This window comes from Frondihabitans sucicola (assembly GCF_030296615.1).
Taxonomy (GTDB): domain Bacteria; phylum Actinomycetota; class Actinomycetes; order Actinomycetales; family Microbacteriaceae; genus Frondihabitans; species Frondihabitans sucicola.
In genome coordinates, this window is record NZ_AP027732.1 from 2887845 (window position 1) to 2945337 (window position 57493).

At 69.0% G+C, this 57493-nt stretch carries 50 protein-coding genes, 2 tRNA genes and 9 pseudogenes (2 of these 61 only partly in view); 20 read left to right on the forward strand and 41 right to left on the reverse strand.

Features of this window, described 5'->3' with window-relative positions; genetic code table 11:
* Both QUE79_RS14870 and QUE79_RS14875 read right to left on the reverse strand, forming a co-directional pair.
* A pseudogene (locus tag QUE79_RS14870) lies at positions 1–118 on the reverse strand (LLM class flavin-dependent oxidoreductase) (it extends 1006 nt beyond the left edge of the window).
* Positions 119–293: 175 nt separating this feature from the next.
* A complete protein-coding gene (locus QUE79_RS14875; protein ID WP_286343773.1) occupies positions 294–1463 on the reverse strand; it encodes an ABC transporter substrate-binding protein in 1170 nt (389 codons plus the stop codon).
* Positions 1464–1770: 307 nt separating this feature from the next.
* Here QUE79_RS14875 and QUE79_RS14880 point away from each other — a divergent pair, with 307 nt between their 5' ends.
* The gene (locus QUE79_RS14880) at positions 1771–2814 is read left to right on the forward strand and encodes a LacI family DNA-binding transcriptional regulator (RefSeq protein ID WP_286343774.1); all 1044 of its coding nucleotides are present in this window, start codon (positions 1771–1773) and stop codon (positions 2812–2814) included.
* 2 nt (positions 2815–2816) lie between these two features.
* On the opposite strand, the gene QUE79_RS14885 is transcribed toward QUE79_RS14880, so the two are convergent.
* Positions 2817–3116 carry an excalibur calcium-binding domain-containing protein gene (locus QUE79_RS14885; RefSeq protein ID WP_286343775.1) on the reverse strand — a complete coding sequence of 100 codons (300 nt, stop codon included), beginning with the start codon at positions 3114–3116 and terminating at the stop codon, positions 2817–2819.
* Between the two features lie 83 nt (positions 3117–3199).
* On the reverse strand, positions 3200–3523 hold the full coding sequence (locus QUE79_RS14890) for a hypothetical protein (protein ID WP_286343776.1): 324 nt from the start codon (positions 3521–3523) through the stop codon (positions 3200–3202).
* Positions 3524–3688: 165 nt separating this feature from the next.
* On the opposite strand from QUE79_RS14890, the gene QUE79_RS14895 reads away from it, so the two are divergent.
* From QUE79_RS14895 to QUE79_RS14905, 3 genes are read left to right on the forward strand one after another with little or no spacing between them, the layout of a single operon-like run.
* Entirely contained in the window at positions 3689–5182 is a 1494-nt protein-coding gene (locus QUE79_RS14895) for an MFS transporter (RefSeq protein ID WP_286343777.1), read from the forward strand.
* Positions 5143–5469 (forward strand): hypothetical protein, encoded by a 327-nt coding sequence (locus QUE79_RS14900; RefSeq protein WP_286343778.1) that lies wholly within the window; start codon positions 5143–5145, stop codon positions 5467–5469. Before QUE79_RS14895 ends, QUE79_RS14900 begins: the two co-directional genes overlap by 40 nt.
* Positions 5466–5942 (forward strand): MarR family winged helix-turn-helix transcriptional regulator, encoded by a 477-nt coding sequence (locus QUE79_RS14905; protein WP_286343779.1) that lies wholly within the window; start codon positions 5466–5468, stop codon positions 5940–5942. Before QUE79_RS14900 ends, QUE79_RS14905 begins: the two co-directional genes overlap by 4 nt.
* A gap of 224 nt (positions 5943–6166) precedes the next feature.
* On the opposite strand, the gene QUE79_RS14910 is transcribed toward QUE79_RS14905, so the two are convergent.
* Entirely contained in the window at positions 6167–7510 is a 1344-nt protein-coding gene (locus QUE79_RS14910) for an MFS transporter (RefSeq protein WP_286343780.1), read from the reverse strand.
* A gap of 273 nt (positions 7511–7783) precedes the next feature.
* Positions 7784–8281 carry a hypothetical protein gene (locus QUE79_RS14915; protein WP_286343781.1) on the reverse strand — a complete coding sequence of 166 codons (498 nt, stop codon included), beginning with the start codon at positions 8279–8281 and terminating at the stop codon, positions 7784–7786.
* Between QUE79_RS14915 and QUE79_RS14920 the strand changes: the two genes are divergently transcribed.
* Genes QUE79_RS14920 through QUE79_RS14930 form a run of 3 tightly spaced genes read left to right on the forward strand, consistent with a single transcriptional unit; the run spans position 8272 to position 10681 of the window.
* The gene (locus QUE79_RS14920; protein WP_286343782.1) at positions 8272–9447 is read left to right on the forward strand and encodes an alcohol dehydrogenase catalytic domain-containing protein; all 1176 of its coding nucleotides are present in this window, start codon (positions 8272–8274) and stop codon (positions 9445–9447) included. The genes QUE79_RS14915 and QUE79_RS14920 overlap by 10 nt on opposite strands.
* The gene (locus QUE79_RS14925) at positions 9444–9944 is read left to right on the forward strand and encodes a glycosyltransferase family protein (RefSeq protein ID WP_286343783.1); all 501 of its coding nucleotides are present in this window, start codon (positions 9444–9446) and stop codon (positions 9942–9944) included. Before QUE79_RS14920 ends, QUE79_RS14925 begins: the two co-directional genes overlap by 4 nt.
* A gap of 17 nt (positions 9945–9961) precedes the next feature.
* On the forward strand, positions 9962–10681 hold the full coding sequence (locus QUE79_RS14930; protein WP_286343784.1) for a glycosyltransferase family 4 protein: 720 nt from the start codon (positions 9962–9964) through the stop codon (positions 10679–10681).
* Here QUE79_RS14930 and QUE79_RS14935 read toward each other — a convergent pair.
* The 5 genes and pseudogenes from QUE79_RS14935 to QUE79_RS14955 all read right to left on the reverse strand — a co-directional run bounded on the left by QUE79_RS14935 (position 10670) and on the right by QUE79_RS14955 (position 14739).
* A complete protein-coding gene (locus QUE79_RS14935; protein WP_434011007.1) occupies positions 10670–11218 on the reverse strand; it encodes a glycosyltransferase family 2 protein in 549 nt (182 codons plus the stop codon). The genes QUE79_RS14930 and QUE79_RS14935 overlap by 12 nt on opposite strands.
* 303 nt (positions 11219–11521) lie before the next feature.
* The gene (locus QUE79_RS14940) at positions 11522–11932 is read right to left on the reverse strand and encodes a glycosyltransferase (RefSeq protein WP_286346869.1); all 411 of its coding nucleotides are present in this window, start codon (positions 11930–11932) and stop codon (positions 11522–11524) included.
* Positions 11929–12525, reverse strand: a complete 597-nt coding sequence (locus tag QUE79_RS14945) for a hypothetical protein (RefSeq protein ID WP_286346870.1) — start codon at positions 12523–12525, stop codon at positions 11929–11931. Before QUE79_RS14945 ends, QUE79_RS14940 begins: the two co-directional genes overlap by 4 nt.
* 301 nt (positions 12526–12826) lie before the next feature.
* Positions 12827–13651 (reverse strand): annotated as a pseudogene (locus tag QUE79_RS14950) (glycosyltransferase); the annotation flags it as partial.
* Positions 13648–14739 (reverse strand): glycosyltransferase family protein, encoded by a 1092-nt coding sequence (locus QUE79_RS14955; protein ID WP_286343785.1) that lies wholly within the window; start codon positions 14737–14739, stop codon positions 13648–13650. The pseudogene QUE79_RS14950 and the gene QUE79_RS14955, both read right to left, overlap by 4 nt.
* A 137-nt stretch (positions 14740–14876) precedes the next feature.
* Here QUE79_RS14955 and QUE79_RS14960 point away from each other — a divergent pair, with 137 nt between their 5' ends.
* From QUE79_RS14960 to QUE79_RS14970, 3 genes are read left to right on the forward strand one after another with little or no spacing between them, the layout of a single operon-like run.
* Positions 14877–15914 carry a hypothetical protein gene (locus QUE79_RS14960; RefSeq protein WP_286343786.1) on the forward strand — a complete coding sequence of 346 codons (1038 nt, stop codon included), beginning with the start codon at positions 14877–14879 and terminating at the stop codon, positions 15912–15914.
* Positions 15911–16771: a glycosyltransferase family 2 protein gene (locus tag QUE79_RS14965; RefSeq protein ID WP_286343787.1), complete on the forward strand. Its 861-nt coding sequence runs from the start codon at positions 15911–15913 to the stop codon at positions 16769–16771. The genes QUE79_RS14960 and QUE79_RS14965 overlap by 4 nt, the downstream gene beginning before the upstream one ends.
* Before the next feature lie 28 nt (positions 16772–16799).
* On the forward strand, positions 16800–17153 hold the full coding sequence (locus tag QUE79_RS14970; RefSeq protein ID WP_286343788.1) for a hypothetical protein: 354 nt from the start codon (positions 16800–16802) through the stop codon (positions 17151–17153).
* Between the two features lie 180 nt (positions 17154–17333).
* On the opposite strand, the gene QUE79_RS14975 is transcribed toward QUE79_RS14970, so the two are convergent.
* Together QUE79_RS14975 and def are read right to left on the reverse strand one after the other, a co-directional pair.
* Positions 17334–17406 (reverse strand) — tRNA-Asn (locus QUE79_RS14975).
* Positions 17407–17469: 63 nt separating this feature from the next.
* A complete protein-coding gene (gene def, locus QUE79_RS14980; protein ID WP_286343789.1) occupies positions 17470–18036 on the reverse strand; it encodes a peptide deformylase in 567 nt (188 codons plus the stop codon).
* 40 nt (positions 18037–18076) lie between these two features.
* Between def and QUE79_RS14985 the strand changes: the two genes are divergently transcribed.
* From QUE79_RS14985 to QUE79_RS15010, 6 genes are all read left to right on the forward strand, one after another.
* The gene (locus QUE79_RS14985) at positions 18077–18991 is read left to right on the forward strand and encodes a DMT family transporter (RefSeq protein ID WP_286343790.1); all 915 of its coding nucleotides are present in this window, start codon (positions 18077–18079) and stop codon (positions 18989–18991) included.
* 63 nt (positions 18992–19054) lie between these two features.
* Positions 19055–20407: a glycosyltransferase gene (locus tag QUE79_RS14990; RefSeq protein ID WP_350271711.1), complete on the forward strand. Its 1353-nt coding sequence runs from the start codon at positions 19055–19057 to the stop codon at positions 20405–20407.
* Positions 20369–20442: transfer RNA gene (locus tag QUE79_RS14995), tRNA-Ile, on the forward strand. The genes QUE79_RS14990 and QUE79_RS14995 overlap by 39 nt, the downstream gene beginning before the upstream one ends.
* A gap of 632 nt (positions 20443–21074) precedes the next feature.
* Positions 21075–22460 (forward strand): sensor histidine kinase, encoded by a 1386-nt coding sequence (locus QUE79_RS15000; protein ID WP_286343791.1) that lies wholly within the window; start codon positions 21075–21077, stop codon positions 22458–22460.
* Positions 22342–22989 carry a response regulator gene (locus QUE79_RS15005; RefSeq protein WP_286346738.1) on the forward strand — a complete coding sequence of 216 codons (648 nt, stop codon included), beginning with the start codon at positions 22342–22344 and terminating at the stop codon, positions 22987–22989. The genes QUE79_RS15000 and QUE79_RS15005 overlap by 119 nt, the downstream gene beginning before the upstream one ends.
* 158 nt (positions 22990–23147) lie before the next feature.
* Positions 23148–23513, forward strand: coding sequence for an SHOCT domain-containing protein (locus QUE79_RS15010; RefSeq protein WP_286343792.1), 366 nt, complete (start codon positions 23148–23150; stop codon positions 23511–23513).
* 104 nt (positions 23514–23617) lie between these two features.
* Here the strand turns inward: QUE79_RS15010 and QUE79_RS15015 are convergent, their stop codons facing one another.
* From QUE79_RS15015 to dusB, 10 genes and pseudogenes are all read right to left on the reverse strand, one after another.
* Positions 23618–24262, reverse strand: coding sequence for an NAD(P)-dependent oxidoreductase (locus QUE79_RS15015; RefSeq protein ID WP_286343793.1), 645 nt, complete (start codon positions 24260–24262; stop codon positions 23618–23620).
* Entirely contained in the window at positions 24223–24624 is a 402-nt protein-coding gene (locus tag QUE79_RS15020) for a Rossmann-fold NAD(P)-binding domain-containing protein (protein ID WP_286343794.1), read from the reverse strand. The genes QUE79_RS15015 and QUE79_RS15020 overlap by 40 nt, the downstream gene beginning before the upstream one ends.
* 10 nt (positions 24625–24634) lie before the next feature.
* On the reverse strand, positions 24635–25504 hold the full coding sequence (locus QUE79_RS15025) for an ATP-binding cassette domain-containing protein (protein ID WP_286343795.1): 870 nt from the start codon (positions 25502–25504) through the stop codon (positions 24635–24637).
* A 2-nt stretch (positions 25505–25506) separates the two neighbouring features.
* Entirely contained in the window at positions 25507–27201 is a 1695-nt protein-coding gene (locus QUE79_RS15030) for a dipeptide ABC transporter ATP-binding protein (RefSeq protein WP_286343796.1), read from the reverse strand.
* A pseudogene (locus tag QUE79_RS15035) lies at positions 27198–28209 on the reverse strand (ABC transporter permease). The gene QUE79_RS15030 and the pseudogene QUE79_RS15035 overlap by 4 nt, the downstream one beginning before the upstream one ends.
* Positions 28206–29296: pseudogene (locus tag QUE79_RS15040) on the reverse strand (ABC transporter permease). The pseudogenes QUE79_RS15035 and QUE79_RS15040 overlap by 4 nt, the downstream one beginning before the upstream one ends.
* Before the next feature lie 164 nt (positions 29297–29460).
* Positions 29461–31118 (reverse strand): annotated as a pseudogene (locus QUE79_RS15045) (ABC transporter substrate-binding protein).
* Between the two features lie 181 nt (positions 31119–31299).
* Positions 31300–33204, reverse strand: coding sequence for a DNA primase (gene dnaG, locus QUE79_RS15050; RefSeq protein ID WP_286343797.1), 1905 nt, complete (start codon positions 33202–33204; stop codon positions 31300–31302).
* 73 nt (positions 33205–33277) lie between these two features.
* Positions 33278–34591: a deoxyguanosinetriphosphate triphosphohydrolase gene (locus tag QUE79_RS15055; RefSeq protein WP_286343798.1), complete on the reverse strand. Its 1314-nt coding sequence runs from the start codon at positions 34589–34591 to the stop codon at positions 33278–33280.
* 49 nt (positions 34592–34640) lie between these two features.
* A pseudogene (gene dusB, locus QUE79_RS15060) lies at positions 34641–35715 on the reverse strand (tRNA dihydrouridine synthase DusB).
* Between the two features lie 191 nt (positions 35716–35906).
* On the opposite strand from dusB, the gene QUE79_RS15065 reads away from it, so the two are divergent.
* On the forward strand, positions 35907–36392 hold the full coding sequence (locus QUE79_RS15065; protein WP_286343799.1) for an aminoacyl-tRNA deacylase: 486 nt from the start codon (positions 35907–35909) through the stop codon (positions 36390–36392).
* Between the two features lie 49 nt (positions 36393–36441).
* Here QUE79_RS15065 and QUE79_RS15070 read toward each other — a convergent pair whose 3' ends face one another.
* From QUE79_RS15070 to QUE79_RS15085, 4 genes are all read right to left on the reverse strand, one after another.
* Entirely contained in the window at positions 36442–36648 is a 207-nt protein-coding gene (locus QUE79_RS15070; RefSeq protein ID WP_286343800.1) for a hypothetical protein, read from the reverse strand.
* Positions 36645–37343 carry a DsbA family oxidoreductase gene (locus tag QUE79_RS15075; protein WP_286343801.1) on the reverse strand — a complete coding sequence of 233 codons (699 nt, stop codon included), beginning with the start codon at positions 37341–37343 and terminating at the stop codon, positions 36645–36647. The genes QUE79_RS15070 and QUE79_RS15075 overlap by 4 nt, the downstream gene beginning before the upstream one ends.
* A gap of 313 nt (positions 37344–37656) precedes the next feature.
* Complete coding sequence (locus tag QUE79_RS15080; protein ID WP_286343802.1) at positions 37657–39042, reverse strand: glycine--tRNA ligase; 1386 nt, start codon at positions 39040–39042, stop codon at positions 37657–37659.
* A 58-nt stretch (positions 39043–39100) separates the two neighbouring features.
* On the reverse strand, positions 39101–40012 hold the full coding sequence (locus QUE79_RS15085; RefSeq protein ID WP_350271553.1) for an aminotransferase class V-fold PLP-dependent enzyme: 912 nt from the start codon (positions 40010–40012) through the stop codon (positions 39101–39103).
* Positions 40013–40248: 236 nt separating this feature from the next.
* Between QUE79_RS15085 and QUE79_RS15090 the strand changes: the two genes are divergently transcribed.
* Entirely contained in the window at positions 40249–41220 is a 972-nt protein-coding gene (locus QUE79_RS15090; RefSeq protein WP_286343803.1) for a LysR family transcriptional regulator, read from the forward strand.
* A 33-nt stretch (positions 41221–41253) separates the two neighbouring features.
* Complete coding sequence (locus QUE79_RS15095; protein ID WP_286343804.1) at positions 41254–41934, forward strand: hypothetical protein; 681 nt, start codon at positions 41254–41256, stop codon at positions 41932–41934.
* Between the two features lie 62 nt (positions 41935–41996).
* Here QUE79_RS15095 and QUE79_RS15100 read toward each other — a convergent pair whose 3' ends face one another.
* Positions 41997–42791, reverse strand: a complete 795-nt coding sequence (locus QUE79_RS15100; RefSeq protein WP_286346739.1) for an isoprenyl transferase — start codon at positions 42789–42791, stop codon at positions 41997–41999.
* A 53-nt stretch (positions 42792–42844) separates the two neighbouring features.
* Positions 42845–43616, reverse strand: a pseudogene (gene recO / locus QUE79_RS25640) (DNA repair protein RecO).
* Positions 43617–43650: 34 nt separating this feature from the next.
* Between recO and QUE79_RS15120 the strand changes: the two are divergent.
* Positions 43651–44325 (forward strand): trimeric intracellular cation channel family protein, encoded by a 675-nt coding sequence (locus QUE79_RS15120; protein WP_286343805.1) that lies wholly within the window; start codon positions 43651–43653, stop codon positions 44323–44325.
* A 111-nt stretch (positions 44326–44436) separates the two neighbouring features.
* Here the strand turns inward: QUE79_RS15120 and leuA are convergent.
* The 12 genes and pseudogenes from leuA to dnaJ form a co-directional block, all read right to left on the reverse strand.
* A pseudogene (gene leuA / locus QUE79_RS15125) lies at positions 44437–46195 on the reverse strand (2-isopropylmalate synthase).
* 182 nt (positions 46196–46377) lie between these two features.
* Positions 46378–48903 (reverse strand): bifunctional lysylphosphatidylglycerol flippase/synthetase MprF, encoded by a 2526-nt coding sequence (locus QUE79_RS15130; RefSeq protein WP_286343806.1) that lies wholly within the window; start codon positions 48901–48903, stop codon positions 46378–46380.
* On the reverse strand, positions 48900–50231 hold the full coding sequence (locus QUE79_RS15135; protein WP_286343807.1) for an alpha/beta hydrolase: 1332 nt from the start codon (positions 50229–50231) through the stop codon (positions 48900–48902). The genes QUE79_RS15130 and QUE79_RS15135 overlap by 4 nt, the downstream gene beginning before the upstream one ends.
* A 48-nt stretch (positions 50232–50279) precedes the next feature.
* Positions 50280–50986 (reverse strand): annotated as a pseudogene (locus QUE79_RS15140) (response regulator transcription factor).
* A complete protein-coding gene (locus tag QUE79_RS15145; protein WP_286343808.1) occupies positions 50983–52269 on the reverse strand; it encodes a sensor histidine kinase in 1287 nt (428 codons plus the stop codon). Before QUE79_RS15145 ends, QUE79_RS15140 begins: the two are co-directional and overlap by 4 nt.
* Positions 52270–52385: 116 nt before the next feature.
* On the reverse strand, positions 52386–53285 hold the full coding sequence (gene era, locus QUE79_RS15150) for a GTPase Era (protein WP_286343809.1): 900 nt from the start codon (positions 53283–53285) through the stop codon (positions 52386–52388).
* A complete protein-coding gene (locus QUE79_RS15155; RefSeq protein ID WP_286343810.1) occupies positions 53282–54604 on the reverse strand; it encodes a hemolysin family protein in 1323 nt (440 codons plus the stop codon). Before QUE79_RS15155 ends, era begins: the two co-directional genes overlap by 4 nt.
* A gap of 9 nt (positions 54605–54613) precedes the next feature.
* Entirely contained in the window at positions 54614–55075 is a 462-nt protein-coding gene (ybeY, locus tag QUE79_RS15160; protein ID WP_286343811.1) for an rRNA maturation RNase YbeY, read from the reverse strand.
* The gene (locus tag QUE79_RS15165; protein ID WP_434011008.1) at positions 55072–56160 is read right to left on the reverse strand and encodes a PhoH family protein; all 1089 of its coding nucleotides are present in this window, start codon (positions 56158–56160) and stop codon (positions 55072–55074) included. The genes ybeY and QUE79_RS15165 overlap by 4 nt, the downstream gene beginning before the upstream one ends.
* The gene (locus QUE79_RS15170; RefSeq protein WP_286343812.1) at positions 56153–56530 is read right to left on the reverse strand and encodes a histidine triad nucleotide-binding protein; all 378 of its coding nucleotides are present in this window, start codon (positions 56528–56530) and stop codon (positions 56153–56155) included. The genes QUE79_RS15165 and QUE79_RS15170 overlap by 8 nt, the downstream gene beginning before the upstream one ends.
* 40 nt (positions 56531–56570) lie before the next feature.
* Positions 56571–57302, reverse strand: a complete 732-nt coding sequence (locus QUE79_RS15175) for a 16S rRNA (uracil(1498)-N(3))-methyltransferase (protein ID WP_286343813.1) — start codon at positions 57300–57302, stop codon at positions 56571–56573.
* A 2-nt stretch (positions 57303–57304) separates the two neighbouring features.
* A protein-coding gene (gene dnaJ, locus QUE79_RS15180) for a molecular chaperone DnaJ (RefSeq protein WP_286343814.1) crosses the window boundary here: on the reverse strand, positions 57305–57493 show its 3' portion. It continues 918 nt past the right edge of the window; 189 of the gene's 1107 nt are visible here — the last part of the coding sequence; the start codon falls outside the window, past its right edge; its stop codon occupies positions 57305–57307.

Genomic DNA, 57493 nt, shown 5'->3' on the forward strand with positions numbered 1-57493 from the left:
CTTCCTCGGCCTTCTTCGCGATCGTGATCATCGCGTTGAGCCGCTCGTTCTCGGTCGGCGTGCGGCCCGTCGTCGGGTCGGTCGTGATGTCGCCGACGGAGAAGATGCCGAACTGCAGTGGACTTGCGACCGGCGCCGTGCTGTTGTCTGCCATGACCTCACCCTAACTCATCTATATGCGTTTGCATACATTCTGGTTCAACGTCGAGCGGGCGGAGTTATTCCCGGAACCGAAAACGGCTCCCGACACCGAGAGTTCGGGCGTCGGGAGCCGTTTCCGGTCGCGCGAGCGGTTACTTGATCTGACCGGCGAGCGTGTTCTGCAGGATCGTCAGGGACTCCTTGGGCGTCTTCCCCGACAGGACGTTCTGCCCGAAGGTCGACATGGGCGTCGTGCTGTCGACGTAGGTGACGTTCGCGAACAGCGCGCTGCCGCCGGGTGCTGCCCAGGTCTTCGAGATCGGCTGCCAGCTCGAGACGATCTTCACCTGGTTGGGGTCGGACTGGAACTCGGGAGTCGACGCGATCGATTTCAGCACGGGAAGGCCGATGCCGGTCTTCTTCGTCCACAGCTCCGACATGTGCTTGTAGTAATAGGTCAGGAACGCCTCGCTGTCCTTCTGCGAGGGTGTGTTCTTGTACATCATGATGTTGTTCGGGAAATAGAGGGCCCCCTTCTTGCCGGAGTCGCTCGTCAGGGGATCGCCGACGACGAGGTCGGCCGCCGTGCTCCCTCCGACGTTGGCCGCGAGGCCGGGGACGTCGATCCCCATGGCGAACTTCTCGGCCTTCCACTGCGAGTTCGAGTTCGTCGCCGTGTAGCTGATCGCTCCCGGATCGACGTAGCCCTTCCGGATGTTCTCCTCGATGAACTCGAGGGCCTGGATGTTGGCGTCGGTCACCAGGTTCGGCTTGCCTTCGGCGTCGAAGATGCCCCCGCCGTTGTTGATCATGACGCCGACGATCATCTGGAAGGCGTTGCCGCCGCTCGGATTGCCGTTCGCGGCAAAGCCGAAGACGCCGATCTTCTTCAGGGCGGCTGCGGCGTCGAGGTACGACTGCCAGTCGGTGGGCGGTGTGGCGCCGGCCTTCTCGAGGAGGCTCTTGTTGTACCAGAGCACGCGCATGTCGAGGTTGTACGGGATCGCCACGTAGCCGTTGGGTGTCTTCATCGTGTCGAGCAGACCGGGTAGGAAGTCGTCGTGGAGGCCGTTGGCCTTCCACGTGTCGACGAGATCGTCGGCCTCGGCGATGAAGCCCTGCTTGGCGAACTGGAACGCCTGGGTACCACCTCCGGAGCTGACCGCGGGGCCCGTCTTCGACGCCATGGCCGTTGCGAACGTCTGCGTGAAGTTGGCCCACTGAACCGCCTGATAGCTCGGCGCCGCGAGACCCGAGCTCGGTTTGAACGACAGGACGAGTTTCTTGTCCAGCGGATTGAACGCCGGTCCGCCCCAGGGCATGTTCCAGAATTTGAGGGCCCGGGTGGAACCGGAGCCGGAGCCCCTCCCGTAGTGCAGGCGGCCAGAGACGTGACGGCTGCTGCGCCGCCGATGAGACCCAGGAACCCGCGACGGGAAACGGTTGCTCTCGTTGTCGACATTGACGGTCCTTTCGCCCCGGACGCGTCCAGAGCTTGTTCTTCGTTGAACGGGAATATTTGCGCAAATCATCTGCCTCGGTTTGCGTTGGCAGAAGTATGCCGCTCGATTTGTTGCGAGGCAAGACAAATTATTTTGCGCAAACGGGTAGTCGGCTTAGAGTGGCGAGATGACCGCTGTCCGTCCGACGCTCGAGGTCGTCGCCCGCCTGGCCGGAACCAGTGTCCCGACGGTCTCGAAGGTGCTTCGCGGCGGCACGGACGTCTCCGATGCGACTCGCCGACACGTGCTCGCGGCGGTCGCCACGACGGGCTATCGATCGAGGTCGGCTTCGAGCCGACGCTCGGAGACGACGGCCATGCCGACGCTGGTCGATCTCGTCATGACGGCCGTCGACAACGCCTGGGCGACCCGCGCCCTGAGCGGCATCGAGCAGGCGGCCACCGACGCCGGCATCGGTGTCGTCATGACCATCGCGCGCGACAGCGACGAGTGGCTCACGCGGTTGCTCCGGCGTCACTCCGAAGGGGCCGTCATCGTAGGCCTCGGCCCGTCGTCCGCGCAGATCAGCGGCCTGGCGGCAGCCGGCATCCCGGTCGTCCTCGTCGACCCGGTGGTTCGGCCGCCCGACGACGTTCCGAGCGTGGGCTCGACGAACTGGGAGGGCGGGCGCTCCGCCGGCGAGCATCTCGCCGCGCTCGGCCACCGGCGCATCGGGATCGTCGACGCCGGCCCGGGAACCCTCTACAACGCCGCCCGTGTCGACGGGTTCCGGTCGGCCCTGACGACCGCGGGCCTCGACCTGCCGGCCTCGCGCATCGTTCACGGCGACTGGTCACGCCCGACGGCCTACGAAGCGGTCCTCCCCGTCCTGGCGGCAGAAGAGCGTCCCACGGCCTTGTTCGCGTGCTCCGAGAGCATGGCGTTCGGCATCTATGACGCCGCTGCGACGCTCGGACTCAGGATCCCGCAGGATCTCAGCGTGGTCGGCTTCGACGACCTTCCGGAGGCTCAGTGGGCGACTCCTCCGATGACCACCGTCCAGCAGCCGACGGCGGAAATGGGTTCGGTGGCCCTGCGGATCCTGCTCGACACGATCCGGGACCAACGCTCGCCACGAGGTCGGGCCGGGCGCACGACGAGGATCGAACTGGCGACGCATTTCCTGGTGCGGGCGTCGACGGCACCGCCGTCGGGTGCAGAAGCGCCCTGAGGTCAGTCGAGTTCGCAGGCGATGCCGTCGCCGTCGCGATCCGACTTCTTGTTGGCGTTGTAGAGGGCGGTGTCGAATTTCACTTTGCCTTTGAGGGCGCGGTGGGTCACCTTGCCCTTCGACGTGACGGTGTTGTTCTTGACGCCCGCTTTGGCGATGCCGCCGGAGTACGTCTTATGGACGGCGGTGCAGTTCGCATAGGCCTTCGGCGAAGCGGATGCCGCGTCGGCGGCCACAACGGACGGCACGGCGATTGCGACCGTCAGCACGGTCGCGGCGATGGCCAAGCGCGGGGAGATCATGGTGCGAAGGTAGCGAGCCGTCGGGGTGACGCGGCAGCCCCAGTGCGAGCGCCCCTCGTTCGGGTGCCGCGTCGAGGCGGCAGTCAGTAGGGAAGGTCGGCTTCGGTTGCCGGCGGAGCCAAGCGCAGGAACCGCTGCGCGATCTGGGCCTTCGAGTAGGGCCCGTCGAGCTCGGCCGTGTACTGCGGGGTGTCGAACTCGATCCACCAGACCGGCGCGAGCCCGCCGACGGCGGAGATGCCGGGCCAGGCGGATCCTCCGTGGCGGACGACGAGGCCGGTGGCGCCGTTGGGAAAGGGGGTCGCGGCGTCCTCGTCTTTGTCGACCACATAGACCTGCACGCCGATGCCGAACCCCGTGTCGAGGTTCGTCGGCGAGGCGGCTCCTCGGATGCGGCGACCGAACATGCGGTCATCTTCGCATGGACGGGCGCCGGCTGTCAGGGAAAGTCGAGAGCCGTCGGACGGGAAGCGTATAGTTAGTTCACGTTAAGTAACTAGTTTTCCCCCGACATTCACACCACGGAGCACCGGCTTGCCCACCTTCCTCACCAAAGACCACCCGAAGTACAAATGGGTCGCACTCAGCAACACCACTCTCGGCATGCTCATGGCGACGATCAACTCGTCGATCGTGATCATCTCCTCCCCGCGATCTTCAAGGGCATCGACCTGAACCCGCTCGAAGCGGGCAACGTCAGCTATCTGCTCTGGATGCTCATGGGCTACATGCTCATCACGGCCGTCCTCGTCGTCACCTTCGGGCGACTCGGTGACATGTACGGTCGGGTGCGCATCTACAACCTCGGCTTCGTCGTGTTCACGCTGGGCTCCATCGCCCTGGCCTTCGACCCGTTCATGGGCGGATCGGGCGCCATGTGGCTGATCATCATGCGGTTGGTCCAGGGCATCGGCGGTGCCATGCTGTTCGCCAACTCGACCGCGATCCTGACCGACGCCTTCCCCGCGAACAAGCGCGGAATGGCCCTCGGCATCAACCAGGTCGCGGCCATCGCCGGATCGTTCATCGGTCTGATCGTCGGCGGCCTCCTGTCGACCATCGACTGGCGCGCCGTCTTCTTCGTGAGCGTCCCGGTCGGGATCATCGGCACCATCTGGTCGTACAAGTCGCTGCACGAGGTGGGCACCAAGAACCGCGGCAAGCTCGACTGGCCCGGCAACATCGCCTTCGCCATCGGCCTCACCGCCGTGCTCGCCGCCATCACGTACGGCATCCAGCCCTACGGAGGGTCGTCGACCGGCTGGTCGAACCCGTGGGTTCTCGCGGGAATCATCGGCGGCGTGATCCTGCTCGTCGTCTTCGTCTTCATCGAGCTGCGGACGAAACAGCCGATGTTCGAGATGCGGCTGTTCAAGATCCGCTCCTTCGCCATGGCGAACCTCGCGGGGCTCCTGGCGTCGATCGGTCGAGGCGGCCTCCAGTTCATGCTGATCATCTGGCTGCAGGGCATCTGGCTGCCGCTGCACGGGTACTCGTACGAGCAGACCCCGCTGTGGGCAGGCATCTACCTGCTGCCTCTCACGGTCGGATTCCTCGTCGCAGGGCCGCTCTCCGGCATCCTGTCCGACCGCTTCGGCGCGCGCTTCTTCGCCACGGCCGGTCTCACGCTGGTCGCCGCGATGTTCGTCGGTCTGCTCCTGCTGCCGGTCAACTTCAACTACGGCGCCTTCGCCGTCATCACGTTCCTCTCCGGCATCGGCTCGGGCATGTTCGGGGCGCCGAACCGCACCGCGATCATGAACAGCGTTCCGGCGAACCAGCGCGGTTCGGCCTCCGGCATGGCCGGCACTGTGCAGAACGCCGGAACGTCGCTCTCCATCGGCATCTTCTTCTCGCTGATGATCGCGGGCCTCGCGACGACGCTGCCGGCCACGCTCAAGTCGGGCCTGACGTCGCACGGCGTCTCGACGGCGATCGCCGACAAGATCTCGCAGACTCCCCGGTCGGCACCCTGTTCTCGGCATTCCTCGGCTACAACCCGATCCAGAACCTGCTCGGCTCGAAGGTGCTGTCCGGCCTCTCGTCGGCCGACCGGAATGCCCTGATCGGCAAGGAGTTCTTCCCGCAGCTCATCTCAGGGCCGTTCCATCACGGACTCGTCGTCGTGTTCCTGGCCGCCACGATCATGACGGTCGTCGCGGCGGTCGCGTCGCTGATCCGCGGCAAGAAGTACGTGCACCTCGAGCTGCCCACCGGCTCCGTCGACATCGTCGAGGGCGGAGCTGACACGCCCGCCGAGACCGTGTCCGAGGACGGCGCCGCGGGTGCCGGTGCATCCGGTGCCGGTGCATCCGGTGCCGACGCCTCCGTCTCGGCGGGGAGACACCGGTGAGCTCGCCCGGGTCGTCGGTCGTGAGCGAGGGGGCGCAGGATCCTGCCCCCGTCGACCGCGACGACGTCCCGGCCCGCTTCGCGTTCGCCGTCGGCCGCCTGAACCGCCTTCTCCGGCCGTCCGGGGCTGCGCTCAGTCCGGCGCTGCTCCTCGCCCTGTCGACCGTCGTGCGGCGCGGTCCGGTCCGGCCGTCCGAGCTCGGCCGGATCGAAGGCGTCGCGGCACCGACGGCGACCCGGCTCATCGTCGACCTGGAGTCGCGCGGACTCGTCGACCGGACCCCGGACCCCGACGACGGGCGCTCGTTCTTCGTCGAGGCGACCGCTGCCGGAGTCGACGCGGTGATCGCTGCGCGCCGGGAACGCGCCGAACACGCCTCCGCGCTCCTCGCCACGCTCGACGAGTCGGGTCGCGCCGCGGTGCTCGACGCGCTCGAGTCGCTCGAGAAGCTGGCGGACTCGCGCGAGCTGTAGGTCTGCGCGTCGCCTCTCGTGCCGGCCCCTGCCCTGCCGGCCCCCTCCCCTGCCGCCCCCTGCCCTGCCCGTCCCTCCCGAAATCGAAGGGGATCCTCGCGCAGGCCGCCCGGGAAGTGCGATGCACGGGGCGTCGGGCGAAAATCCCCTTCGATTTCGGGAGGTGGGCCGCAGGCGGGCGGCGCGCAGGCCGCAGGCAGGCAGGCAGGCAGGCGTGAGCGGCGTCAGCCGGGGTCGCGGACGACCCGCACCGAGCCCGTGCGCGGCAGGGAGACCGTGCGGATCGACGAGGTCGCGACCTGGATCGACGACGTGATGGTGCGGATCGACGAGGTCGAGAGGGTGACCTGCCCGTGGCCGTGCAGCGGGAACCCGCGCCGGGCCACGACGATCACCCCGAAGCTGCCGGCGATGACCACCGCGGCGGCGAAGGGAAGCGCACCGAGGCCGGTGACTCCCAGGACCTGTGCCCCGATGGCCGCTCCGGCGGCGATCCCGACGTTGGACGCGCCGTTGACGAGGGCTCCGGCGATGTCGGGGCTGACTCCTCCGGTGCGGATGGCGGCGGCCATGAAGAGGGTGCCGGTGGTCCCGTTCGCGGCCATCCAGAGGCCGGCGACGACGAAGGTCGCCGCCAGCGAGCCGTGAACGAACGGCAGCGCGGCGAGGGCCAGAGCCATGACGGCCACCGCGACCAGGAGGGTCTGACGCGGCGCGCGGTCGACGAAAGACCCGGCCGCGAGCAACCCCACGATTCCGGTTCCGCCGAGAACGAGCAGGGCGCCGCCGATCGACTGCTGCTGCAGCCCCGCCCCGACCAGGTAGGGGCCGACGTAGGTGTAGACGACGTAGTGGCCCGCGAAGAGCAGCAGGTCGGCGACACCGACGCCGATCAACCCGGATCGGGCCCAGGATCGCCCCGACCCGAGATGCGGATGCGACTCGCCCTTCACGTGCGGCAGGAACGCTACCGCCACGAGGGCGAGGATCGCTGAGGCCACGGCCACCGCACCGACCGCGAGTCGCCAGCCGAGGTGGTCTCCGACCGTGGTCGCGACGGGCACGCCGATCACGAAGCCGAGAGACGACCCCGAGTAGACGAACGCGATGGCCCGACCCGCGAGGCGCGGCGGGACGATCCGGGTTGCGTAGGCCGAAGCGACCGAGAAGAAGAGCGCGTGCGCGATCCCGCCGATGACGCGGCCGGCGCAGACGAACGCGAAGTTCGGTGCCAGGGCGACCATGAGGTTGGAGACGGCGTACCCGGCCAGGGTGACGACGAGCACGGCGCGCCGCGGGAAGTGGGAGGTCGCCCAGGTCAGCGGCAGGGCCAGGATCGCGACGGCGAGGGCGTACACGGTGACGACGAGCCCCATGGTCGAGACGTCGACGCCGAGGCTCGCGCTCATCGGCGAGAGGAGGCCGACCGGCATCAGTTCGGTGGTGATCGCGAAGAACGTCGCGAGCCCCAGCACCGCGATCCCGACGACGGAGGCGGCTGTCAGGGTCTGAGGCGGGGGCGTGGCAGGGGTGAGCGTCGGGACGCTACGGGTGCTGGTGGCGGTCACGGGACTCCTCGTGACCGCGACGACACCTCCGGCGCGGACGCCGTGGCACCCGAACGATCGAGCCTCGGCTCGTGTTCGGGGTGAGACTCGTCGCGGTCTGCTGCTTGATCGAGAGCTGCCGGTAGGTGAACCGGTGCCGCTCGAAGGGATGCTGTGCGGATGGGTGTTGTTCGAATGGTGCTTGCCACTCCACGACGAGTGAGTCCTTCAAGTCTGAGGGAGCGGGCGCACGCCCGCAAGTCCCCTAGCTGGGGAGTCTCTTGTGATCCCCGATCACTCGGCGTCGCGGCGCGACTGGTTGTCGCGCGGACCACCGCGCAGGAGCCTGCGAACGCGGGGAACCGCAAGCCCGAGGATGTCGCCGATGTCGCGCCGCGTGACGCCGGCCTCGTCGAGCGACAGAGCGGCGTTGCCGAGCGCCTCCCACTCGGAGTCGAGGGCGTCGTCCGACGTCTTGCGGAACGATTCGGCGCGTTCGAGCTCGAGCGCGACGTCGCCGGGATAGATGACGGTGATGGCGATGTCGAGGCTGTCGGGGTCGGCGTCTTCGAAGTCGGCGATGAAGGCGCGGGCGACGGATTCCGCCTCGCCGAGCCAGCGGGCTTCGGCCACTCCGCCGATGGGGGCGACTTCGAGGAGCCAGGCGGCTCCGTCGCGGCTGACGGTGACGTCGTACGAGAGGAAGGCATACGTCGAGTGTGACAGGTGCGGCTGTACCCCGAACCCCGCCTTGCCCAGACGCGGGCGCGTAGACGGGGAGGATGAAAGCACTCACCTACCAGTCCGTCGAGAACGTCAGCGTCGAAGAGGTCGCCGATCCGACGATCGTCGAGCCGACCGACGCGATCATCCGGGTCACCTCGGCCGCCATCTGCGGCAGCGACCTGCACCTGTACGACGTCTTCGGGCCGTACCTCGACAAGGGCGACGTCCTGGGCCACGAGACCATGGGCGTCGTCACCGCCGTCGGTTCCGCCGTGACGAGGGTCGCGGTCGGCGATCGGGTCGTCGTGCCCTTCGTCATCGCGTGCGGCGAGTGCTTCATGTGCGATCGGGGGCTGTTCTCACAGTGCGAGACGACGCAGGTGACCGAGTACGGCTCGGGAGCCACCCTCTACGGCTACACGAAGCTCTACGGCCAGGTTCCCGGCGGCCAAGCCGAGCAGCTCGCCATCAAGCGCGCTGACTTCAACCTCATCACGGTCGGAAAAGACCTCCCGGACGATCGCTATCTCTTCCTCAGCGACATCCTCCCGACCGCCTGGCAGGGCGTCGAGTACGCCGAGGTGCCCGACGGGGGAACCGTCGTCGTGCTGGGACTCGGGCCGGTCGGGCAGTTCGCGAGCAGGATCGGCGTGCACCGCGGGTACCGCGTCATCGCGGTCGATCCGGTGGTCGAGCGACGCGCCCTCGCCGAGAAGCACGGCGTCGAGACGCTGGATCTGACCGATGACGTGGCCGAGACGATCTCGAAGCTCACGGGCGGTCGGGGCCCGGACTCCGTCGTCGACGCCGTCGGCATGGAGGCGCACGATCACGGAGCCGTGGGCCTGTTCCAGAAGGCCGCGGCCGCGCTGCCGGACAGGATCGCCCAACCCCTGATGCAAAAGGCCGGCGTCGACAGCCTGGGTGCCATGCACCTCGCGTTCGACATCGTCCGCCGGGGCGGCACCGTGTCGCTCAGCGGCGTCTACGGCGGAACGGCCGACCCGACGCCGTTCCTGAGCCTGTTCGACAAACAGATCACTCTCCGCATGGGGCAGTGCAACGTGCACCGGTGGACCAGCACCCTGCTGCCGCTCGTGGAGGATCCTGCCGACCCCCTGGGGACCGAGGATCTGGTGACGCACCACGTGCCGCTGGACCGTGCGCCCGAGATGTACGAGATCTTCAAGAAGAAGGAGGACGGCTGCATCAAGGTCGTCCTGAAACCGTGAGCGCGACGCCCTCGGGGCGGCGGCAACGCTGGCTCGTCGGTGTGACGGAGTACGCCGGTCTGACGGCCTATACGGGCGGGATCGGAAGGCACTACGCCTCCCTGCTTCCCGCTGTCGTACGTCAGAGCATCGACGTCGGCCTGGTCGTCTTCGCCGAAGACGATCTGGCGCCCGGACGGGTCGTCGAGGGGGTCCGACTCCTAGCCCGACATCGACGCGCGAAAGGTCCCGAGTGGCTTCAACCCGTTCTTCGAGCCCTTCGGTTCCGCCGTGACGTGGCGCGTTTCCGGCCCGACCGCGTCTTCCTGCCCGAGTGGGCGGGACTCGGTGCCCTCCTTCCGGCCGACGTCGATCTGGTGACGAACTTGGCCACGTCGATGCGCCTGTCCAACGAGGTCTCGGGCGTCGCGCGGCGCTCACTCCCCGCGACCGTCGTCGGATCGCTGCGGTCCAATCCTGGTGTGAGGATCGCCAGATCCGACGCTCACGCGGTGTGATCCCCATTTCTGAAGCCATGCTCGAGCGAAACCGCAGGCTCCTGGGCGACCTGCCGCCGGCTGCCGTCGTTCGAAACTGCATCGACGTGGCGGCCGTCCGCCGGGGAATCACGGCGAGCGACCTCCCCGCCCACTGGCCCGAGGGGTTCGCTCCGATCGTGCTGTTCCTCGGCCGTCTGGAACGGAAGAAGGGCGTCGAAGTCGCGTTCCGTGCTTTCGCAACCCTCGCCGACTCGCAGCCCACCGCCCGTCTGGTTCTCGCCGGCGCAACCGGGGACAGCCGCTTCGAGCCGACGCGCCAACAGCTGTTGACTCTCCTTCCCGAGTCCGCTCGGTCGCGCGTGGTCTTCCTGGGCCATGTCGAGGGGCCGTCCCTGTATCGCGGAATCGCTGCCGCGTCCGTGGTCGTCTGTCCCTCCCTGTGGGAGGGCTTCGGGCAGGTCGCCCTCGAGGCCAAGGCCCTCGGGTCGCCGGTGGTCGTCACGAGTGGCAGCGGCTTCGACGACTTCTGTGTCGACGGGGACGACTGTCTGATGGTGCCGCCCGGTGATCCGGTGAGGCTCGCGACGGCGATCGAACGTCTCCTCGGCGACCGCGGTCTCGTCACGGCCTTGACGACGCGGGCGACCGTCGGAGTCCTGGACTTCACCGCCGACGCGGTTGCTCCCGACCTCGTCGCCGCGGTCGAAGACCTCACCGTCGCGGGCACACGGATGCGGTCGATGTCAGGGCGCTGATCCGGCCCGTCGCCACCCGTTTTCCACTCTCTCGACGAGCCCGTCGCGCTCGAACGCCTCGAGCCAGCCGGTCATCGGCCACTGGCCCCAGAGCGACGCGAAGCGGGCGCCGTTGCGAAGGATGTCGTCGAGATGCTGGACCGGTGGCGTCGTCGTCGGGTGGTACTGGTGATAGGCATCGGCGCCGCCCACCCAGACCAACGGAACGTGTCGTTGCCGAAGGCGCCGTCCGAAGTCGGTGTCCTCGCCGCCGTATCCCTCGAAGCTGCCGTCGAATCCCCCTGCAGTGCGCCAGCCGCGTGCCGTCACGGCGAACGAGAGGGACCAGAACAGGTCGTACTCCGACTCCGAGGCCCGTCGCTCGGTTCCTGGGTCCGGTGCGGGACGCGCGAGATGCGGAGCCGTCGCGGCAGCGAGCCGAGCCGGGGCGAGATCGCCGAATCCTTCGGGAAGATAGGTGACAGGGCCGCTCAGGACGGCGTCGGGGTGGCGCATCGCCGCCTCCCGGTAGCCCCGGATCAGGTTCGGCCCGGGCACGCAGTCCGCGTCGAGGAAGACGACGAGTTCGGCACCGTCGCGAAGGGCTCGCTCGGCGGCGGCATTGCGCCCCGCGGCCAGCCGTAACCCGTGTTCTCCCGGGGGACCCGCAGGATCAGGTCCGCGCCGAGATCCGGGGCGGCGTCACCTCCCAGCCACGTGACGATGGTCCTGACGCCGCTCGCGTGCGTTGCGCGCACTTGTTCGCGGAGGTGATCGACCCGCGCTGTGGAGCAGAGTGACACGACCACCGTTTTCTCGAGCGGGATCGCCGGAGTTGGGAGCGCCCTCGGGAGGAAGCGGTCATCGAGGCCACCGTCGTGCCACGGTGAGGATCGCGTCCGCGGCTCGGCCGGCCGCGCCGTCGGTCCGCCAGCGATACCAGTCGGGAGTCGAGCTCTCCGCGCGGTCCAGCAGGGGCCCCCAGCTCTCGGCGGCGGGCCACGTCGGCTGGACGAGGGCGAGCCCAGCGGCGGTAAGCGCTTCTCCCGTGACGACCTGCTCGCGGAACGGTCTCGGCTGAGGGATGACGACGGCTCGAGCCCCGGCGACGGCGAGGTCCGCGACGGAGTTCTGCCCCGCCCAGGCGATGACCACTTTCGCACTGCCGATAGCAGGCCACGGATCGCCGAGCCACTCCCCGTCGTCCACCAGGATCCGCCATCGACGATCGGGAGTGGCGTCCTGAGCCGCGCGGACATCGCTCCGCGTCACCTCGGACCCGCCGCGGCCACCGAGCAGGAGAACGTCCGCGCCGCCGGCCCCCGTTGAACTGCGCGTCCCTCGTGGCGGCTGATGCCCCCGGTGTGCACGACCGGCAGTCCGCGCAAGTAGGGCGCCTCGACGAGATCGGCGGGCCAGGGAGCCAGGATCAGCGTTGCGGCACGGTACGCGAGGCGATGCGGAGCGTCGTCGCGATCGCCGGGCTGGGCCATGACGACCACCGGGATCCCGAGGAGCCGGACCGTGAGGACGACCTCGACCGAGACGTCCACCACGAAGGCGTCGACCGGATGCTCGGCGACGACGGCGACGAGACGTGCAATCCGCGAACGATGTCCCGCGTGCTGCAGCGGTGCCCAGTGCAGAGCACCGCCCGCGGCGGGATCGGAGTCGACGGGATCGCGTCCGTCGAGGACGTCGGAGTCGAGGTCGAGGTGGACCCAGCGAACCCGTCGGGGTAGCCCTGAGGGCTCTTCGAGGCTGCTGAAGCAGATCACGTCCGCATCGAGACGAGGAAGGATCGACAGCATCCTGCCCAGGTGCCCGCCACCCTGGTGGTGAACGTACCAGCCGATGGTCGTCATGGGAGCGACGGGCTGAGTGCTGGAGACCGCTCCCGGATGAGTGACTCGACGAGGCCTTCCAGTTGTTCACCGCGCGCCTCGAGAGAGAACGACGCGAGAGCCGCGCCGCGAATCGACGAGCGGAACGCCGGGTCCGACTGCTGCCTCTCCGCGAGCCGAGTAGCCGTGTCGGCCAGCGGGCCGACCTGTCCCGCGGCAACGGTCTCGAGACCGAGCGTCGTCGCTGCGAGCTCGACGACTCCCCTCGGGCGAACGCGGCGACCGGGGTACCGCAGGTCAGGGCCTCGGGCGTGATCAGGCCGAATGGCTCGTCCCAGAGCGGCGTGACGAGGGCGCAGGCGCTCCGTCCGACCAGAGCCGCCAGTTCCGGGACAGGAAGTTGACCGGCGTAGAGCACGCCGTCGCCGAGACGCGGCCGGATCTCGCGGTCGAAGTACTGAACGTCGCCGAGCCGCCCGGCGATCGTGATCGGGCGCCCGGCGGCGCGCGCCGCATCGATGGCGAGGTGGGCTCCCTTCTCAGGAACGAGACGGCCGAACCAGACGAACCCGTCGCCTCCCGGGCCCTCGGGCCAACGCTCGCTGTCGATGGCGTTCGGCAGCACCGACGACTCGATCCCGGCCTTCCGCCACACGGCCTGCGTGTGTCGGCTCACCGAGAGGAAGCTGCTCGAGCCGGGGCGCGGGGAATCGTTCGCCTCGACGAGGTCTTGGACGACGGGGGTGTGGAGCGTGGAGATCATCGGAACGCCGAGATCGGATGCCCGGGTCAGCGGGAGGCCGTGCAGGCAGTGGTTGAGGATCACGTCGACGCCGCCGGCCCCGGCCGCCACCCGGTCGAGGGCGGCGCCAAGGGCCGGCAGGGCGACGTCCAGATAGCCGGCCGGATACGTGTCGTCGGCGGCAGACGGATCGTCACCCCACTCGACCGGGGGCAGGACGAACGCGGGCTCGCGGTCGTCGCCGCTCTCCAAGAAATCGGAGCCGGCCGTAGCGATGAGGGTCACCCGGTGGCCTCGCCTTCTCAGGAGGCGGATCTCGTGCCAGACCGCCGATTCGAGACCTCCGGCGAACGGCTGCCGGATCGGGAATCGCAGAGGCGCGATCACGACGATTGAGAGACTCATCGGACAGCCGCTGTCGAGAGAAGCTCGTGGTACAGGTCGAGATGCGCCTGCGTGGTCGTGCGGTCGTCGATCGCCCGCCTGGCGAGTCGCATCGTCGACAGCCGCTGTCGGGCGTCACTACCCGCCCGACTCCCGGCCTGCAGGAGACGGCGAAGGCACGCTTCGAGGCTGACACCTGCTCCGCTCGCCGAGAGTGTGAAGCTTGCGACCGTGGGATCGTCGTGCTGCTCGGAGAAGTACCCCACGTCGGGTGCTGCCACCGGGACACCCAGGTCCCAGCAGAGTTCGAGCCAGCCCGAGTGCGTGCCGGATCGATAGGGCAGGACGCAGACGTCCACGTGCGCGAGGGCGTTGGACAGCGAGCGGTCGTCCAGTCGGTCGTGTTCGAGCAGGACGACGGAGTCCGAGGCGGCGATCGCGGCGCGAACCCGATCGCGAGCGGCTTCATCCCGCACGTCCCGGTGCAGCCGGACCTCGCCCGACGCCGGGAGTCCGCCTGCCCGGAGCCCGTCCACGGCAGCGATCAGTGCGGCCACGGTGGACGGCCCGTCGACATTCGGGCGGAGATCCTTGAGGTGGGTTCCGATGACCACTTCGTCGCGCACCAGTCCCCGCGGAACGGTCGCCCCTTCGGGAAAGAGCCTCGGGTGCGGCATCACGCGGGCTCGCCGACCCCAGCGGTTCTCGATCTCGGCTGCGGCGCCGGGCGTGAGGGTGAGGACGGCATCGACGCCGGGGACGAGAGCGTCGAGCTGCCGGACGTAGGGCTCCTGATCCGTGAGCTGAGGGTGCACCAGGTCGTGCACCGTCTGGACCACGGGCCAGCCGACCGCGTGAGCGTCGTGAAGCGCTGAGAGGAGCTGGGCAGGGCTGAAGGACTCGGTGCCGAAGTGGAGGTGCAGAAGGTCCGCGTCGGCGGAGTGTGCCGAGATCCATCCCGGCGACAGGACCACGGGAGGCCACCACTGCCCGTCGGGAGCGCCCTCGGGCGAGGGATCGGGCAGGACGGTCAGATCAGGATGCGTCAGCGTGCGCGCAACATACGGGTGACCGGCTGGTACCGAGACGACGCAGAGTCGCTGCGTCATACGACCTTCTTTCGGGGGTGTTCGATGGCACTCCGGGAGGACAGGCCGAACTGGACGCTAGGCGCACCGCGCAGGATCGGGCCCATCTGGCTCGACCCGGTTGACCGACCCGGTTCCATGTGCAAGCGTCGCAACGGATGGCCACTTCCGCTCCCCCTACGCACCTCATCGTCGGTGACCGCAGACACGGTGTGACGGAGTACGCGACCGATCTCGCGGACGCCGTCGACCGTGCATCGCGAGGCACCGAGATCCTGCACGTCGATTCGGCCCAGGAGGCCCTTCGCGCTCTCGGCGCCGGCCGCCGACGCCTGCACATCCACGTCACGGACGCCCTCTTCGGCGCCGGTCTCGACGAGGCTGCGAGAGCCGTGGGTCGCCTGACGCGGGAGCACGACGTTGCGCTGACGCTGCACGACCTGCCGCAGGAGTCGGATGGCCCCGTGAACGTGGTCCGCCGGACGAAGGCGTACGCGGCCTTCGCGGAAGACGCCGTCGGGATCAGTGTCAGCAGCCACCACGAGGCCGCTCTGTTCCTGCAGCATCGGATCGGATCGACGAGTCCGAAGGTCATCCCGCTCGGTGCGCGCAGCGTCCATGCCTCCCCGGGCATCTCTTCGGCGGCTGGATCGACGGGGGTCGAGATCCTGATGGCCGGATACGTCTATCCGGGTAAGGGCCACGACGAGGTGCTCGCCGCCGCGGCGGTCCTGGCCGGTCGCGACCTCGGACCGATTCGGCTCACGGTCCTCGGCGGGGCGGCACCCGGCCATGAGGCCGAAGCCCGTCGCTTGGCAGCCCGGGCAGGCGACACGGGCGTGCACTTCACCGTGACCGGTTACCTCGACCGCCCGAGCTACGAGAGCGCTCTTGCAGCGCCCGGTGTCCCGGTCGTGGCCCACCTCCACTACTCCGCGTCGAGGTCGCTGCTCGACTGGGCGGAGGCCGGCCGGAAGGCGCTCGTCGTCGGAATGCGCTACACGGAGGAGATGGCGGCGCTGCGGCCCGGCACGCTGGTGCTGACCGAGAGCGACCCGCTGAGCCTCGCCGACTCCATCGAACGCCTGGCGGGTGATCGCCGGGCGACGCGGCTCGGCCCTGGCGTCCTCCTCGCACCGTCGCTCGACGACGTCGCCGCGGTGCATCTGTCGTGGTGGGCGAACCTGCCGTGGTGAAACACGGGCGCCCGCTTCCGCAGAATCGATGGGACCTGCTGGACGAGAGCGAACCCGGCGAACCGGCCGCGGTGACGGTCATCGTCCCGCACTATCGACAACAGGCCGAGCTCGATCGGACCCTCCTCGCCCTTCGACGTCAGGATCATCCGGCCTCACGCCTCGAGATCGTCGTCGTCGATGACGGGTCGCCGATACCGCCCACGGTGCCGGACGACGTGATCCTGGTCCGCCAGGAGGATCGCGGCTTTCGACTGGCCGCCGCGCGCAACGCCGGCGCGGCGGTCGCCTCCGGCTCCGTGCTCTGTTTCCTCGACGCGGACACGTCGCCGGAGCCCTCGTACATCCGCCACCTCAGCCGGCTCCCGGCCCTGTCCTCCGATGTCGTCGCCGTCGGACGGCGGAGGCACGCGTCGTTCACGGATGCCGGTATCCGCGGCTCGGCTCTCGTCCAGGACGTCGGGCCGACGGTTGAACTCCCCGAACCCCGCTGGCTCAGGGATGCGTACGCCTCGTCGCGAAATCTGCTCGAGGTCGACGATCGCAGCTACCGCTTCGTCATCGGAGCGGTCAGTGCCTGCAGCGCGTCGCTGTTCGCCGAGTCGGGAGGATTCGACGAAGGGTTTGCGAGCTACGGGGGTGAGGACTGGGAGTGGGCGTATCGGGCGTGGCTGCTCGGGGCCCTGCTCGCCCATGTCCCATTGGCCGTCGCGTGGCACGACGGCCCGGAGTGGGCCGGTCGTCCGGACAGCGCGGCAGGCGACAAGAATGCCGAGACGCTGCGGCTGGCGAGACTCCTGCCGGTGCCCGGCTCCGGCCCGAAGGGCCTCCGGGGGACTTCGCGGACATCGTCGTGACGGCTCCCGAGGGGCAGGAGAACGCCGCGTGGTTCATCACCCTCGATTCGGTGTCGAACGAGCTCCCCTCGCGGCCCTGCCGGGTGACTCTCGCTCGATCGAACGGCACCGCCTCGAGATCGACCTCTTTCGACCCGTCGGAGTCGAGCCCGGAGCGCTTCGCGGGCTGGTGAATCGACTGACGCGGGAGGCTCTCGGCACCTTCGACGTCGTGGGCGAGGACGGCGCGAGGCTCCTGCGGATCACGTCGCGCCGGGCGAGGGCACGGATCGAACGCTGGGCGGATCCTGCTCTGTTCCCCGCTGTCGTCGAGCGTGTCAGGGGGATCACACCCCTGCAGGATCCGCCCGACGTCGAGGCGTACCTCGGCGGGTGGGGCTGACCACGAGGCGATCGGCCGGAGGCGCGCCTCACGAGCAGGTGTAGGCAACTCCGTGGACGTGGCCTGGGTCGGCGCTGCGGGCATTCGGCGACCACGGAGCTCAGGACGAAGCCGACGATCGCCATGCCCGATGGCCGGACCACGAAAAAAGACCTAGCGGGTGGAGCCGCTAGGCCTTCGCTCCCCGACTTGGACTCGAACCAAGAACCTGCCGGTTAACAGCCGGCTGCTCTGCCAATTGAGCTATCGAGGAATGTTTCACTGTGTTGAACAGCGACCACAACTGTAGCAAACGTTTTGGGTGGCGTTGAACACGTCAGCCCTCGGGGTGGTCGACGCCCGGCGTCCACTCCTTGCCGGGGACACCCCAGCTCTTCTTCTTGACGACCTTGCTGGCGGCCTTCCAGTGCGGGTGCTCCAGACGGTCGGCGTAGAGAACCCCGTCGAGGTGGTCGTACTCGTGCTGGAAGATCCGGGCGAGCCAGCCGTGGGCCTCGATCTCGTACGGGTCGCCCTCGAGGTCGACGGCGCGCAGGATCGCCCCCTCGGCGCGTCGGAGGGGGAACCGCTCGCCCGGGATCGACAGACACCCTTCCGATTCTTCGTCTTCGTCGAGGTCGTCGAGCGTGAGCGGGCTCTGCCACAACTCCGGGTTGATCGCGACGCCGCGCCAGGAGGTTCCGTCGTCGTCGACGTACGAGTAGACGAACACGCGGAGCGGCACACCCACCTGCGGGCCGGCCAGGCCGACGCCGGGAGCGTGGTCCATCGTGTCGAACATGTCGGCGACGAGAGTGCGGAGCGTCTCGTCGAACGCGGTGACCTCGGCAGCGGCCTCGTGGAGAACGGGCTCGCCGGTGATCTTGATCGGTCGTACTGGCATCCACCCAGCCTATCCGGGGCCCTCCCGGTACCGTGATGAAGTGTCCTCGACTCTCAACGACCTGACGCAACAGGTATCCCTGACGCCGTATCAGGCGCTGGGGATCCCGATCGCGCTCGTCGGGGCGATGTTCCTGTCCGTGGGGGCACAACTTCAGCACCGAGGTGTCGCGAAGGTCGAGAAACAGCACGGTGGGTCGTCCAAGGGACTGAACCTGAAGCAGATCCTGCGCCTCGCGGGACGGCCGTCCTGGGTGATCGGCACCCTGATGTTGGGGCTGGCGGTCGTCTTCCAGCTGACGAGCCTGAGCTTCGCGCCGCTGATCGTCGTTCAGCCGCTCGGAGCGGTCGCGCTGGTGGTGACGTCCATCCTGAACTCGCGCACGACGCACCAGCGCCTCGATCGGCAGTCGCGACGCGCGATCCTGTTCTGCGTCGGCGGGGTGGGGCTGTTCGTCACCGTCGCGGCCTTCACGGCGTCCGAGCCTCGCATCACGACTGCGCAGCTCGTGACGGTGCTGATCATCCTCGCCGTCGTGTTCACGATCCTGCTCGCCGCCTTCACCCTCTTCAGGCGCAGGATCCGCGCGCTTTTCTACATCCTCGCGGCGGGCTTCCTCTACGGCTTCGTCGCGACGCTCGCCAAAATCGTGATCAACCGGATCGAGTCGCACAGCTTCGACCCCCTGACCGTGGTCTGCGTCGTGTTCCTGCTGGCCGCCTCCGTTCTCGGCGGCTACTTCGTGCAGAACGCCTATGCGTCCGGCCCACCAGACCTCGTCATCGCCGGACTGACGGTCGTCGACCCCATGGTCGCCGTGGGGATCGGTGTCATCGTCCTCGGCGAAGCGTCCCAGGCACCGTGGTGGGCGGCCGTCTTCTACGTGATCGCCGGAGCCATCGCGATCTACGGCGTGTTCCAACTCGCCAAATACCACCCCGCGTCACGGGCCTGAGCTAGCCTGGGGTGACCATCCCGCCCGCCGCCCGACCCCACAAGGTAAGGACGAATCCGCACAGTGTCAGCTCCATCGCACGACGACCGCTCCGATTCGCACGACGACAGCGCCGTTCCGACGAGTGTCGCCAAGGCTGGCTCGGCACCGCGACCCGATGGGTCGAAGGCTCCGCTGCGCGTCCTCATCGCCGGCGACACGTTCCCACCCGATGTCAACGGGGCGGCCAACTTCACGGAGCGACTCGCCGTCGGCCTGGCCGGACGCGGTCACGACGTCCACATCGTGGTCCCCGCGGCGACACGACGCCACGGCACCTTCCACGAAGAACACGGTGATGCGACGCTCACCGTCCACCGCCTCAACTCGACCAGGTGGCCGCTGCACGACTGGCTGCGCTTCGCGACGCCGTGGACCGTCCAGCGCAACACCCGCCCGATCGTCGACTCCTTCGCGCCCGATGTCGTCCACATCCAGTCGCACATCGTCATCGGCCGGGGCCTCACGAAGGTCGCCCGCGATCGCGGCATCCGCGTGATCGCGACCAACCACTTCATGCCCGACAACCTCGTCGACCACGCGCCGCCCATGCCGAAGAAGCTGCTCGACTGGATCGCCCGCCGAGCCTGGCAAGACTCCGCGAACACCTACAAGCACGCCCAAGCCGTCACCACGCCGACGCGCAAAGCCGCAGGCTACCTCGAAGCGGCGACCGGCATCCGAGGCGTCTACGCGATCTCCTGCGGCATCGACGCCAGCCACTACGTCGCCCGCCGGGATCGCCCCAAGACCAACCGCATCCTCTTCGTCGGACGCGTCACCGCAGAGAAGAACATCGACGTCCTCCTCAAAGCGATGACCAAACTCCCCGGCGACCTCGACGCCACGCTGACGATCGTCGGCGGCGGCGACCTGCTCGGCAAGTTGAAGCAGATGAGCGCCGACCTCGGCCTCGCGGGGCGCGTCACCTTCGCCGGATACCTCTCCGACGACGAGCTCCGACAGACCCTCACCGGCAGCACGGTGTTCTGCATGCCCTCGACCGCCGAACTCCAGAGCATCGCCAGCCTCGAAGCCATGGCCTCCGGACTCCCCGTCGTGCTCGCCGACGCGATGGCGCTGCCCCACCTCATCGACGAAGGCAGCAACGGCTACCTCTTCACCCCCGGCGACGCCGACGACCTCGCGGCCAAACTCACCGCCGTGCTGACAAAGAGCGACGACGACTACATCGCGATGCGCGAAGCCAGCCTCCACATGATCGAACCCCACGACATCAACCGCACCCTCGACACCTTCGAGAAGCTGTATCGTGGAGAAAAGGTGGCCCCCAAGCCGCCGACGCCTCCACGCCGGCCGCCAGCCGACCCGAGGCGCGGGGCGGTAGCTCAGCCGGTTAGAGCATCGGACTCATAATCCGTCGGTCACGGGTTCAAGTCCCGTCCGCCCTACGTTGGGTTTGGCGTGTCGATTCGCTGTGCGAAGTCGACGCGGCCGACTCCGGAGTGCTGGTCTGGCGCCTCGCGGCGCGCGCGTCTCGCTGCGCTCGACGCTGTGGCGGGATCGCTTCGCTCACCGCCCGCGGGGTGCGGGTGCTGCGGGGTGGGGCGGGATCGCTTTGCTCACCGCCCGCGGGGTGGGAGTCCGGGGTGCGGGTGCTGCGGGGTGGGGCGGGATCGCTTCGCTCACCGCCCGCGGGGTGCGGGTGCTGCGGGGTGGGGCGGGATCGCTTCGCTCAGCGCCCGCGGGGTGCGGGTGAGTGCGGGGCGGGGTGGCTCAGGTGCGGTCTCGCGTGTGCGAGAGGCGCGCGAGAGGCGTGAGATGGCCTGTTCTGTCGGGTTTCGCTGAGGCACGCGACAGATTGGGCCATCTCGTGGGCAGGCGACGGAAGGCGTGGGCAAGCGACGGCAGGCGGACGGGCGCGAGCCAGGCGCGAGCCAGGCGGGAGGGAGGCGCGGGCACCTGTGAGGAGCCCGCGAACGGCACGCGCCGGGCAGCGAGCGGCCCGCGTACTCCCGCGGGAGTATGCGGGGCGGGCTCGCGGGAGGACTCGGGGAGCGAGCACGGCTGGATAGCATGAAGGATGAGCGAACGGTGGCGGGCGCGCCTCGACGGGGGCGCGCCGCGGCGCGGGGTCTGGTTCCCCGTGATCCTGACCCTCGTCCTCCAGCTCGCAGGCGTCGTGTTCGCCCTGCACGCCGCCCGGTTCGGCGCCGGACACAGCGGTTTCGGCCCGAGCCCGCTCGGCCCGGGAGGGCAGGCCGACGAAGGCAGCCCGGGCTCCCCGACCGGCCTCAAGTTCGGAGTCCCCGCCGGCGTCCCCGTTCTCGTGATCCTGCTCGGGTTCGCCGCATCGTTCGCACTCCTGGCCCGCCGACACCGACCCGGCCAGGTGGCGCTGGCCACAGGGCTGCTGTCGGCCTCCGCCATCGCCTTCGGGAGCGGGCCTCCCCTCGCCGCGCTCCCTCTCGCGGTCGCCGTCGTCGCTGGGATCGCACGGGGCGCGCGCGTCTGGGTGTGGTCGACCCTCGCGGGCCTCGCGCTCGTGGTCCCGCTCGTCGCCTACCTCGTCAGCGGGTCGCCGGTGGCGAGCATCCGCCCGCTCGTCGTCGCGCTCGTGCTCTGCTTCCTCGTCGGCCTGGGCGAGGTGGTCCGCAACCGTCGCGAACGCTTCCGAGAGATCTCGGGCAGGATCGCGGCGCAGCGCCGGTCCGAGGCCGAGGCCGAGCGAGTCCGGATAGCGCGTGAGCTGCACGACGTCCTCGCGCACTCGCTCTCGCAGATCAGCGTCCAGGCCGGCGTCGGCCTCCACCTCTTCGACTCGCAGCCCGACCGTGCCAGGGAAAGCCTCGAGAACATCCGCCTCACCAGCGGGCAGGCGCTCGAGGAGGTGCGCGGGGTGCTCGGGTTCCTGCGGGGTCAGGGCGATGATCCTGCCCGCTCCCCCGCGCCCGATCTCAGCCGGCTCCCCGCGCTCGTGGCCACGATGACGCGACCCGGGTTCGAGGCGAGGCTCGACGACTCGCTGCCGTCGAGCGTTCCACCCGCGACGCAGCAGGCGATCTACCGCATCGTGCAGGAGGCCCTGACGAACTCGTCGCGTCACGCCCGCGCGACGCGAGTGGTCGTGACCCTGGCTGCTGCCGGCCCGGACTACACCGTGACCATCGTGGACGACGGCCGCGGCGCCGATCCCGACGCGCCGCCGGCCGCGGGCTCATCGGCATGCGGGAGCGCGCACAACTGCTGGGCGGACACCTCGAGACGGCGTCTCCCGCAGGCGGCGGATTCCGTGTCGAGGCCAGGATCCCCGCCGGTCGACCGGGAGCCCCGCGATGATCCGCGTCGTGATCGCCGACGACCAACAGCTGATCCGGGCCGGATTCCACGCGCTGCTCGACTCGGAGGCCGACTTCGACGTCGTGGGCGAGGCATCGACCGGCCGTCAGGCCGTCGACCTGGCGCGTGAGCTGCGGCCGGACGTCCTCCTGATGGACATCCGCATGCCCGACGGCGACGGGCTCTGGGCGACGTCCGAGATCGTCGGCGACTCCCTGCTCGCGGCGACGCACATCGTGATCGTCACCACCTTCGAGCTGGACGAGTACGTCGCGGAGGCGATCCGCGCGGGGGCGAGCGGCTTCCTCGTGAAAGACACCGAACCCGTCGAACTCCTCCGCGCCGTCCGGGTCGCTGCCAGCGGCGACGCCCTCCTGTCGCCCGGGGTGACGCGACGGCTCCTGTCACGGATCGCCGGTGGTCTGCGCCCCGCGCGCGACGCCGCCGAGCTCGCAGCTCTGACCGAACGGGAACGCGAGGTCCTCACCCTCGTGGGCGAGGGCCTGACCAACTCGGAGATCGGCGCGAGACTCTTCCTGAGCCCGCTCACGGCCAAGACCCACGTCTCGCGCATCATGACCAAGCTCGACGCCCGCGATCGCGTGCAACTCGTCGTCGTCGCCTACGAGACCGGGCTCGTGCAGCCCGGCTGGCAGTAGAGCCGCGAATCGCAGCCGCCCGGGTGCAGGCTCGACGGGCGCACTGATCCCCCGGAGTACGCGGGATCGCTCTCTCCGGCGGATTCGAGAAGGGCGCAGGATCACGAGGCTGGTCGTACCGGTCGGCACCCCGTCGACCACCAGCGAAAGGTCTTGCAATGTTCACTGCACTCGGTTCCGTCGGCACCGTCGCAGCCTTCCACCACGGCTTCGGCCCCTGGGGAGGCGGCGGTTTCGGCTTCGGCTGGTTGTTCCTGGTGATCCCGCTGTTCTGGATCGGCGTCGTCGCGCTCGTCGGATCGCTGTTCGGGCGTCGCTGGCGTCGGGCGGCCGCGACGCGCGGCTACGGGTACGGCTACGGAGGCCCGTGGGGTGGCCACGGCGGTGCGTTCGCCGGGCCGGTCGCCGCCGAGCAGACGCTCTCGGAGCGCTTCGCCCGCGGTGACATCGACGAGGTCGAGTACCGCGCCCGCCTGGAGGTGCTGCGGGCCAGCCGGCCCGGGCCTGCCGGTCCCGCGGCGTAGGCCCTCGCAGCGGAGAGGCCGGGCTGTAGGCGCCGCGGCGCAGGGCGGGCGGCGCAGGCCCCGCGGCCGACGGTGACACTGCGCCGTCGGCCGAGGGACCTCGCCTAGTAGCCGGCGGCCGGGTCGACGACGCCGATGAACTCGCCCTCGCCTCCGAGCGCCGCGACGTTGTGCCGAATCCGCTCGGCGAGGAGCGGGGCCACCATCTCGGGAGTGTCGGCCTGGTGCGACGTGATGAGGGCGCGTTCGGAGGTCCAGAGCGGGTGGCCGTCGGGCAGAGGCTCGGGGTCGGTCACGTCGAGCCCGGCTCCCCAGATCGCCTCGCGGTCGAGGGCTGCCACGAGCGCATCGGTGTCGACCAGACCGCCGCGCGCGATGTTGACCAGCACGGACGTCGGCTTCATCGCCTCGAACTCGGCAGCGCCGAACATCTTGGACGTGTCGGAGGTCATGGCCGCGGCCACGATGACGACGTCGGCCGTCGGGAGGACGTCGCCGAGCGACGAGGCGGCGACCGTGCGGGAGGCGCCCGGAACGGGGTCGGTGCTCCGGCGGACGATCGTGATCGTGGGATCGAACGGCTCGAGAAGTCGCATGATCTCGAGGGCGATCCCACCGGCCCCGATGATCACGACGTCGAGGCCGTAGAGCGAGATGCCTTTCGGCTCGGTCGCCCAGCTCGCGGTTCGCGAACGCTCGGGGAAGACCCTCAGCAGGGCCAACGTGAGAGCCAGGGCGTGTTCTGCCACGGGCTCGGAGTAAGCCCCTTGGCGCTGGTCCAGAGCGGCCGCGGCTTGTCGGCGTACGCGGCCATCACGGGCGCGAACATGTCGACGCCCGCCATCGGCAGTTGCACCCACTCGATGCCCGGATTGGCCGTCAGAACCTCGTCCAATTCGTGGATCGCCTTGTTGGACAGCCAGACGAGACCTCGCGTGTTCTCGTCGATCGGGCCGAGCGTACCTCCGCCGGCTTCGATCGCGGCGACGACGTGAGGCGCTTCGGATGGCCCGACCGCGATCGGCCCCGGGGTCGGCCGGTGCTCGGGAGACACGGCCGAGGACGCGGTGAGAACGGCGCGGTGGCCGCGCTTTGAGGGGGTGTCGGACACGGGGTGGCTCCTACGGACGGTGTTTCTTGGGTGTGCGGTCTTCGGGCGGGATGATGTCGATCGGGGTGGTCTGCGAGAGCACCTTCACGTACGGGTCGACGGTGCTCTCGAGCACCTCGTCGATCGGGCCGAGACCCACCACGTGCCCGTTCCGCATCACGGCGATGCGATCGGCGACCGCTCGCGCCTCGGCCACGGACGAGGTGACCACGACGGCGGAGAACTGGCGGTTACCGTGCAGCGTGCGGAGGAGTTCGAGAACCGACTGCCGGACCAGGACGTCGACTCCCCGGGCCGGTTCGTCGGCGATCAGCAGTCGAGGTTCGAGCACGAGGCTCCTGGCGAGGGCGACGCGCTGCCGCTGGCCGGCGCTGAGTTCCCAGGTCTGCTTCAGCATGGTCGACAGCGGCAGGTGCACCGCGTCGATCAGACCGGCCACGATGCGCCCCGCCTCCTTGCTGTCGAACCTCCGGTCGCGCTCGTAGAGGGGTTCGGCCACCGCCTCTCCGACGCTCAGATCGGGATTGAGGTGGTCGCCGTCGCTCTGGGACAGGAATCCGACCGTCGTGGTGAGCCGGTCGCGGTGGCGACCCGAGATGGTCTTGATGCGTTCGCCGAGGACCGACAACTCGCCGCCCACGAGAGCCGGGAACCCCTCGGGTGGCCGACCGCCGTAGGCGAGACCGGCGAGTGCAAGGGCGAGCGTCGACTTGCCGGACCCGCTCTCACCGAGGACCCCGAGGATCTCCCCCGGCGCCAGCGCGAACGAGACGCCGTCGACGGCTCTCACCTCCGGGCGACCTCCGCGGGCCGGGTACAGCAGCGACAGGTCGTCGGCGACGATCACCGGCGCGTCGGGTGCGAGAGCGGGGCGCGCCATCGTCAGGCCTCTTTCGGGAGCTCGGCGAGGGCGATCCTGCGCGCCCTCTGCTCGGCAGGATCGGGGACGGGCAGCGATGCGAGGAGACGTTGCGTATACGCGTGCTCGGGAGAGCCGAGCACCTGGTCGTTCGGTCCCTGTTCGATCAGATCTCCGTGGAACAGGACGCCGATGCGATCGGCCAGGATGTTGACGACCGCCAGATCGTGGCTGATGAAGAGGGCCGCGAATCCGAGGTCTTTCTGCAGTTCGGCGAACAACTCGAGGACGCGCGCCTGCACGGACACGTCGAGCGCACTGGTGGGCTCGTCGGCGATGAGCAGCGTCGGCTCGAGAGCGAGCGACCGGGCGAGGCTGGCGCGTTGGCGCTGGCCTCCGCTGAGCTCGTGGGGATAGCGGTCACCGAACGACTTCGGCAGTTGCACGGCTTCCATCAGCTCGTCGACCCGCTTGCGGGCCTCCCGAGCGTGCCGGGCCCGACCGTGGACGATCAGCGGTTCGGCGACGGCCTCGGCGATGGTCAGCAGCGGATTGAACGACGAAGCCGGGTCTTGGAAGACGAAGCCGATGTCGGCGCGTTTCGGCTTGAAATCGCGTTCGTGGACCCCGTTCATCTCGATGCCGAGGACTTCGAGGGAGCCGCCGGTGACGCGGGTGAGCCCGGCGATGGCTCGGCCGATGGTCGTCTTGCCCGACCCCGACTCGCCCACCAGTCCGAGCACCTGGCCGCGTGCGATGGTGAAGTCGACGCCCTTGACCGCGCGGAAGCCTCCGCGCCCGAGCCGACCCGGGTATTCGATCTCGAGGCCCCTGGCGCGAACGACGACCTCGATGTCGTCGGCCGGCGCATCCTGGCGGCCGCGCGCTTCGAGCCGGGGAACCGAGCCGAGCAATCGCTTCGTGTAGTCGTCCTGCGGCGAGGCGAACAACGTCGTGACGTCGGCCTGTTCGACGACCTTGCCGAGGTACATCACCGCGACACGGTCGGCGAGGTCGGCGACGACCCCCATGTTGTGCGTGATCAGGACGATCGCGGCGCCGAACTCGTCGCGGCAGCGGCGCAGGAGATCGAGGATCTCGGCCTGGACGGTGACGTCGAGCGCGGTGGTCGGCTCGTCCGCCACGATGACGGACGGATTGAGGACGAGTGCCATGGCGATGACGACGCGCTGCTTCTGACCGCCCGAGAACTGGTGCGGGTAGTAGTCGACGCGAGTCTCAGGATCGGGGATGCCCACGCGTCCGAGGATCTCGATGGCCCGCTTGCGCGCCTCGCGCCGCCCGACCTTGCCGTGGGCGCGGATGCCCTCCGAAATCTGCCAGCCGACCGTGTAGACGGGGTTCAGGGCCGTCGAGGGCTCCTGGAACACCATCGCGACGTCGGTCCCTCGCAGCTCGCGGACGCGGCGCGGACCGACCGTCAGGACGTCTTCACCCGTCAGGAGCACGGCGCCGCTGGCGACCGCCGTCTCGGGGAGCAACCCGAGGATCGTCTTGGCCGTCACCGTCTTGCCGGAACCGGATTCGCCGACGATGGCGAGCACCTCGCCCTGCCGGACGTCGAGCGTCACGCCCTGGACGGCATTGACGTCGCCGCCGTCGGTCGCGAAGGTGACCTCGAGGTTCTGGATGTCGACCGCCTTCAGGCGGTCGTCGCGGGCGGCCGACGCGGGTGACGCCGTGGTCGAGTCGCTCATGCGCCTGCCTCCTCGAGGGTCGCGGTGTTCGTGGCCGAAGCGACCGACTTGCGGCGCCTGGCGCGCCGGCGGGTGCGCAGGCGCGGATCGGCCAGGTCGTTGAGGCTCTCGCCGACCAGGGTGACGCCGAGGACCAGGAGCACGATGGCCGAGCCGGGGAACACGCCGGTCCACCAGATGCCGCTGGCCGTGTCCGAGAGCGCGCGGTTGAGGTCGTAGCCCCACTCGGCGGCGGCCGTCGGGCCGATGCCGAAGCCGAGGAACCCGAGGAGGCGAGCGTCAGGATCGCCTCGGAAGCGTTCAGCGTGAGGATCAGCGGCAGGCTCCTGGTCGCGTTCCGCAGCACGTGCTTGAACATGATGCGCCCGGTCGACGAGCCGATCACCTTGGACGATTCGACGAACGCCTCGGCCTTCAGCCGGACCGCCTCGGCGCGGACCACTCGGAAGTACTGGGGGACGAAGACGACCGTGATCGAGATGGCCGCGGCGACGATGCCGCCGATCAGGCTCGACTGGCCCCCGAGATGACGATCGATACCACGATCGCGAGAAGCAGCGACGGGAAGGCGTACACGGCGTCGGCGATGACGACCAGGATCCGGTCGAGCCAGCCGCCGAGGTAGCCGGAGACGAGACCGAGCGTCACTCCGACGACGACCGAGATGATCACGGCCAGGATGACGACGGAGATCGCGGTGCGGCACCCCCAGACGACTCGGCTGAAGACGTCGTACCCGCCGACGGTCGTCCCCCAGATGTGCGTCGACGACGGCGGTGCCTGCCGCGGGAAGGACCCGTGGGCGCCGCTCAACTGGCCGAAGCCGAAGGGGGCGATCAGGGGCGCGAAGATCGCGGCGATGAGGAACACGAGGCAGATGATGATGCCGGTGACGAGCATGCCGCGCTGGAGCCCTACGCTGCGGCGGAGCTGCGCGACGACGGGGAGACGCTTGTACCAGGGGGCTCGCTGGTCTTTGGCGGCGGCGAGGACGTTGGTCACGATCAGTACCTCACTCGCGGGTCGATGAAGGCGGCGATGATGTCGACGACGAAGTTGGTCACCGCGACGATCACCGCCAGGAGGGCGACGATGCCCTGCACGGCCACGAAGTCGCGGGCCGAGAGGTACTGCTGGAGCTCGAAGCCGAGGCCGCGCCAACCGAATGTCGTCTCGGTCAGGACGGAACCGCCCAGCAGCATGGCGATCTGCAGACCCATCACCGTGATGATCGGGATGAGAGCGGGCTTCAGAGCGTGCTTGCGGACCAGGTTGACCTCGGAGACGCCGCGAGACCGCGCCGCGTCGACGTAGTCGGCGCCGAGGGTTCCGATGACGTTGGTGCGCACCAGGCGCAGGAAGATGCCGCCCGTGATGAGGCCGAGCGCCAGCGCGGGCATGACCGCGTGCGAGAGGACGTCGACGATGATCGTGGAGTTGCCGGTGCGGATGGCGTCGATGATGTAGATGCCGGTCGGATTGGGAATGCTGCCGAGCGCGAGCTCGATTCGCGTGCTCGCCCTGCCGCCGAGCGGGAGCCAGCCGAGCCAGACGGAGAAGACCAGCTTCAGCAGCAGGCCGGCGAAGAAGACCGGCGTCGCGTAGGTGAAGATCGCGAAGACGCGCAGGATCACGTCGGGCCACCGGTCGCGGAGGTACGCGGCGAGCATGCCGAGCGGAATGCCGATGATGAGCGCGACGATCAGCGCGTAGAAGACCAGCTCGATGGTGGCGCCGCCGTAGGTCAGCAGGATGTCGCTGATCTTCTGGTGGTCGGTGAGGGTGGTGCCGAAATCGCCGCGGGCCAGCTGGCCGAGGTACTCGCCGTACTGCACGATGATCGGCCTGTCGTAGCCGGCTGCGTGCAGGCGCTCCTGCAGTTGGGCGGGGCTGAGCCGGCCGCCCACGGAGGCCGTGATCGGGTTTCCGACGACGCGCATGAGGAAGAAGACCAACGTCACCAGGATGAAGACCGTGGGGAAGATCAGCAGGAAGCGCACCAAGACGTAGCGGCCGAGCCCACCCCCGGCGTTTTTCCACGGGACGTGGCGGCCACCGGCGGAGCGGTGGGTGAGGTGTCGTTCAGCACGGTCACTGGGTGAGAGTCGCTTTCATCCTGACCGCCTCCGCAGGCGGAGCGGTCGTCTTAGGGCTGTTCAGGGGAATGGGGTGCTCCCCCGGCGGTCTTGCTGCCGAGGCGAGCACCCCATCCCGCTCACGTGTCCGTCCACCCTAGCGGGCGGTCACGCCTGCGGTCGGTCAGCGCGAGAGCGCTCCGTAGTGGAACTTGAAGGACGCGTCGAGGGTCGAGTCGACACCCTTGACGTCTTTCGCCGACACGGCGACCTGCGCGCCCTGAAGGAGCGGGAGCGTCGAGATGTCACCGGCTTCGAGGGTCTGGATCTTCTCGATCTCGGTCGTGCGAGCGGCCTTGTCGGTCTCGCTGCGCTGCTGGTCGATCAGCTTGTCGACCTCGGGGTTGTTGTAGTGGTTCTGCACGAAACCGGCGTCGATCTGCTTGCCGTCGGATCCGGCGGACGGGAGGAAGAACGGCGACAGGTAGTTGTCGGCGTCGCTGTAGTCGGGGAACCAGCCGAGCTGGTACAGCGGGTACGCGTCTTTCGTGCGCTGAGTGCTGTACGTGTCGTACAGCGTCGACTGCAGGTTCACCTTGAACAGGCCCGTCTTCTCCAGCTGCGACTTGATGAGGGCGTACTCGTCGTCGGACGAGGCGCCGTAGTGGTCAGGCGTGTACTGGAGGTTCAGCGTGACCGGCGAGGCGACGCCCGCCGCGCTGAGGGTCGACTTGGCCTTCGAGACGTCGGGGCCGCCGTTGCCGTCGCCGTAGAGCGTCTTGAACGGCGTGATCGAGCCGGTCAGGCCGCTGGCCACCGCGGAGTAGAGCGGCGTGTAGCTGCCCTTGTAGACCTCCGAGGAGAGCGCGGCGCGGTCGACGGAGTCTGCCACCGCCTGGCGGACGGCGAGAGCCTTCTTCGAGTCGGCATCGGAGGTCTTTGCGCCGTAGGGCATCGTGTCGAAGTTGAAGACGATGTAGCGGATCTCGCCGCCGGGGCCGTTGTGGACCGTGACCTTGCTGTTCTTCTTGAGCGACGCGAGGTCCGTCGGGCTCAGCGAACGGAAGGCGACATCGACGTCGCCCTTCTGGACCGCGAGCTTGAGATCGGTCTCGTCGGTGAAGTACTGGGCGGTGATGCTCTTGGTCTTGGCCTGACCGAGGAGGCCCTTGTATCCGGAGAACGCCTTGTACTGGATCAGCTCTTTGGGCTTGTACTGCGTGATCGAGTACTGACCGGCGAAGCCCTTCCCTTGACGACGTCGGCGTCGGACGTGATCTTCGTCGCCGAGTAGACGTCTTCGTCGACGATCGCGCCCGCGGGGCTCGAGAGCACGCCGGGCCAGGTCTGATCGTTCGGGGTCTTGAGGGTGAAGACGACGGTGGTCGCGTCGGGCGTGGTCACCTTGTCGAGGTTTCCGAGGAGCGACGAGGGGCCGTTCGGGTCGGCGATGGTCTTGTCGCGGTTGAAGGAGAACGCCACGTCGGACGACGTCAGGGCGTGCCCGTTGGCGAACTTCAGACCCTTCTTGAGCTTGACCGTGAACTGCGTCGGCGTGGTGAACTTCGCGCTGGTGGCGATGTCCGGCTTGACGTCGGGCGATCCGTAGGGCGTGTTCATGAGGAACGGGTAGACCTGCGTGTTGACGACGGACGAGCCGTTGTCGTACGAGCCGGCCGGGTCGAGTGACGTGATGACGTCGGACGTGCCCACGATGATGCTGTTCAAGCTCGTGGTGGACGTCGAACTGCCGGAGGCGCAACCGGAGAGAACGAGAGCGGTGGCGGCAGCGCCACCCACTCCGATCAACAGGCGACGCCCGAGTGAAGACTTCGAATTCAAGGTGGATACCCCTTTGTTTCGGTGGAGGGAACCCGGGGCTCGATGGTGGCGTGACCACCACCGTGCTGCGATCGGCGCCCGGGATATCTCATTGGTAACACACGGCCGCCCGGCGGCCGTAATTCAGCCCGAAGTGTTTACAGGCCCGCAATGAGTCACGCACGAGACTTGCGCGGATGAGCTATTCGTTGCGTAGGGCGCGCCGGGCGGCCTCGACTTCGACGAGTTGTTGCGCCAGCACGCGCCGTTTGTCGGGATCGGTGCGTGCGTCGGTGCGGTGCATCTGGCCCAGCAACTCGGCCTTCCGGCGGAGGAGATCGCGCTCGACGAGCGACGACAGGATGCCTTCGCAGTAGAGGGCCATGTCGCGACCCTCGCGTTCGGGAAGCGGACCGACCGCCAACTCCTGCACGAGGCCGATGAAGGGGCCAGGAGTTTGCGCCAGCACCGACTCGACGAAACTCGGCGAGTCGAGCTGGTCGAGGCTGGCGGCGATCGCATCGCGGACGACGGCGAGGGAGCCGTTCACGAAGGCGGCGAAGGCAGCCTGGGTGGTGAGGTCGCGCGAGGCCGCCGTGGGGTGCTGCAGGATCGCCATGACCGCGTCACGTTCCATTCGCGTCGACGGGTCGTCGGGAAGCCGCAGGATGCTCGGACCCTCGTCGACGACGGGCACCTCGGGCAGGCTCGTGATCGACTGGCGCGAGGGATCGCTCGACGGAGCGAGGCGCTCGACGGCCTTGGGAGCGCTGGCCGCGCGGGTGGCTGCGAACACGGAGGGCTCGACGTCGGACGGATCGATGCCGAGCCAGCCCGAGAGGGCCCGGATGTAGCCCTGCATCAGCGACCTGTCGCGGATCCCGGCGACGACGGGGGCGGCCGCCCGCAGACCCGACGCGCGACCGTCGACCGTCTCGAGGTCGTGGCCGTCGAGAGTGCGCTTGATCATGAACTCGAACATCGGCCGTTTGCTGCTGATCATTCGGCGGACCGCGTCGTCGCCACGGTTCAGGCGGAGGTCGCACGGGTCGAGGCCGTCGGGCGCGATGGCGACGAAGGTCTGGGCGGCGAAGCGCTGCTCTTCGGCGAAGGCGCGGCTCGCGGCTCGCTGACCGGCCTCGTCGGGGTCGAACGTGAAGACGACCTCGCCACCCGCCGAGGTGTCGAGCTTGCTCGAGTCGCCGATCATCGGACGGAGCACCTTGATGTGGTCGACGCCGAAGGACGTGCCGCACGTCGCGACTGCCGTGGTGACACCGGCGAGGTGGCACGCCATCACGTCGGTGTAGCCCTCCACGATCACGACCCGCTTCTCTTTCGAGATGTCTTTGCGGGCGAGGTCGAGCCCGTAGAGCACCTGCGACTTGTGGTAGACCGGCGTCTCGGGGGTGTTGAGGTATTTCGGCCCGTTGTCGTCCTCGAGCAGTTTGCGGGCGCCGAAACCGATGGTCGCACCGGTGACGTCGCGGATCGGCCAGAGGAGTCGCCCGCGGAAGCGGTCGTACGCGTTGCGGTCGCCCTGGCTGAGCAGGCCCGCCGTGATGAGCTCCTCCTCGCTGAAACCACGGCCCTTGAGGTGCGAACGCAACGCGTCGAACGACTTCGGCGCGAAACCCACGCCGAACCGCTGCGCGGCTGCAGGATCGAAGCCCCGCTCGCCCAGGAAGCGACGGCCCGGATCGGCGTCGGGTGCCGTGAGCTGCTCGACGAAGAACTCGCCGGCAGCCTCGTTGGCCGCGAGGAGACGCGCGCGGTTGCCGTGGTCGCTGGCCTGGCCGCCGTCTTCGTAGTGGAGCGTGAAGTTGATGGAGGCGGCCATGCGCTCGACGGCCTCTTGGAACGTGGTGTGATCCATCTTCTGGATGAAGCTGAAGACGTCGCCGTCTTCGCCGCAGCCGAAGCAGTGGTAGCGGCCGACCTGGGGTCGGACGTGGAAGCTCGGACTGCGCTCGTCATGGAAGGGGCAGAGACCCTTCAGCGAGCCGATGCCGGCGCCTTTGAGAGCCACGTAGTCGGAGACGACGTCGGCGATGTTCACGCGCGAGCGGACCTCGTCGATGTCTGCGCGCTTGATCAACCCAGCCATCGCGGCTCACCACCTCCGCCCGCAATCGTAGGGCCGACCCCCGTCATCGACGCGCCTGCCCTCGTCGTCTCGATCACGCCTGCACGAGCCGGTCGTGCCACGCGAGAGCGCTCTGATCGGTGAGTGACGCCACCTGGTCGACGACGACGCGCTTGCGGCCCGCGTCGTCTCCGGCCAGCGACCAGTCGGTCGCGAAGCCCGGGTCGAGTTCGCTGGGACCGCTGGCCCAGAGTGCATCCGCCAGCGCCGTGAGGACTTCGCGCTGCTGCACGTAGATCGGCTGCCTGGCATTGTGCGTCATCACGAAGGCGGCCACGATTCCTTTGAGGGCGGCGATCTCGCCGATGATCTCGGCGGGGATCACCACGCTCGCCGAGAACCGGATCAGGCTCTCCTGCGGGTAGTGCTCGTGAGTCGCCTCCGTCGCGGACGCGGCGAAGTGACCGATGAGTTGGCTGGTCAGGTTCTTCAGCCTCGCCTGGTCGACACGGCCCCCGTCGTAGTCCTCGAGCCAGACGTCGAGCGAACGAAGGCGCTCGAACGCTTCGGCGAGCTCGTCGCGGCTGAGTTCGCCGCCGACCCACGCGTGGGTCGCAGAGATGAGGGCATCGTGCTCGTCTTCGCTGCCGAGGGAGCCGACGTCGATGTAGCCGTTGACCACGGCGTCCTCGAAGTCGTGCACCGAATAGGCGATGTCGTCGCTGAGGTCCATCACCTGGGCCTCGATGCAGCGCTGTCGCCGGGGCGCGCCCTGACGGAGCCACTCGAACGCCGGGGTGTCGTCGTCGTAGAAGCCGAACTTCGTACGGCCTCCGGGGTCGGCGACGCCCTGTGCGGCCGGCCAGGGGTACTTGCAACTGGCGTCGAGGCTGGCGCGAGTGAGATTCAGGCCGTAGCTGGTCCCGTCGGCGTCGATCACCTTGGGCTCGATGCGGGTGAGGAGACGGAGGGTCTGCGCGTTGCCCTCGAAGCCCCCGATGTCGAGTGACCAGTCGTTCAGCGCCTTCTCGCCGTTGTGCCCGAACGGCGGGTGACCGAGGTCGTGCGCCAGGCAGGCGGTATCGACGACATCGGGATCGAGCCCGAGGCTCGTCGCCAGTTCTCGACCGACCTGGGCGACCTCGAGCGAGTGGGTGAGGCGGTTGCGGGCGAAGTCGAGGCCGGCAGTGGGGCTGAGGACCTGGGTCTTGGCGGCCAGGCGCCGAAGCGCACTCGAATGCAAGAGGCGCGCCCGATCACGCGCGAAGTCGCTTCGGCGACTCGAGTGCTGCTCGGGGAACCAGCGCTGCGTGTCGTGTTCGCCGTAACCGTGCTGGACGGCGGCCGATGAGACGGTGTGGCTGCCGCCGTCAGCCGCTTCCGAGGGAGGGGAGTGCTGGGGGTTCACGCGGGCCCTTCGGGCGGAGGAGACGGAGGTGGGACGAGGAGCGCGGGCCTCAGCCACCGCTGTGGTGCAGCTCGGCGGCGGCCAACTCACCGCGGAAGGCCTCGTCGAGCTCGCGGCTCTCGAGCCACCGATCGGGCAGCGACGGCGTCTTCGGGCTGCCGGCACGGCCGCGCGGACCCTCCGCGTCGACACCCGGGTACGCCAGCGACCAGTCGAGTTGCGCGAGGAGGTCGTCGATCTCGGTGAGGCTCGACGACGACGCCAGGCTCGCGCGCAGATCACCGCCGACCGGATACCCCTTGAAGTACCAGGCGACGTGTTTGCGGATGTCGCGGCACGCGCGATCCTCCTCGCCGAAGAACTCGACCAGGAGCTCGGCGTGCCGGCGGAACGCCTGCGCGACCTCGCCGAGGGTCGGCTCGGCCTTCTTCGTCTCGCCGCGGAACGCCGCCGCGAGATCGCCGAAGAGCCAGGGCCGGCCGAGGCACCCCGACCGACGACGACGCCGTCGCACCCGGTCTCGTCGACCATGCGGAGAGCGTCGTCCGCCGACCAGATGTCTCCGTTGCCGAGGACGGGCACTCCGGTGATCGTCTCCTTGAGAGTGGCGATCGCCGACCAGTCGGCCTGCCCCGAGTAGAACTCGGAGGCCGTGCGAGCGTGCAGCGCGATCGAAGCGACACCGGCACCCTCGGCGGCCTTGCCTGCCTCGAGGTAGGTGAGGTGGTCACCGTCGATGCCCTTGCGCATCTTCACTGTCAGCGGGATGTCGCCGGCGGCCTGAACGGCGCGCTCGACGATTTCGCGGAAGAGCCCCAGCTTCCAGGGCAGGGCTGCTCCCCGCCCTTGCGCGTGACCTTGGGGACCGGGCAGCCGAAGTTGAGGTCGATGTGGTCTGCGCGGTCTTCGGCGACGAGCATGGTGACGGCCTCGGCGACCGTGTTGGGTTCGACGCCGTAGAGCTGGATGCTGCGTGTCGACTCACTCTCGTGGTGCGTGATGAGCCGCATGGACTCGGGAGTGCGCTCGACGAGTGCGCGGCTCGTGATCATCTCGCTGACGTAGAGACCGGCGCCGTACTCGCGGCAGAGCCGGCGGTACGCGGTGTTCGTGATGCCCGCCATCGGCGCGAGCACGACCGGCGAGTCGACCGTGAGGCGGCCGATCCGGAGGCTCGACGGCCTCGAACCCGTAGCGGGTTCTGTCAAAGTGGTTGTCATCGGTTTCAATTATCCCAGACGAGTGCAACCGCGAGATACGAGTCGCGCATCTGTGGAGAAGTCGTGGCCCAACGCCGCCTGTGAAGAGGAGATCCATGTCAGAGCTCACCGGTACCGATCGCGTCACAGCCGATGCCGAAGCTCGGGGCCTCGAGGTCGAAGTGGTCTCGAGACCGGAAGCGGGAAGCTTGCACGAGGCGGCCGCCCTGCTCGGCATCGAGCCCGGCACCATCGTCAAGAGCCTCGTCGTCAAGAAGCACGACGGCTCGTTCCTTTTCGCGCTCGTGCCGGGCGGGCGGCAGATCTCCTGGTCGAAGCTGCGAGCCGCCGTGGGCGTGAACAAGCTGTCGATGCCGTCGCCCGACGTCGCCCTGGAGGCAACCGGGTACGAGCGGGGAACCATCACCCCGATGGGGAGTTCGACGGCGTGGCCGGTGTTCGCCGACGAGCGCGTCGCCGGTCGGCGTGTGGCGCTCGGCGCCGGTGCCCACGGGCACAGCGCGTTCGTCGACGGCGACGCCCTGATCGCCGCCTACGCAGCGACGGTCGCCGACATCACCGACGACGAGGCACCGCGCTGACGCGTGGGCTGGAGACGGCTGTCTCGTGTCCGAGGGGACGATGGCCGAGTCAGAGTGACGCGCCCTCGTCGAGGGCGGCTGCGACGGCTCGGGCCGACGCGGCCGCCGCCTCCTGAGGAGTCGGCTCGATGTCGATGATCCTCTCCGCCCGCGCTGCGGCTGCCGTTCCGGGGACCAGGCAGCTGTCGCCCTCGCAGGCCTCGGCGGCGGCGTCGCCCAGCATGGTGAACACGGGCGAGGTGGGTTCCATGGTCACCGGGTGACCGCCTCTTCGCTGGGGTCTGCCTGGTCGGCGGGTTCACCGGCCAGCTCGGCGGCGACCGTGTCGAGAACGTTCCGGAAGACGGTGGGATCCTGCGCCCCGGATACCCCGTATTTGCCCTCGAAGACGAAGAAGGGGACGCCGTTGATGCCGTACTCGACCGCTTGAGCCTGATCGGCACGCACGTCCGACAGGTACTCGTCGGCCTCGAGCGACCGGACGACGTCGTCGCGGTCGAGACCTATCTCGGCAGCGATGTCGGCGAGGACGTCGAGCCGGCCCAGGTGCCGCCCCTGCTCGAAGTACGCCGAGAGGAGCCTCTCGGTCATCGGCAGCTGGATGCCGTGAGCCTTCGCGTAATGGAGGAGCTGGTGGGCTTTGACGGTATTGGTGTGGTGCATGGCGTCGAAGTCGTATGAGAGCCCGACGGACGAGGCGATCCCGATGACGTTGTCGAGCATCGACTTCGCCTGTTCGGGAGCGATGCCCTTGTGAGTCGCCAGGAACTCGACCTCGTTGCCTTCGAAGTCGACGGGGGTGTCGGGCGACAGCTCGAACGAGTGGTACTCGACCTCGACCTCGCCCTCGAAACCGGCCGCGGCCGCCTCGAACTTGCGCTTGCCGATGAAGCACCAGGGGCACGCGATATCGGACCAGACGTCGACTTTGATGGGGTTGCTTGCGTTCACAGTGGTGGCAACCTATCAGCCGGCGGCTGCATTCCTTCTGGTCGTGACCCGCTCCTCGGGAAGTCGCCAGAGGAGCACCCGAACGAACCGCCTCTGTGAGGGCGCGCGACGTGTGCCCGAGCCGCACCAGCTCGGCACGAGGGGCGAGGGGCGAGGGGCGAGGCCGCCGAGGTGCTTCCGTGCCAGGGAGATGTCGTTCAACAGGAGAAACCCGTGATTTCGGCCGGAAATCGGGCCGAATCACGGGTTTTTCCTGAATTGCGCGCGGGGCCGGAGGCCTGACGGGGAGGCCTGCCGGCGCGGGAGGCGGCGGCTAGCAGCCCACCAGCCGCGCACCCAGGTAGGCCTGCAGCTCGTCCAGCGGCACGCGCTCCTGCGCCATCGTGTCGCGCTCGCGCACGGTCACGGCGTTGTCGTCGAGCGAGTCGAAGTCGACCGTGACGCAGAACGGGGTGCCGATCTCGTCTTGGCGGCGGTAGCGGCGGCCGATGGCGCCCGCGTCGTCGAAGTCGATGTTCCAGAGCTGACGGAGCGACGCGGCAACCGACCGCGCCAGCGGCGAGAGGTTCTCGTTGCGCGACAGCGGCAGGACGGCCACCTTGACCGGAGCGAGGCGACGGTCGAGCTTGAGAACGGTGCGCTTGTCGACGCCGCCCTTCGCGTTGGGTGCCTCGTCTTCGTGGTAGGCGTCGACCAGGAACGCCATCAGGGCGCGGGTGAGGCCGAACGCGGGCTCGATCACGAAGGGGATCCAGCGCTCGTTCTTCGTCTGATCGAAGTACGAGAGGTCGACGCCGGACGCTTCGCTGTGCGTCTTGAGGTCGAAGTCGGTGCGGTTCGCGACGCCCATGAGCTCGCCCCACTCGGAACCCGCGAAACGGAACTTGTACTCGAGGTCGACGGTGCGCTTCGAATAGTGCGACAGCTTCTCGACGGGGTGCTCGTAGCGGCGCACGTTGTCGGGCGACAGCCCCAGCCCGATGTACCAGTCGAAGCAGGCGTCGATCCAATACTGGAACCACTCGTCGTCGGTGCCCGGCTCGACGAAGAACTCCATCTCCATCTGCTCGAACTCGCGCGTGCGGAAGATGAAGTTGCCCGGTGTGATCTCGTTGCGGAACGACTTGCCGACCTGCGCGATGCCGAACGGGGGCTTCATTCGAGCCGAACCCATGACATTGGCGAAGTTGACGAAGATGCCCTGAGCGGTCTCGGGACGGAGGTACGCCATGCCCTGCTCGTTGTCGACCGGGCCGAGGAAGGTCTTGAGAAGGCCGGAGAAGTTCTGCGGCTCGGTCCACGAGCCCTCCTGGCCGGTGTCGGGGTCGCGGATGTCGGCGAGGCCGTTGACCGGCGGGTGACCGTGCTTCTCCTCGTACGCCTCGAGCAGGTGGTCGGCGCGATAGCGCTTGTGGGTGTGCAGCGATTCGACCAGCGGGTCGGAGAAGACCTCGACGTGGCCGGAGGCCTCCCACACCTGGCGGGGCAGGATCACCGAGGAGTCGAGCCCGACGATGTCGTCGCGGCCCTGCACCATGAACTTCCACCACTGCTGCTTGATGTTCTCCTTCAGCGCGACGCCGAGGGGCCCGTAATCCCATGCCGACCTCGATCCACCGTAGATCTCGCCCGCTTGATAGACGAAGCCTCGGCGTTTGGCCAGGGCGATGACGGAATCGAGACGGTTGGGGGCTGCCACGTGTGATGCTCCAAAGGGACGACGGCGCCGAGCTGGGTGCCCGACATACCCCGACAGCCTACTGGCCTCGACCTGCCAGCGCTGAGGCCGCGCGGTCCACGTCGCGCTCGGTGTTCCAGAGATGGAAGGCCACCCGGACCCTCCCGGCACGGCCGGACACGGTGAGTCCGGCGTCCGTCAGGCGGGCGAGGTCGACCCCGTCAGGATCCGCCCACGTCACGATGGCCTGACCCTGCGGCGCGATGCCCAGGGCACGGCAGAGCTGATCGCCGAGCCCTGCGACGGAGCGCCAGACCTCGTCGAGGTCGAGCCCGGCGAAGAACTCGATCGCGGGCCGGGCGCCGACGAAGGCCTGCCACGCCGGTGACACGTCGAATCGTCGCGCCGATTCGGCGAGCCGGAGTCCGCCGCCGTAGCAGGAGGCCCAGACGTCTTCGCCCGCGTACCAGCCGGCCTGGATGGGGCGCAGGATCCGCGCGAAGGCGTCGGAGTAGGTGGCGAACGCGACCCCGCGCGGCGAGCAGAGCCACTTGTACGCGTGGGTGACGGTCGCGTCGTACCGCGACGCGTCGACGGGCAGAACTCCCGCGGCCTGCGTGAGATCGACGAGCGTGCGCGCCCCGTGGGTCCGGGCCGCGAGCAGGATCGCGTCGTCATCGGCGACGGCACCGGTCGCGGACTGCACGAGCGAGTAGGCGACGAGCCACGTGTCGTCGGCGACGGCCTCCGCCAGAGCGGCCAACGGGACCGAGCGAACTCGGACACCGCGGTGATCCTGCGCCACGAAGGGAGCGACGACCGAGCTGAAGTCGCCCTCGACGCAGAGCACCTCCGCCCCGTCGGGAACGGAAGCGGCCACGACCGACACCATGGCCGACGTCTGCGACCCCAGAGCGACCTGCGACGGGTCGACCGCGACCAGGCGCGCGAAGGCGTCCCGCGTGTCGTCGGCGATCCGTCCGTAGGCCACGGGCGACACGAAGCCGTCCGACCACGCCTCGAGGTCGGCGCGCAGGGCCTCGACCGTGGCGCGGAGCGGAGTCCGCCCGTACAGGCGGCCAGGTAGCCGGCACCGGCCGCGAACGACGACCGCGCTGTGGCGAGGTCGATGAGGGCGGGAGGCATGACTCCAGGATCGGAGGCACGCGGCCATCACACAACCACGGGTTGGGCATGCCTGCCATAAGAGATGGTTATGCTCGCGGAATGAGCCACGACCTCGACCTGCTCGACCTCCGCGTGATCCGAGCCATCGCCGACACCGGAAGCGTCACGGCAGCGGCCCACCGCCTGGGGTACAGCCAGCCTGCGATCACGCAGCGACTCCGGCGCGCCGAGGCGCAACTGGGGCAGCCGCTCGTTCTGCGCGCGTCGAGAGGGGTCTCTCTGACCGAGGCGGGCGAGCGTCTGGCCCGCCACGCCGTCCACGTGCAGGCGGCGCTCGACGCGGCCCAGCAGGAGCTCGACGACCTTTCGGGAACGACGACGGGTGCGGTCCGGATCGCGGGCTTCCCGAGTGCGTCGCCGACCCTCGTTCCTGCTCTCCTGTCAGGCATGCGACTGGCGAACCCCGGTCTGAGCGTCTCGTACGTCGAGGTCGAACCGCCGGAGGCGCTCGAACTGCTCCGCTCCGGGAGCGTCGACCTCGCGCTCACGTTCAGCTACCCCGGCGACGGTCGCGATACGACGTCACCCGAGAGCGACACGGTCGTCGAGACGCCGCTCTACCGCGACACGATGCTGGCCGTGGCGCCGGTCGGCGTCATCGGGGAGGACGTCCTCGCCTCGCTCGACGGCGCGCGCTTCATCGGCGGGTGCCCGCGGTGCCGCGGACACCTGCTCGCCGCCTGCCGTCGCGCCGGCTTCGAGCCGGAGATCGTCCTGGAGACCGACAACGCCCTCGCCGTGACGGGGCTGGTCGCCGCAGGTCTCGGCGTCGCCCTGCTGCCGTCGCTGTCGCTGCGGCCGGCGGCCCTTCCGGACGGCGTGGAGGCGCGAGCGCTACCCGAGCAGGACGACCGGGTCGTGCACGTCGCCCACGCGGCAGGTGCCGAGCGGGTACCGGCGGTGCGGGCCGCGCTGAGTGCCCTGGCGGCTCTCGATCCTGCGCTCTTCGGCCTTCGCGGAGTCCTCTCCGACCGGACTCCGCGCGGCGGGACGGTCGTCGGCCGCGGTTAGGCTGGTCGGGTACCGAACGAAGGGCACCGCACCGTGCGACCGAAGAGACTCCTGGCGACACTCGTCGCCGCGGCGGCCTTGGTCGCGCTGACGGCGTGCGCCCCCTCCGTCGGAACCCTGACACCCGTTGCCGGATCGGGAGGCGGCACCACCGGCGGCTCGGGCTCCACCTCGGCTCCGCAGCCGCAGGTCACCGGCGGCACGGGCTCGGGCGGCACGAGCTCAGGCGGCAGCGCCGACCCGTCGAAGCTCGCGCCCGGCGGCAAACTGCTCAATCAGGTCAACTACAAAGACCTCACGATCTACATCTACAAGGTCGGCGAGCTGACCACGACGAAACCCTCGATCTTCGCGCACCCGAACGGCGACGACCCGTACCCTGCGGGCACCGAGGTCGAGGTCACCGCCTACGTGCTCACGAACGACTCGAGCCAGAGACTCGACCTCACCGATCTGAGCGCCGACTATTCGTCGTACGGCAACAAGCTGGCGGCGCAAGACACCTTCGCCGGGCAAGACCTCCTCACACGGAAGGGGTACAGCACCGATCTGTCGACGCAGTTCCCCAAGGCGTCGCCGACCTGGTATCTGCTTCCGGGTAAAGCCGTCGTGTTCGCCAATGCCTGGTTCCACCGGGACTCCGACGGACCGCTCACCCTCCAGTTCCTCTGGCCGAGCGAGCGCATCTTCCTCGGCGCCAACATCACCTTCTAGCCCGGCCCACGCCGATCGTGCGCAGATCGCCGCCGCCGACGAGGTGACCGGCGTGTTGCGCCCTACGAACGCGGGGCGGGAGTGGGGGCGTCGACGGCGCCACCGAAGCGGCGGCCGCGTCCTGTGTAGACGTCGATCGCCTGCCACAGGTCCTCGCGGGTGAAGTCGGGCCAGAGCTGATCGAGGAACACCATCTCGGCGTACGCCGACTCCCACAGTTGGAAGTTCGACGTGCGCTGTTCGCCCGAGCTCCGCACGAAGAGGTCGACGTCGGGCAGCTGGGGCTGATAAAGGTGCCGCTGGATGACCTTCTCGGTGATCCCCGACGGCTTCAGCCGGCCGGCCGCCACGTCGGCGGCGATCGACTGGACGGCGTCGGTGAGCTCGTTGCGGCCGCCGTAGTTGACGCACATGTTCAGCGTCATGGTCGAGTTGTCCTTCGTGGCCTCTTCGGCGACGCGAAGCTCGTTGATGACCGACGCCCAGAGCTTCGGTCGGCGACCCGACCAGCGGATACGGACGCCCCACGCGTTCAACTGCTCGCGCCTTCGGTGCAGGACCTCGCGGTTGAACCCCATCAAGAAGCGGACCTCTTCGGGGCTGCGCTTCCAGTTCTCGGTCGAGAACACGTACACGCTGAGGTGCTCCACTCCGACCTGGATGGCCCCGGCGACGACCTCCAGCAGAGCCGCCTCACCGGCCTTGTGCCCCTCGATGCGCGGGAGGCCCCGGGCGTTGGCCCAGCGGCCGTTGCCGTCCATCACGACGGCGACGTGCTTGGGGACACTGCCCGCCGCGTAGACCGGGGGTTCACCGCCCTGCCAGTCGAGCGGCTTGTAGTCCATCGTCTTGGGCATGAGCTTGCGCCCGAAGAGCCCTCGACGATCGGACGACGGCTGGTGGGTGGTGCTCACAGAATCTCCCCTTGAAGGTTCACGGCCGGCAGTCGCGAGGCTGCGACGGTGCGGTCGACGTGCGGAAGCGACTTGAGGCCGCGTTCGAGGTGCCACTGCGTGTAGGCGGCAACGACACCGGAGGCCTGGTTGCGCGTCGACTCGCCGGCCGACTCGGCCTCGGCCCAGTCGCCGGACAGGAGCGCGCCCAGGAGGCGCAGCGTGGCCGGATCGAGCCGTGGCGCCCCGGGAGGGGCCGCGGCATCGGCGACCACACCCCCAGCTGCACCACGAATGCGGAGTGCGGCCCGGGGGCTCCGGTCACCGCGCAGTCGCCGAAACTCGGCGCCCAGCCGGCGATCGACAGCGCACGGAGGAGGTAGGAGTCGAGCACGAGCTGCGAGTCGTGCTCGCGGCGGGCCAGAGCCCGCAGGGCCCCGACCAGCAGGAGGTACTGCTGGAGGCCGGCCTCGGCGTCGGTCAGCTTGTCGGCGGTCTCGACCATGACGTTCGCCGCTGTGTAGCTGCCGTAGTCGGACACGATGTCGGCGCCGTACGAACCGAGCGACTCGGCCTGCGTGACGATGTCGAGGCTGCGGCCCTCGTAGAGCTGGAGGTCGGCGACCATGAACGGCTCGAGCCGCGCGCCGAACTTCGAGGCGGTGCGGCGCACCCCTTGGCGACGGCCCGGATCTTGCCGTGCGACCGCGACAGCATCGTGAGGATGCGGTCGGCCTCACCCAGCTTGTGGGTGCGCAGGATCACGCATTCGTCTCGGTACACGGGCACCCCTCCAGTATCCCCCGCATGACAGAATCACTGGGTGTCCGCCACAGCCCTCACCATCCCCCTCTGGGCGGATCTTCTGGCGGTGACGATCGGCAGCCTGCAGGGCGCGCTGTTCGCGAGCCAGTTCCGCGAGCGACGGGTCGACCTGCTCGGGGTCGCGATCATCGGCACGGCGACCGGACTCGGGGGCGGGATCCTGCGCGACGTTCTGCTCGGTGAGGTTCCCCGCGCTCTCGGTACCAACTGGTACCTGGCGGTTGCGGTCCTGGCCGCACTGCTCGGCATGCTGCTGCAGCGCCTGTTCAACCGGCTCGCCGGATTCATCACCGTGCTCGACGCGCTGACGATCGGGCTGTTCGGTGCGATCGGCTCGACCAAGGCGCTGGCGATGGGGCTGCCGGCGATCCCCGCCGTGTTCGTCGGCGTGATCTCGGCCGTCGGCGGCTCGGTGCTCCGCGACCTGTTGATGAACCTGACGATCGCGATGATGCACGTCGGCTCGCTCTACGCGGTCGCGGCCGGAGCAGGGACGGCGGTGCTCGTCACCATGGTCCTGATCGGGGTACCCACGATCGCGGCGGCCGTCACGGGAACGATCGTCACCGTGGTGATCCGGCTGCTCGCCGTCCGCTTCGGGTGGTCTCTGCCGGAGCAGCGCGCGCTCTCGCGGCTCCCCGCTGGCGTCGCCCGCGCTAGTGTGCCGCCGTAAAACGTCTCCCGGATATTTCAACCTGCCGCGGCAGGTTGAAATGTCCGGGAAACGTCTTGCGGCAGCGAGGAGCCACCAACCACCAGCGAGGAGCGAGGAGCCCCGGGGAAGCTACGCGGAGGCGAGTTCCGGCTCGACGACCCTGGAGCGCAGGGCGCGGTTGACGGCCGACACGATCGCCTTCAGCGACGCGGTCGAGATGTCGGCGTCGATGCCCACACCCCACAGGCGCGTGCCGTCGACGTCGAGTTCGACGTAGGCCGCAGCCTGCGCGTCGCCCGACGCGCTCAGCGTGTGCTCGCTGTAGTCGTACAGCTTCACCTGGACACCCTGCGACGACAGCACGGCGATGAACGCATCGATGGGGCCGGAACCGACTCCTCGGTCGACACGACGTCGGCGCCCGCGCGCAGATCGACCGTCAGGTGCGTCTCGCCGCTCATGTCGCTGCGGGTTCCCGTGCGGGTGAGTTCGAAGTGACCCCACTTGGTCTCGGGCACGCGCGACGGCAGGTACTCGTCCTGGAAGATCTCCCAGATCTGGTCGCTGGTGACCTCGCCGCCCTCGGCGTCCGTCTTCGACTGCACGACGCCGGAGAAGTCGATCTGCAGCTTGCGCGGCAGGTCGAGAGAGTGGTCGGTCTTGAGCAGGTACGCGACACCGCCCTTGCCCGACTGCGAGTTGACGCGGATGACGGCCTCGTAGGAGCGACCCAGGTCTTTGGGGTCGACCGGCAGGTACGGAACCGCCCAGGTGATCTCGTCGACGGTCTTCCCCTGCGCGGAGGCCGACGCCGCCATGGCTTCGAAGCCCTTCTTGATGGCGTCCTGGTGCGAGCCGCTGAACGCGGTGTAGACCAGGTCGCCGGCCCAGGGCTCCGCTCGGGAACCGGCAGCTGGTTGCAGTACTCGGCCGTGCGCTTGACGCCGTCGAGGTCGGAGAAGTCGATCTGCGGGTCGATGCCCTGCGTGAAGAGGTTGATTCCCAGCGCGACGATGTCGACGTTGCCGGTGCGCTCTCCGTTGCCGAACAGGCAGCCCTCGATGCGGTCCGCCCCGGCCAGGTAGCCGAGCTCGGCGGCCGCGATGGCGGTGCCGCGGTCGTTGTGCGGGTGGAGCGACAGGATCACGTTCTCGCGATGGGCCAGATTGCGTGACATCCACTCGATGGCGTCGGCGTAGACGTTCGGCGTGGCCATCTCGACCGTGGCGGGCAGGTTCACGATCACGTTCCGCGACGCGGTCGGCTCGAACACCTCGATGACCGCGTTGCAGATGTCGCGGGCGAACTCGAGTTCGGTCCCGGTGAAGCTCTCGGGGCTGTACTCGTAGTAGACGGTGGTGCCGGGCACGGTCGCCTCGGCGGCCTTGCACAGGCGAGCGCCCTCGAGTGCGATGTCGATGATGCCCTGGCGGTCGGTGCGGAAGACGACGTCGCGCTGCAGGATGCTGGTCGAGTTGTAGAGGTGGACGATGGCCTGCTTGGCGCCCTTGATCGACTCGTAGGTGCGGTTGATGAGGTGCTCGCGCGCCTGCGTCAGCACCTGGATGGTGACGTCGTCGGGGATCGCGTTCTCTTCGATCAGGCTCCGCACGAAGTCGAAGTCCGTCTGCGACGCCGACGGGAACCCGACCTCGATCTCTTTGTAGCCCATGCCCACCAGCAGGTCGAACATGATCCGCTTGCGTTCGGGGCTCATCGGGTCGATCAGGGCCTGGTTGCCGTCGCGGAGGTCGACTGCGCACCAGCGCGGCGCCTGCGTGATGCGCTTCGTGGGCCAGGTGCGGTCGGGCAGGTCGACGACGATCTGCTCGTCGTACGGGACGTACTTGTGGATCGGCATGCCTGAGGTCTGCTGGGTGTTCTTCATGGTCTCTACCTTGTCGCTCTGATGGGTTCAGGCCCTGTGAGAAAACACAGCGAACGCCGCGACGAGGGAGGCCTTAGAACGAGGTCTCGTCGCGGCAGCTAAGAAGAAGCAGGCCGAACAGCACGGATCGACCCTAGCACCGTGTCCGGTGGCGGGCGCAAGCCGAGGCGCAGGATCCTGCCCTACCTCGTCTGGCGGAGCAGCTTCGGCACCTGGCGGACCGACAGCTCCGGCAGGTAGGCGCGGGCCAGCGCCGTGCCGATGGTCGGGAGTTCGAGAGGGTCGGGGTAGGCCATGACGAGCGGGACGAACTCCGGCTGGAACTTCTGCTTGAAGGTCAGCAGCGACTGGAAGCCGTAGGCGGGTTCGAGCACTCGCGCGAGGAAGCCGAGCAGGCGCTCCGTCTGGCTCGCGGCTCCGCCCGAGCCGTCGGCTGTGGCGAGGGGCGCGCCGGAGAGGCTCAGGAACTCGAGGCCGTCGTCGCGACCGCGCAGGGCTGCGGAGGCGATGACGAACTCCATCACGCCGTTCATGCTGTCCGGACGGCGGCGCATGAAGTCGAGGGTGCGGCCGATCACCTCGCCGTCCCGGTAGCTCGGCAGCCAGCTCGTGACCGCGAGGACCCGGTCGGACGAGTCGACCGCGAGCATCAGAGCCACGTCGCGATCCATCAACTCGTCGAGGCCGCCGAGCGTGAATCCCAGCTCGGGGAGATCCTTCTCCGCGACCCACTGCTCGGAGATGTCGTCGATCTGTTGGGTGATCGCCGGCCGCAGTGCGCCGTAGGTGGTCCACTCGGCGCGGACGTCGAGCTTCTCGGCGCGGTTGATGCTCGAGCGGACGTCCTGCCACTTCTTGCCCTTCATGGTGAAGGTGGCCGGATGCAGCACGGTCTCCTCCCCCACCGGCAGCAGGGCCCAGCCGAGGTCGCGGAAGACCGGTGCGATCTCGTCGCGGACGCTGTAGAAGACCGGCGAGAGCCCGTGGTCGTCGCACCAGCGCGCGAACTCGAGGATCACGTCGGCCGTGCGATCGGCCGAGCAGAGCGGGTCTCCGGTCGTGATCGCCGTGTTGCCGATCACCCGGTAGGCGACGGCGGCCTGGCCGTCGTGCGTGAACCAGTAGCTGTTGCCCTCCCAGGTCGCCATGTGCGACAGGGCGCCGGTGACGCCGCGTCGCAGGATCCGGTCGACGTCGCCCCGCGCGCGGACGGTCGTCCCCTGGGTCGTCGAGCGCGACGTCGCCACCAGCAGTGCTGCGATGACGACGAGCCAGAACACCGGGCCGACGGACTCGAAGACCACGCGCAGCGGACCGTCGTCCGGGACGGGGCCGAGCCGATGGAGCCCGAGGAAGCCGACCGGGATGAAGCGCTCGGGCGCGGACAGCAACAGGCCGGGGAACGAGATCGCCGGGGTGAACCGGTCGCGGCCGAGATAGCCCGTGCTGACGTAGAAGACGACGAGAGCGACGAAGGTCGACCCGACGGTCCAGCCGAACTGCCGGGCGACGACACGGGGTGTCCGCACGGTGAAGTGGTGCAGGAACACGACGAGGACGACTGCGACCGAGAGGGGCGCCACGACCGAGAGCAGCGCCAGGAACAGGCGTTCCACCAGGTGGCCCGGCAGAGCCGGCGTCGTCTGGGCGGTCAGCGGCAGGATGCCGTAGTAGACGGCGGCGAGGACGGCGAGCAGGGCGTTCACGATCGCCGCCACGCGGACCGCGAGGCGCCGTCCGCGACGGATGAGGGAGGCGCAGACGAGAAGCGTCAGCAGCGGGAGCAGGCTCAATGCGATCGTGCCGGGCCCGTGCAAGCCGCCCAGGGCCAGATCGCGCGTGCAGTCGGTGTCCGCCTGGAACCGGCAGAGCGCGGCCGTGTGACGAAGCGGGAGCGCACTTCCGAAGAGCTCCCCCAGCGGGGCCAGCGCGCCGATCGGCGACCGCGTGAGCAAGGTCACCACCGGACCGAGAGCGGTGATCGCGACGAGCGTGGAGAGCAGCACTCGCGCCTCGTGGTGTGAGCTGCGCGTCCACGGCCGCTCGACGTGTCGGTCGGTGGGCCGCATGATCCTGCCGAGGAGCAGGCCTGCGGCGGCGCCGGCCAGAGCGTAGAGCCCCGAGGGGTGGCCGTCGTAGAGCAGGAACGTGGTGATCGAGGCGAACCCGATCAGCCGGATGCGGCGACGCCAGAGGGGGCCGGCGAAAGCGCTCGCGGCCATGATCGTGCCGAGCGCCGGGGTGAACGGGTGGAGCGTCGTGTCGTAGGCCACGGTCAGTGCCCAGACCTCGCCGAGCCCGATGCCGATGGCCTGGACGGCGACCCCGATGACCGTCGCCACGACGCCGGTCGCGAGGTAGGCGACGATGGTGCGCTGCCAGCCGATCCTGCGCTCCGCAGCACCGACGAGAACGAGGACGGCGATGACCGTCGTGACGAGCTCCGGAAGGCTTCCGGAGAAGAGCACCGAGCCCAGGGTCGCGATCCACGCGTGTGCCGAGGAGCGGTCGTCGACGCCGGCGCCGATCAGGTCGCGCAACGCGTCCGACGGCCCGCGGACCACGCTCCCCGACAGCACGGCGACCAGCACGAGCACGGCGGAGACGATGACGCTCACCGGTTGGTCGCGGGCGAAACGCACCAGGGTCGTCGAGCTGCGCGCGACGAGCCCCGGTGTCGCGTCGCCCCGCCCGGCCGTCGTGGTCATGGCGTCCGGCCCATGGTCGAGAGGCCGAGCCGCGGATACAGACCGGCGAGGCCGCGCGCGAAGGCGTTGGACGCCGTGGTCCAGTCGTGCCCGCTGTCGGGCGAGAGATAGCGGGTCACCGTGATCTTCGACCGGGCGGCCAGGGTCGACATCACGGTCATGTTCCGACGGTACGTGGCGTCGTTCTCGCCCGCGGCGAAGAATCCGACCGTGTCCGCGTACGGGCCGTGCCGCTGCATGACGGCAGCGGGTTTGGCGCGATCGAACGCCGCGGAGCTCCCGGCGAACCCCTCCTCGATGGCCGTCCGGTCGCTCGAGAGCGTCGGGTACCGCTGCCCGGAGACGTCGAGGAACGAACCGAAGAGCGCAGGATCGCCGGTCGCGAACTGGAGCGCGCAGGTCGCGCCCTGTGAGAACCCGCCGGCCGCCCACGCCTCACGCCCCTGCACCACGTGCAGGTGTGCGCGGATCCAGGCCGGAACGTCGACGGTGAGATAGCGGGCGCTGTTCCCGAGCGCACCGTCGACGCACATCGGATTGGCGCCGGCAGATCCCAGCTGATCGGGCACCACGACGATCGGCGCCAGACCGTGGTTCTTCTTCGCCAGGGCGTCGAGGGTGCGCGGGATCCTGCCGGCTGCCATGACCGAACTCGGGCTGCCCGGCTGACCCGACATCAGGATCACGACGGGCAGTGCCGGCGCGCTCGCCACCAGCGCCGCCGGAGGGAGGTAGACGAGTGCTCTGCGAGCGACGAAATGCGACGTGGTGGCCGGGATCGACACGGAACCCACCCTCCCGTGCCTCGGCATCAGAGCCGGCGGCTTCCAGTCGGCGTAGATGTCGGAGTCGTGCTCGACGAAGGCCGACGACGCGGGTGTCGGCAGCACGAGGGGTCCGTCGAGGTCGACACCGGCCGCCTGGCCGAGCGTCACGAACTCCCCCACGTCGCGATTGATGGCGAGGCCGCCGGCCAGCACGAAGCCGGCGATGGCGAAGACGGCGACGACCTTGCGGCCGACCGGAGCGAAGACGAGATTGACGACACCGAGGCAGACGCCGGCGACGAGGGCCCCGACCCAGACCCGGTCGACCCAGGTCGGCGGCACGTCGAACTCGTTCAGCAGGTCGCCCACCACCCAGATGGCGGTCCCCCCGATGGCCGCCCCCAGCACGACCGCGACGACGACGTGGCGCGCCCACGGGCCGCGTCTCTTCCGCGGGCGGGTGAGCAGCAGGATCGCGAACAGACCGGCGATCGCGTAGCTCACGCCCAGCGTCGGGGTCGCCACGAGCGACAGGTGCTCGAGCCACTCTTCCGGGTTCACGCTCTCAGTGGACCACTCGGCGGCTGGGAGTGCGACGAACGCCGCGGATCAGCTCGTGAGACCGTGCTCGTAGGCGTAGACGACGAGCTGAACGCGGTCGCGGAGGGAGAGCTTCGCGAGGATCCGCGAGATGTGCGTCTTGACCGTGGCCTCACTGAGGAATTCGAGCTGGGCGATCTCGGAGTTGCTGAGGCCGCGGGCCGCCGACTGGAAGATGTCTTTCTCGCGGGTCGTGAGACTGTGGAAGGCCTCGGGCACCTGCTTCGCTCCACCGGCGCTGCCGTCGAAGTGCTCGAACAGCTCGCGGGTGGCACCCGCCGCGATCACGGAGGTGCCGGCGTGGACCGTGCGGATCGCCGCCAGGAGGAACTCCGGGTCGCTGTCTTTCAGCACGAAGCCGCTGGCACCGCCGCGGATCGCCCGGGTGGCTGCTTCGTCGAGGTCGAACGTCGTCAGCACCAGGATGCGAGGCGCGCGACGACGCTCGCGGTCGGCCTGCTCCAGGATGGCGGCGGTCGCCGCGATGCCGTCCATGACCGGCATGCGGATGTCCATCAGGACGACGTCGGGTTGGGTGCGGGCCACGACCTCGACCCCTCCTGGCCGTCGCCGGCCTCACCGACGAACTCGAGGTCTCTCTGTGAGGAGACGACCATGCGGATACCGGCGCGGAACAGCGCCTGGTCGTCGACGAGGACGACTTTGATGGTGCTGGTGGGTGTCGGGGTCGACGGTTCTTCTGTGGCGATGCTCATCGGAGCCGGACCTCCTGGGTCAGTGCGGTGGACGGGATGTTGGCCCGGACGATGAATCGACCGCCGGCCTGGTGCGTGGTGAGGGTACCGCCGGCGAGGGTGGCGCGTTCGCGCATGCCGACGACGCCGTGGCCGCGGCGCTCGTCGGGCCGGTACTGCCCGCTGGTGGTCAGGGCATCGGAATCGAGCGGCGTCGTCGCCCGGAGCGTGCTGGCGATGATGATCGTGAGGTCGTCGGGACGCCAGTCGAACAGGACGTCGACCGACGAGGTGGTGTCGCCGTGCCGCAGGACGTTCGTGAGCGACTCCTGGACGATGCGGTAGATCGCGAGCTGCCGATTGCTGCCGAGCTGCGCGGGGACGCCGCTCGACCGGAGGTCGATCGACAGTCCGGCTGTGGTCATCTGCTCGACGAGCTTCTCGAGGTCGCCGAGCACGGGCTGCGGGGCGGCACCCTGGCTGTGGCGGAGCTGCCCGAGAAGGACCCTGACCTCGACCAGCGCCTCGCGGGCCGTCGCGGCGATCGTGCCGAGGTTCTCCTCGACCGAGTCGGGATCGGCTTTGTAGGCGTACCGGGCGCCGTCGGCCTGGGCGATGACGACGGCCAGCGAGTGCGCCACGACGTCGTGCATGTCGCGCGCGATGCGGGAGCGCTCCTGCTCGACGGCGATGTCCCGCTCGGCGCGGGCGGCTTCGCGTTCGGCCTGCGTGGCGACGTTCTCGGCCCGGGCGGCCTCGCGCTCGGCGACGAGCTGACGGTCGCGGCTCTCCCGCGCCGCGTAGCGGGTGCGCACCAGCTGGCCGCCGACCCACGGCAGGCCGAGCAGGGCCAGGAACCCCAGGAACGTGATGCCGATCTGGAGCAGCAGGCGGACGAGATCGGTCGCACTGCTGACGTCGTGCAGGACGCCGAAGAGGGCGAGCTGCGCGAAGGTCACGTAGAACATGCCGATCGCGGCGCCGATGCCCACCGACCCGAGGCCGAGCCACTTGACCCGAGCGCTCCCGTAGGCCGCCGAAGCGTAGAGCACGGCGCAGATCGCCAGGTTGGAGACCTGCGGCGTCGACAGCGTGAGCATCTCGAAGGCCGCGGTCGCCCACGCGACCGAGAGGGCCGTCGCCGGGGAGAGGCGTCGGAAGGCCAGAGCGACGGCCATGCCGAGAGTGATGACGAGCGAGAACGGATTCGCGTGCAGGTCGAACGGCAGCGTGATCAGGCCGACGACGAGCCCGATCAGGACGTCGATGACGACCTGGTGGGTGCGGATACGGCGGAAGATCACCCCACAACCGTACGGGGTGGCGGAGCCGCCGTCAGCGGGTTCCGGTCAGCAGACATCCTCCGTCGCGCGGAATCATCCGGTCGATGTACGTCGGCCGGATCGAGGTGCCCGGCGTCTCAGAACCCGAGGCGGCCCAACTGCTTGGGATCGCGCTGCCAGTCTTTCGCGACCTTGACCCGGATCGACAGGAAGACCTGCTTGCCGACGAGCGGCTCGATCTGAGCGCGCGCCCGCTCGCCGACCTCGCGGAGGCGCTGCCCCTTGTGGCCGATGACGATGCCCTTCTGGCTGTCGCGCTCGACGAAGAGATTGGCGTACACCTCGACGAGATCGCGGTCGTCCCGCTCGACGATGTCGTCGATCGTGACCGCGAGCGAGTGCGGCAACTCGTCTTGCACGCCCTCGAGAGCGGCCTCGCGGATGAACTCCGACACGCGATCCTCGAGGAGCTCCTCGGTGACCTGGTCGGACGGGTACAGCTGCGGGGAGACCGGAAGGAGCTTGATGAGTTCGGCGGCGACGGTGTCGAGCTGGATCCTGCTCACGGCCGAGAGCGGCACGATGGCCTCCCAGTCGCGCAGGGCGCTGACCGCCAGGAGCTGCTCGGCCACGGCGGCCTTGGAGGCGGCGTCGATCTTGGTGACGATGGCCACCTTCTTGGCGCGCGGGAACGAGTCGAGTTGCTCGTTGATGAAGCGGTCGCCCGGGCCGATCTTCTCGTCGGCAGGCACGCAGAAGCCGATCACGTCGACATCGCCGAGGGTGTCTTGGACGACGCTGTTGAGGCGCTCGCCCAGGAGCGTGCGGGGACGGTGCATGCCCGGGGTGTCGACCAGGACGAGTTGCCCGCTCTTGTGGTGGACGATGCCTCGAATCGCCCGGCGGGTCGTCTGCGGCTTCGAGGAGGTGATCGCGACCTTCTCACCGACGAGGGCGTTGGTCAGCGTCGACTTGCCGACGTTCGGGCGCCCGACGAACGAGACGAACCCGGCGCGGTACTCAGGGGTGGAGGTCATCGGTTGGTCCGCTCGTTGGGGATGGTCGTGGTGGGGGTGTCGCTGAAGGCGGCCTGGCTCGACTGCAGGGCAGGATCCCGGCTCACCAGCACGGTCTGCAGGTTGCGGCGGCGCCCCTCGGTGCGATTGGCGGTGAGCACGAGCCCGGAGACCGTCGCCTGCGACCCCCGCTCGGGCAGGCGGCCGAGGGCCTTGGTGAGCAGACCGCCGACGGAGTCGACGTCGTCGTCGTCGAGCTCGATGCCGAACAGGTCGCCGAGCTCGTCGACGGGCATCCGCGCGCTCACGAGTTGCACGCCGTCGGCGACCTCGCGGTGTTCGATCACGGTCTGGTCGTATTCGTCGCTGATGTCGCCGACCAGTTCTTCGATGAGGTCTTCGAGAGTGACCAGCCCGGCGATGCCGCCGTACTCGTCGACGACCATCGCCAAGTGGTTCTTCTCGGACTGCATCTGGCGGAGCGTCTCGTCGGCGCGCTTCGACTCGGGCACGAAGACGGCCGGCTTGGCGAGGTCGGACGCGTGTCGGACCGTGCCGCCGCGGCGCTCGTGGAGGAAGCGGGCGGCGTCGCGGAGATACATGATGCCGAAGACGTCGTCGCTGTCGCGGCCGATGACGGGGATGCGAGAAACGCCCTTTCCGAGGAAGACCGCCATGGCCGACTCGACCGTCTGATCGGCGTCGACGGTGACCATGTCGGTGCGCGGGATCATCACCTCGCGAACGACCGTCTCGCTGAACTCGAAGATGGAGTGGATCAGCGTGCGGTCGTCCTCGTCGAGGACGTCGAGTTCTGTTGCTTCGTCGACCATGCTGAGCAGTTGCTCCTCCGACGAGAACGAGGCCGTGCGCGGCCTCCCCGGGGTCACCCAGTTGCCGACCGCGACGAGGGCGGCCGCGATGGGTCCGAGGACCAGCCGGAGCGCGCGGACGAGACCGGCGACGAGCGCGATGAGGCCGCGGGCGTGCGCCCGCCCGACGCTGCGTGGGCTGGAGCCGACGAGGACGAACGAGACCGCGGTCATGATGAGGGCCGACAGGAGGAGCGCCCACCACCACTCGGGAATCGAGTAGGCGAAGGCGAGCGACACGAGCACGGCGGCGGCCGTCTCGGCGAGGACGCGGACGAAGTTGATCGCGTTGACGTGTGCGCCGACGTCGTCGGCGATCGCGCGGATCGAGCGTCCACCGCGACGATGCGTCTCGGCGAGCTCCAGGAGGTCGTGACGGCTGAGGACCGTGAGGGCGGAATCCGCGGCGGCGAGCACGCCACCGACGATGACGAGCAGGACGGCCGCGGTGACGAAGATCGCGATCATCACGGTCGTCTACGCTTGCGACTCGGCCGCGGCGAAAGCGGCGAGGATCTCGCCCTGGATGCCGAACATCTCGGCCTTCTCGTCCGGCTCCGCGTGGTCGAACCCCAGCAGGTGCAGGATCCCGTGCGTGGTCAGGAGCAGCATCTCGTCGAGAGCGGAGTGACCCGCCGTCACCGCCTGAGCCGTCGCGACCTGGGGGCAGAGCACGATGTCGCCGAGGAGGCCGGGCGGGGTGGGGTCTTCTTCGGTGCCGGGGCGCAGTTCGTCCATCGGGAAGCTGAGGACGTCGGTCGGGCCCGGTTCGTCCATCCACTGGACGTGGAGCTGTTCCATGGCGCCCTCGTCGACCAGGACGATGGCCAACTCGGCCTCCGGATGCACGTGCATCTGGTCGAGCGCGAACGTGGCCAGGCGAAGGATCGTGTTCTCGTCGACGGGGATCGCCGACTCGTTGTTGATCTCGATGCTCACCGATGCTCTCCTGTCGTGGGCGCTGTGACCTGGCGGGCCGTCGCCGTCGCCGGGACCGGCGACGCGTCGGCTTCGCGCTTCTGCTGCCTGGCGTACTGCTGGGCCTGCTTGTCGGCGTCGAACTTCGTGTAGGCGTCGACGATGCGCGCGACCAGCGTGTGCCGCACGACGTCGTCGCTCGTGAGGCGCGCGAAGTGGATGTCGTCGATGCCGTCCAGCACTCGCGTGACGAGCTGCAGGCCGCTGGCCCCGGTCGGGAGGTCGACCTGCGTGACGTCGCCGGTCACCACCATCTTGGAACCGAAGCCGAGTCGGGTGAGGAACATCTTCATCTGCTCGGGCGTGGTGTTCTGCGCCTCGTCGAGGACGACGAACGCGTCGTTGAGCGTGCGACCGCGCATGTAGGCGAGCGGAGCCACCTCGACCGTGCCGGCCGCGAGCAGCTTGGGCACCACCTCGGGATCCATCATCTCGTTCAGGGCGTCGTAGAGCGGCCGCAGATAGGGGTCGATCTTGTCGGTGAGCGTGCCGGGCAGGAAGCCGAGGCGCTCACCCGCCTCGACCGCGGGGCGCGTCAGGATGATGCGCGTCACCTCGCGGCGCTGCAGCGCCTGGACGGCCTTCGCCATCGCGAGGTAGGTCTTGCCGGTACCGGCTGGGCCGATGCCGAAGACGATCGTGTTCTCGTCGATGGCGTCGACGTACTCTTTCTGGCCGAGCGTCTTCGCGCGGACGCTCTTGCCCTTGTTCGTGACGATGGCGGTGCCGAAGAGATCGGCCGGGTGCCCCTGGTTGTTGTCGAGGATCCGGCCCGTGGTCGCCACGTCGGCGGCACCGAGATCGTGGCCCTGGCGCACCATGGCGACGAGCTCGTCGACGAGCACGTGGGCTCGTTCGACGTCGGCGCGGGGGCCCTCGAGGGCGACCTCGTTGCCGCGGACGAGGACGCGAACCAGCGGATACTGCTTCTCGACCGCTCGGAGCAGTCGGTCTTGCGGGCCGAGGAGTTGCACCATGGCCACCCCGTCGACGACGAGGTCGACACGCGACGTGTCTTGGAGGTCGTTGCTGGAATTGCTAGGCAAGTGAGCCTTCCTGGAGATTCCCGGCCATCACGTGTGCGTGGACGTGGAAAACGGTCTGACCGACGGCTTCGCCGGTATTGAAGATCAAGCGGAACTGACCGAGCGGGAATTCCTTCATCAGCGAAGGGTCTTCGGCCAGTGAGCGACCGACGGCGACGACGTCGGCCAGCAGACCGGGATCGCCCGCCGCCAGTTCGACGACGTTCGCGTACTGCTGGGTCTTCGGAACGACGAGCAGGTGCACGGGAGCCTTGGGAGCGATGTCGTGGAACGCGATCACCGTCTCGGACTCGTAGACGATCGTCGCCGGGATCTCGCGCCGGACGATGCGCGTGAAGATGGACGGCTCGGTCTCCTGCTCGTGACTCATGCCCCTCATCGTACCGATCCCGCTAGCGGCGAGACCGGGGTCACCAACGCCCGAGGCGAACACTGAGAACGGCCAGCGCGGCAGGCCCGGCCGTCGACGTGCGCAGCACCGAGTCGCCGAGTCTCACCGTGGTCGCCCCGGCGGCCTCGAGCGTCAGGATCTCGTGGGGCGTGACGCCGCCCTCCGGGCCGACCACGATGACCACGTCGGACTCGTCGCCCAGATCGACCTCGGCCAGCGACCGGGTGGCGGTCGGTTCGAGGATCAGGACCCGGGATGATCCTGCGCGTTTCACCAGATCGGCCGTCGTGGCGACCTGCCCGACCTGCGGCGCCCACGGACGGACGGACTGCTTCGTGGCCTCACGCACCACCGCCGACCAGCGCGCCAGGCCCTTGGCGACCTTCGGGCCCTCCCACCGGGAGATGCTCCGCCCGGCGGCCCACGGCACGACCTCGTCGACGCCGAGCTCGGTCGCCGCCTGGACGGCGAGCTCGTCGCGGTCGCCCTTGGCGAGGGCCTGGGCGAGGACCACCCGGCGGGCGGGCGCAGGATGCTCCGTGACGGCCTGGACGGACAGCACCAATCGGTCGCCGCTCGCCTCGCGCACCTCGCCCTCGACGACGAGCCCGCGCCCGTTGCCGACCCGCAGAGTCTCACCGACTCGCACTCGGCTGACCGTCACGGCGTGCCGAGCCTCGGGCCCGGTCACGATGACGTCCGATCCGACCGCGGAGTCGGCGAGCTCTTCGACGAGGTAGAAGTGGGCCACGATCAGAAGTTGAGGAAGCGGTCGCGCAGCTTGCCGAACAGCCCCTGCTGGAACTGCGAGAGCATCGGCTGGTCGTGTTTGCGACCGGAGGCGAACTTCTCGATCAACTCGCGCTCTTTGTGCGAGAGCTTGGTCGGGGTGATGACCTGCACGCCGATCTTGAGATCGCCGCGACCCGAACCACGGAGCCT

Coding starts and splice junctions, on each gene's coding strand:
- QUE79_RS14875 (WP_286343773.1), bottom strand. CDS start 1,463: ATGCCCTGGGGCGGACCGGCGTTCAATCCGCTGGACAAGAAACTCGTC.
- QUE79_RS14880 (WP_286343774.1), top strand. CDS start 1,771: ATGACCGCTGTCCGTCCGACGCTCGAGGTCGTCGCCCGCCTGGCCGGA.
- QUE79_RS14885 (WP_286343775.1), bottom strand. CDS start 3,116: ATGATCTCCCCGCGCTTGGCCATCGCCGCGACCGTGCTGACGGTCGCA.
- QUE79_RS14890 (WP_286343776.1), bottom strand. CDS start 3,523: ATGTTCGGTCGCCGCATCCGAGGAGCCGCCTCGCCGACGAACCTCGAC.
- QUE79_RS14895 (WP_286343777.1), top strand. CDS start 3,689: ATGGGTCGCACTCAGCAACACCACTCTCGGCATGCTCATGGCGACGAT.
- QUE79_RS14920 (WP_286343782.1), top strand. CDS start 8,272: ATGAAAGCACTCACCTACCAGTCCGTCGAGAACGTCAGCGTCGAAGAG.
- QUE79_RS14930 (WP_286343784.1), top strand. CDS start 9,962: ATGCTCGAGCGAAACCGCAGGCTCCTGGGCGACCTGCCGCCGGCTGCC.
- QUE79_RS14945 (WP_286346870.1), bottom strand. CDS start 12,525: ATGACGACCATCGGCTGGTACGTTCACCACCAGGGTGGCGGGCACCTG.
- QUE79_RS14955 (WP_286343785.1), bottom strand. CDS start 14,739: ATGACGCAGCGACTCTGCGTCGTCTCGGTACCAGCCGGTCACCCGTAT.
- QUE79_RS14960 (WP_286343786.1), top strand. CDS start 14,877: ATGGCCACTTCCGCTCCCCCTACGCACCTCATCGTCGGTGACCGCAGA.
- def (WP_286343789.1), bottom strand. CDS start 18,036: ATGCCAGTACGACCGATCAAGATCACCGGCGAGCCCGTTCTCCACGAG.
- QUE79_RS15000 (WP_286343791.1), top strand. CDS start 21,075: ATGAGCGAACGGTGGCGGGCGCGCCTCGACGGGGGCGCGCCGCGGCGC.
- QUE79_RS15010 (WP_286343792.1), top strand. CDS start 23,148: ATGTTCACTGCACTCGGTTCCGTCGGCACCGTCGCAGCCTTCCACCAC.
- QUE79_RS15025 (WP_286343795.1), bottom strand. CDS start 25,504: ATGGCGCGCCCCGCTCTCGCACCCGACGCGCCGGTGATCGTCGCCGAC.
- QUE79_RS15030 (WP_286343796.1), bottom strand. CDS start 27,201: ATGAGCGACTCGACCACGGCGTCACCCGCGTCGGCCGCCCGCGACGAC.
- dnaG (WP_286343797.1), bottom strand. CDS start 33,204: ATGGCTGGGTTGATCAAGCGCGCAGACATCGACGAGGTCCGCTCGCGC.
- QUE79_RS15065 (WP_286343799.1), top strand. CDS start 35,907: ATGTCAGAGCTCACCGGTACCGATCGCGTCACAGCCGATGCCGAAGCT.
- QUE79_RS15090 (WP_286343803.1), top strand. CDS start 40,249: ATGAGCCACGACCTCGACCTGCTCGACCTCCGCGTGATCCGAGCCATC.
- QUE79_RS15100 (WP_286346739.1), bottom strand. CDS start 42,791: ATGCCCAAGACGATGGACTACAAGCCGCTCGACTGGCAGGGCGGTGAA.
- QUE79_RS15130 (WP_286343806.1), bottom strand. CDS start 48,903: ATGACCACGACGGCCGGGCGGGGCGACGCGACACCGGGGCTCGTCGCG.
- era (WP_286343809.1), bottom strand. CDS start 53,285: ATGACCTCCACCCCTGAGTACCGCGCCGGGTTCGTCTCGTTCGTCGGG.
- QUE79_RS15155 (WP_286343810.1), bottom strand. CDS start 54,604: ATGATCGCGATCTTCGTCACCGCGGCCGTCCTGCTCGTCATCGTCGGT.
- QUE79_RS15170 (WP_286343812.1), bottom strand. CDS start 56,530: ATGAGTCACGAGCAGGAGACCGAGCCGTCCATCTTCACGCGCATCGTC.